Origin of the sequence: Rhodococcus sp. BP-160, from assembly GCF_019836205.1 — a bacterium.
Lineage (GTDB): Bacteria > Actinomycetota > Actinomycetes > Mycobacteriales > Mycobacteriaceae > Rhodococcoides.
In genome coordinates, this window is the sequence record NZ_JABUEK010000006.1 from 170,564 (window position 1) to 227,038 (window position 56,475).

57 protein-coding genes and 1 tRNA gene (2 of these 58 only partly in view) are annotated in these 56,475 nt (G+C 69.1%); 38 read left to right on the forward strand and 20 right to left on the reverse strand.

Going from position 1 to position 56,475, the window contains the following annotated elements; all coding sequences use genetic code 11:
• From HQ306_RS20625 to HQ306_RS20645, 5 genes are all read left to right on the forward strand, one after another.
• Positions 1–172, forward strand: the 3' portion of a protein-coding gene (locus tag HQ306_RS20625) for a catalase (RefSeq protein WP_222633315.1). Its footprint begins 1,352 nt before the window's first position; only the last 172 of its 1,524 coding nucleotides appear in the window; its start codon lies off the left edge, out of view; the stop codon is at positions 170–172.
• A gap of 140 nt (positions 173–312) precedes the next feature.
• Positions 313–978, forward strand: a complete 666-nt coding sequence (locus HQ306_RS20630) for an HAD family hydrolase (protein ID WP_222633316.1) — start codon at positions 313–315, stop codon at positions 976–978.
• Positions 975–2,783, forward strand: a complete 1,809-nt coding sequence (locus tag HQ306_RS20635) for a glycoside hydrolase family 15 protein (protein ID WP_222633317.1) — start codon at positions 975–977, stop codon at positions 2,781–2,783. The genes HQ306_RS20630 and HQ306_RS20635 overlap by 4 nt, the downstream gene beginning before the upstream one ends.
• Positions 2,784–2,789: 6 nt before the next feature.
• On the forward strand, positions 2,790–3,590 hold the full coding sequence (locus HQ306_RS20640) for an SDR family NAD(P)-dependent oxidoreductase (RefSeq protein WP_027506665.1): 801 nt from the start codon (positions 2,790–2,792) through the stop codon (positions 3,588–3,590).
• A 15-nt stretch (positions 3,591–3,605) separates the two neighbouring features.
• Positions 3,606–4,595, forward strand: a complete 990-nt coding sequence (locus HQ306_RS20645) for an LLM class F420-dependent oxidoreductase (RefSeq protein WP_027506666.1) — start codon at positions 3,606–3,608, stop codon at positions 4,593–4,595.
• A 12-nt stretch (positions 4,596–4,607) separates the two neighbouring features.
• Here the strand turns inward: HQ306_RS20645 and HQ306_RS20650 are convergent, their stop codons facing one another.
• The 5 genes from HQ306_RS20650 to HQ306_RS20670 form a co-directional block, all read right to left on the reverse strand.
• Positions 4,608–5,999, reverse strand: coding sequence for a nucleobase:cation symporter-2 family protein (locus HQ306_RS20650; protein WP_082544397.1), 1,392 nt, complete (start codon positions 5,997–5,999; stop codon positions 4,608–4,610).
• A 78-nt stretch (positions 6,000–6,077) separates the two neighbouring features.
• Entirely contained in the window at positions 6,078–6,356 is a 279-nt protein-coding gene (locus HQ306_RS20655; protein WP_222633318.1) for a hypothetical protein, read from the reverse strand.
• A 13-nt stretch (positions 6,357–6,369) separates the two neighbouring features.
• A complete protein-coding gene (locus HQ306_RS20660; RefSeq protein ID WP_222633319.1) occupies positions 6,370–7,932 on the reverse strand; it encodes a TPM domain-containing protein in 1,563 nt (520 codons plus the stop codon).
• 51 nt (positions 7,933–7,983) lie between these two features.
• Positions 7,984–10,251 carry an FGGY family carbohydrate kinase gene (locus HQ306_RS20665; protein ID WP_261770368.1) on the reverse strand — a complete coding sequence of 756 codons (2,268 nt, stop codon included), beginning with the start codon at positions 10,249–10,251 and terminating at the stop codon, positions 7,984–7,986.
• 2 nt (positions 10,252–10,253) lie between these two features.
• A complete protein-coding gene (locus HQ306_RS20670) occupies positions 10,254–11,336 on the reverse strand; it encodes a LacI family DNA-binding transcriptional regulator (protein WP_222633321.1) in 1,083 nt (360 codons plus the stop codon).
• A gap of 23 nt (positions 11,337–11,359) precedes the next feature.
• Between HQ306_RS20670 and HQ306_RS20675 the strand changes: the two genes are divergently transcribed.
• The gene (locus tag HQ306_RS20675; protein ID WP_222633322.1) at positions 11,360–12,577 is read left to right on the forward strand and encodes an HAD-IA family hydrolase; all 1,218 of its coding nucleotides are present in this window, start codon (positions 11,360–11,362) and stop codon (positions 12,575–12,577) included.
• Here HQ306_RS20675 and HQ306_RS20680 read toward each other — a convergent pair.
• Together HQ306_RS20680 and HQ306_RS20685 are read right to left on the reverse strand one after the other, a co-directional pair.
• The gene (locus HQ306_RS20680) at positions 12,566–13,576 is read right to left on the reverse strand and encodes a LacI family DNA-binding transcriptional regulator (RefSeq protein WP_027506670.1); all 1,011 of its coding nucleotides are present in this window, start codon (positions 13,574–13,576) and stop codon (positions 12,566–12,568) included. The two genes, HQ306_RS20675 and HQ306_RS20680, sit on opposite strands and share 12 nt — an antisense overlap.
• Before the next feature lie 40 nt (positions 13,577–13,616).
• A complete protein-coding gene (locus HQ306_RS20685; protein ID WP_027506671.1) occupies positions 13,617–14,357 on the reverse strand; it encodes an SDR family oxidoreductase in 741 nt (246 codons plus the stop codon).
• A gap of 369 nt (positions 14,358–14,726) precedes the next feature.
• Between HQ306_RS20685 and HQ306_RS20690 the strand changes: the two genes are divergently transcribed.
• The 6 genes from HQ306_RS20690 to HQ306_RS20715 all read left to right on the forward strand — a co-directional run bounded on the left by HQ306_RS20690 (position 14,727) and on the right by HQ306_RS20715 (position 20,384).
• A complete protein-coding gene (locus tag HQ306_RS20690; protein WP_222633323.1) occupies positions 14,727–15,485 on the forward strand; it encodes a nucleoside/nucleotide kinase family protein in 759 nt (252 codons plus the stop codon).
• The gene (locus HQ306_RS20695; protein ID WP_027506672.1) at positions 15,482–16,261 is read left to right on the forward strand and encodes an ATP-binding cassette domain-containing protein; all 780 of its coding nucleotides are present in this window, start codon (positions 15,482–15,484) and stop codon (positions 16,259–16,261) included. The genes HQ306_RS20690 and HQ306_RS20695 overlap by 4 nt, the downstream gene beginning before the upstream one ends.
• A complete protein-coding gene (locus HQ306_RS20700) occupies positions 16,258–17,355 on the forward strand; it encodes an ABC transporter permease (protein WP_222633324.1) in 1,098 nt (365 codons plus the stop codon). The genes HQ306_RS20695 and HQ306_RS20700 overlap by 4 nt, the downstream gene beginning before the upstream one ends.
• Before the next feature lie 72 nt (positions 17,356–17,427).
• Positions 17,428–18,396 carry an ABC transporter substrate-binding protein gene (locus tag HQ306_RS20705; protein ID WP_027506674.1) on the forward strand — a complete coding sequence of 323 codons (969 nt, stop codon included), beginning with the start codon at positions 17,428–17,430 and terminating at the stop codon, positions 18,394–18,396.
• A gap of 107 nt (positions 18,397–18,503) precedes the next feature.
• Positions 18,504–19,970: a mannitol dehydrogenase family protein gene (locus tag HQ306_RS20710; protein ID WP_222633325.1), complete on the forward strand. Its 1,467-nt coding sequence runs from the start codon at positions 18,504–18,506 to the stop codon at positions 19,968–19,970.
• 48 nt (positions 19,971–20,018) lie between these two features.
• Complete coding sequence (locus tag HQ306_RS20715; RefSeq protein WP_222633326.1) at positions 20,019–20,384, forward strand: DUF1330 domain-containing protein; 366 nt, start codon at positions 20,019–20,021, stop codon at positions 20,382–20,384.
• Between the two features lie 69 nt (positions 20,385–20,453).
• On the opposite strand, the gene HQ306_RS20720 is transcribed toward HQ306_RS20715, so the two are convergent.
• Both HQ306_RS20720 and HQ306_RS20725 read right to left on the reverse strand, forming a co-directional pair.
• Positions 20,454–20,527, reverse strand: a tRNA-Pro gene (locus HQ306_RS20720).
• Positions 20,528–20,563: 36 nt separating this feature from the next.
• Complete coding sequence (locus HQ306_RS20725) at positions 20,564–21,529, reverse strand: metallophosphoesterase (protein WP_051613580.1); 966 nt, start codon at positions 21,527–21,529, stop codon at positions 20,564–20,566.
• Between the two features lie 75 nt (positions 21,530–21,604).
• Here HQ306_RS20725 and HQ306_RS20730 point away from each other — a divergent pair, with 75 nt between their 5' ends.
• Complete coding sequence (locus HQ306_RS20730) at positions 21,605–22,078, forward strand: GatB/YqeY domain-containing protein (RefSeq protein WP_027506679.1); 474 nt, start codon at positions 21,605–21,607, stop codon at positions 22,076–22,078.
• 30 nt (positions 22,079–22,108) lie between these two features.
• On the opposite strand, the gene HQ306_RS20735 is transcribed toward HQ306_RS20730, so the two are convergent.
• Positions 22,109–24,478 (reverse strand): transglycosylase domain-containing protein, encoded by a 2,370-nt coding sequence (locus HQ306_RS20735; protein WP_308115528.1) that lies wholly within the window; start codon positions 24,476–24,478, stop codon positions 22,109–22,111.
• Between the two features lie 285 nt (positions 24,479–24,763).
• Here HQ306_RS20735 and HQ306_RS20740 point away from each other — a divergent pair, with 285 nt between their 5' ends.
• The 3 genes from HQ306_RS20740 (at position 24,764) to HQ306_RS20750 (ending at position 27,000) form a co-directional block, all read left to right on the forward strand.
• A complete protein-coding gene (locus HQ306_RS20740) occupies positions 24,764–25,087 on the forward strand; it encodes a WhiB family transcriptional regulator (RefSeq protein ID WP_027506681.1) in 324 nt (107 codons plus the stop codon).
• A 576-nt stretch (positions 25,088–25,663) separates the two neighbouring features.
• Positions 25,664–26,332 (forward strand): hypothetical protein, encoded by a 669-nt coding sequence (locus tag HQ306_RS20745; protein ID WP_056443346.1) that lies wholly within the window; start codon positions 25,664–25,666, stop codon positions 26,330–26,332.
• A gap of 8 nt (positions 26,333–26,340) precedes the next feature.
• Positions 26,341–27,000, forward strand: a complete 660-nt coding sequence (locus tag HQ306_RS20750) for a S1 family peptidase (RefSeq protein ID WP_222633328.1) — start codon at positions 26,341–26,343, stop codon at positions 26,998–27,000.
• A 10-nt stretch (positions 27,001–27,010) separates the two neighbouring features.
• On the opposite strand, the gene HQ306_RS20755 is transcribed toward HQ306_RS20750, so the two are convergent.
• A complete protein-coding gene (locus HQ306_RS20755) occupies positions 27,011–28,135 on the reverse strand; it encodes an ArsA family ATPase (RefSeq protein WP_027506684.1) in 1,125 nt (374 codons plus the stop codon).
• A complete protein-coding gene (locus HQ306_RS20760; RefSeq protein WP_307109624.1) occupies positions 28,132–29,178 on the reverse strand; it encodes an ArsA-related P-loop ATPase in 1,047 nt (348 codons plus the stop codon). Before HQ306_RS20760 ends, HQ306_RS20755 begins: the two co-directional genes overlap by 4 nt.
• A 41-nt stretch (positions 29,179–29,219) precedes the next feature.
• Between HQ306_RS20760 and HQ306_RS20765 the strand changes: the two genes are divergently transcribed.
• Both HQ306_RS20765 and HQ306_RS20770 read left to right on the forward strand, forming a co-directional pair.
• The gene (locus HQ306_RS20765; protein ID WP_197027831.1) at positions 29,220–29,384 is read left to right on the forward strand and encodes a hypothetical protein; all 165 of its coding nucleotides are present in this window, start codon (positions 29,220–29,222) and stop codon (positions 29,382–29,384) included.
• 1 nt (position 29,385) lies between these two features.
• The gene (locus HQ306_RS20770; RefSeq protein ID WP_027506685.1) at positions 29,386–29,847 is read left to right on the forward strand and encodes a RidA family protein; all 462 of its coding nucleotides are present in this window, start codon (positions 29,386–29,388) and stop codon (positions 29,845–29,847) included.
• A gap of 10 nt (positions 29,848–29,857) precedes the next feature.
• Here HQ306_RS20770 and HQ306_RS20775 read toward each other — a convergent pair whose 3' ends face one another.
• Positions 29,858–30,742 (reverse strand): Gfo/Idh/MocA family protein, encoded by an 885-nt coding sequence (locus tag HQ306_RS20775; RefSeq protein ID WP_222633329.1) that lies wholly within the window; start codon positions 30,740–30,742, stop codon positions 29,858–29,860.
• A gap of 62 nt (positions 30,743–30,804) precedes the next feature.
• On the opposite strand from HQ306_RS20775, the gene HQ306_RS20780 reads away from it, so the two are divergent.
• Complete coding sequence (locus HQ306_RS20780) at positions 30,805–31,605, forward strand: MBL fold metallo-hydrolase (protein WP_204869657.1); 801 nt, start codon at positions 30,805–30,807, stop codon at positions 31,603–31,605.
• On the opposite strand, the gene HQ306_RS20785 is transcribed toward HQ306_RS20780, so the two are convergent.
• Together HQ306_RS20785 and HQ306_RS20790 are read right to left on the reverse strand one after the other, a co-directional pair.
• Positions 31,602–32,276: a Crp/Fnr family transcriptional regulator gene (locus tag HQ306_RS20785; RefSeq protein ID WP_027506688.1), complete on the reverse strand. Its 675-nt coding sequence runs from the start codon at positions 32,274–32,276 to the stop codon at positions 31,602–31,604. The two genes, HQ306_RS20780 and HQ306_RS20785, sit on opposite strands and share 4 nt — an antisense overlap.
• Before the next feature lie 150 nt (positions 32,277–32,426).
• Positions 32,427–32,699, reverse strand: a complete 273-nt coding sequence (locus tag HQ306_RS20790; RefSeq protein ID WP_222633330.1) for a hypothetical protein — start codon at positions 32,697–32,699, stop codon at positions 32,427–32,429.
• Positions 32,700–32,883: 184 nt separating this feature from the next.
• Between HQ306_RS20790 and nth the strand changes: the two genes are divergently transcribed.
• The 6 genes from nth (at position 32,884) to HQ306_RS20820 (ending at position 38,532) form a co-directional block, all read left to right on the forward strand.
• The gene (nth, locus tag HQ306_RS20795; RefSeq protein WP_081821412.1) at positions 32,884–33,570 is read left to right on the forward strand and encodes an endonuclease III; all 687 of its coding nucleotides are present in this window, start codon (positions 32,884–32,886) and stop codon (positions 33,568–33,570) included.
• Complete coding sequence (locus HQ306_RS20800; protein WP_056443364.1) at positions 33,567–34,232, forward strand: TlpA disulfide reductase family protein; 666 nt, start codon at positions 33,567–33,569, stop codon at positions 34,230–34,232. Before nth ends, HQ306_RS20800 begins: the two co-directional genes overlap by 4 nt.
• Positions 34,229–34,924, forward strand: a complete 696-nt coding sequence (locus tag HQ306_RS20805) for a CoA pyrophosphatase (protein WP_222633331.1) — start codon at positions 34,229–34,231, stop codon at positions 34,922–34,924. Before HQ306_RS20800 ends, HQ306_RS20805 begins: the two co-directional genes overlap by 4 nt.
• Entirely contained in the window at positions 34,921–36,111 is a 1,191-nt protein-coding gene (locus HQ306_RS20810) for a MarP family serine protease (RefSeq protein ID WP_027506693.1), read from the forward strand. The genes HQ306_RS20805 and HQ306_RS20810 overlap by 4 nt, the downstream gene beginning before the upstream one ends.
• Before the next feature lie 245 nt (positions 36,112–36,356).
• A complete protein-coding gene (locus HQ306_RS22700; protein ID WP_222633332.1) occupies positions 36,357–37,490 on the forward strand; it encodes a GGDEF domain-containing protein in 1,134 nt (377 codons plus the stop codon).
• Between the two features lie 16 nt (positions 37,491–37,506).
• A complete protein-coding gene (locus HQ306_RS20820; protein WP_222633333.1) occupies positions 37,507–38,532 on the forward strand; it encodes an Rv1355c family protein in 1,026 nt (341 codons plus the stop codon).
• On the opposite strand, the gene HQ306_RS20825 is transcribed toward HQ306_RS20820, so the two are convergent.
• Together HQ306_RS20825 and HQ306_RS20830 are read right to left on the reverse strand one after the other, a co-directional pair.
• Positions 38,520–39,494, reverse strand: a complete 975-nt coding sequence (locus HQ306_RS20825; RefSeq protein ID WP_222633334.1) for an alpha/beta fold hydrolase — start codon at positions 39,492–39,494, stop codon at positions 38,520–38,522. The genes HQ306_RS20820 and HQ306_RS20825 overlap by 13 nt on opposite strands.
• A gap of 24 nt (positions 39,495–39,518) precedes the next feature.
• Positions 39,519–40,049, reverse strand: coding sequence for a phage holin family protein (locus HQ306_RS20830; RefSeq protein WP_222633335.1), 531 nt, complete (start codon positions 40,047–40,049; stop codon positions 39,519–39,521).
• A gap of 356 nt (positions 40,050–40,405) precedes the next feature.
• On the opposite strand from HQ306_RS20830, the gene HQ306_RS20835 reads away from it, so the two are divergent.
• A complete protein-coding gene (locus tag HQ306_RS20835) occupies positions 40,406–41,698 on the forward strand; it encodes an MFS transporter (RefSeq protein ID WP_222628740.1) in 1,293 nt (430 codons plus the stop codon).
• Between the two features lie 69 nt (positions 41,699–41,767).
• Here HQ306_RS20835 and acs read toward each other — a convergent pair whose 3' ends face one another.
• The gene (acs, locus tag HQ306_RS20840) at positions 41,768–43,735 is read right to left on the reverse strand and encodes an acetate--CoA ligase (protein ID WP_222633336.1); all 1,968 of its coding nucleotides are present in this window, start codon (positions 43,733–43,735) and stop codon (positions 41,768–41,770) included.
• Between the two features lie 429 nt (positions 43,736–44,164).
• On the opposite strand from acs, the gene HQ306_RS20845 reads away from it, so the two are divergent.
• The 5 genes from HQ306_RS20845 (at position 44,165) to HQ306_RS20865 (ending at position 50,191) form a co-directional block, all read left to right on the forward strand.
• Positions 44,165–45,781 (forward strand): ABC transporter substrate-binding protein, encoded by a 1,617-nt coding sequence (locus HQ306_RS20845; RefSeq protein ID WP_027506698.1) that lies wholly within the window; start codon positions 44,165–44,167, stop codon positions 45,779–45,781.
• 86 nt (positions 45,782–45,867) lie between these two features.
• Positions 45,868–46,791, forward strand: coding sequence for an ABC transporter permease (locus HQ306_RS20850; RefSeq protein ID WP_027506699.1), 924 nt, complete (start codon positions 45,868–45,870; stop codon positions 46,789–46,791).
• A gap of 5 nt (positions 46,792–46,796) precedes the next feature.
• On the forward strand, positions 46,797–47,723 hold the full coding sequence (locus HQ306_RS20855; protein ID WP_051613564.1) for an ABC transporter permease: 927 nt from the start codon (positions 46,797–46,799) through the stop codon (positions 47,721–47,723).
• Positions 47,724–47,728: 5 nt separating this feature from the next.
• A complete protein-coding gene (locus HQ306_RS20860; protein ID WP_261770335.1) occupies positions 47,729–49,417 on the forward strand; it encodes an ABC transporter ATP-binding protein in 1,689 nt (562 codons plus the stop codon).
• Positions 49,418–49,438: 21 nt separating this feature from the next.
• Positions 49,439–50,191, forward strand: a complete 753-nt coding sequence (locus tag HQ306_RS20865; protein ID WP_056443385.1) for a hypothetical protein — start codon at positions 49,439–49,441, stop codon at positions 50,189–50,191.
• 376 nt (positions 50,192–50,567) lie between these two features.
• Here the strand turns inward: HQ306_RS20865 and HQ306_RS20870 are convergent, their stop codons facing one another.
• Entirely contained in the window at positions 50,568–51,383 is an 816-nt protein-coding gene (locus HQ306_RS20870) for an HAD-IB family hydrolase (protein ID WP_222633337.1), read from the reverse strand.
• A 338-nt stretch (positions 51,384–51,721) separates the two neighbouring features.
• Here HQ306_RS20870 and ssd point away from each other — a divergent pair, with 338 nt between their 5' ends.
• Genes ssd through HQ306_RS20905 form a run of 7 tightly spaced genes read left to right on the forward strand, consistent with a single transcriptional unit; the run spans position 51,722 to position 56,233 of the window.
• On the forward strand, positions 51,722–52,780 hold the full coding sequence (ssd, locus tag HQ306_RS20875) for a septum site-determining protein Ssd (protein WP_222633338.1): 1,059 nt from the start codon (positions 51,722–51,724) through the stop codon (positions 52,778–52,780).
• Complete coding sequence (locus tag HQ306_RS20880) at positions 52,777–53,958, forward strand: TadA family conjugal transfer-associated ATPase (protein ID WP_222633339.1); 1,182 nt, start codon at positions 52,777–52,779, stop codon at positions 53,956–53,958. Before ssd ends, HQ306_RS20880 begins: the two co-directional genes overlap by 4 nt.
• Positions 53,958–54,731: a type II secretion system F family protein gene (locus HQ306_RS20885; RefSeq protein WP_261770361.1), complete on the forward strand. Its 774-nt coding sequence runs from the start codon at positions 53,958–53,960 to the stop codon at positions 54,729–54,731. Before HQ306_RS20880 ends, HQ306_RS20885 begins: the two co-directional genes overlap by 1 nt.
• Positions 54,728–55,297: a type II secretion system F family protein gene (locus HQ306_RS20890; RefSeq protein WP_027506706.1), complete on the forward strand. Its 570-nt coding sequence runs from the start codon at positions 54,728–54,730 to the stop codon at positions 55,295–55,297. The genes HQ306_RS20885 and HQ306_RS20890 overlap by 4 nt, the downstream gene beginning before the upstream one ends.
• A gap of 57 nt (positions 55,298–55,354) precedes the next feature.
• Entirely contained in the window at positions 55,355–55,555 is a 201-nt protein-coding gene (locus HQ306_RS20895) for a DUF4244 domain-containing protein (protein ID WP_222633341.1), read from the forward strand.
• Between the two features lie 35 nt (positions 55,556–55,590).
• Positions 55,591–55,896, forward strand: coding sequence for a TadE family type IV pilus minor pilin (locus HQ306_RS20900; RefSeq protein ID WP_285187117.1), 306 nt, complete (start codon positions 55,591–55,593; stop codon positions 55,894–55,896).
• Positions 55,889–56,233, forward strand: coding sequence for an Rv3654c family TadE-like protein (locus tag HQ306_RS20905; protein WP_222633342.1), 345 nt, complete (start codon positions 55,889–55,891; stop codon positions 56,231–56,233). Before HQ306_RS20900 ends, HQ306_RS20905 begins: the two co-directional genes overlap by 8 nt.
• Positions 56,234–56,384: 151 nt before the next feature.
• Here the strand turns inward: HQ306_RS20905 and HQ306_RS20910 are convergent, their stop codons facing one another.
• Positions 56,385–56,475, reverse strand: partial view of a DUF998 domain-containing protein gene (locus tag HQ306_RS20910; RefSeq protein ID WP_222633343.1) — the 3' portion only. Its footprint extends 521 nt past the window's final position; 91 of the gene's 612 nt are visible here — the last part of the coding sequence; its start codon lies off the right edge, out of view; its stop codon occupies positions 56,385–56,387.

Genomic DNA, 56,475 nt, shown 5'->3' on the forward strand with positions numbered 1-56,475 from the left:
CAACGGTGTCACCGAGCCTGTGCTGCAGCGGGTGTTCCAGTACTGGAGCAACGTCGACCCCGAAATCGGCAAGAAGGTCGAGGAGGGTGTGCGCTCCGGACAGGGCGAGACCGCCCCCACGACCGGCGCCGGCGCGGTGGACGACCCGGCCGACGAGGCCGCGAAGGTCTGATCCGCTCCGATTCTCGACGCCGCCCGTCGCACCCTCAGCGGGTGCGGCGGGCGGAGTCGTGTGTCCACCCGCACGGCCACCCGGTCGTGACGCTGCCCTCCCGCCGTTTGTCGTCCCCCACCCCCGGGTAGTCGAGGAGGGTGACTTCTCCCGCCGTTCTGTTCGACATCGACGGCACGCTCGTCGATTCGAACTACGCCCATGTCCACGCCTGGGCTCGTGCCTTCTCCGACGCCGGTATCGCTGTGGACTCGTGGCGGATTCACCGCTCGATCGGCATGGACGGCGCGAAGCTTCTCTCGTCGTTGGCAGGTGACGCACCCGAGGACGCGGCGGAACGCGCGAAGGAACTACACACGCAGTACTACGAGGAGATGTCCTCCCTGCTGTCGCCGCTCCCGGGAGCGCTCGATCTGCTCGGCGCGGTAGCGGACCGCGGGCTGCAGGTCGTACTCGCCACCTCGGCACCGGAGAACGAACTCGCGATCCTTCGCGGACTTCTCGGGGTCGAGGAGATCGTCTCGGAGTTGACGTCGTCGGGGGACGTCGAGACGGCGAAGCCGGAGCCGCGCATCGTCGACGTCGCGCTGGACCGTGCCGGCGTCGGTGCCGAGCGCGCCGTCTTCGTCGGGGATTCCGTGTGGGACGTGAAGGCATCCGTCACAGCGGGCGTCCCGTGTATCGGAGTGCGCAGTGGCGGCGTCTCGAGTGCCGAGTTGACCGAGGCCGGCGCCACCGCGGTGTACGACGATCCTGCAGACCTGTTGGCGCACATCGACAGTTCGATGATCGCGCGCCTCGAATGAGAGAGAACGGCTACGCACCGATCGAGAACTACGCGGCGATCGGCGACGGCCGCACCGTCGCGCTCATCGCGGACGACGGGCGCATCGACTGGTTCCCCGTTCCGAATCTCGACACCGCGCCGGTGTTCGCGGCACTGCTCGACGCCGAGTCCGGCGGCTACATCTCGATGCGCCCGGCGGAGGAGTTCACGACCACGCGTCGGTACGCCGACGGCACCAATGTCCTGGTCACGACGTTCACCACCGAGTCGGGCGTCGTGAACGTCACGGACTCGCTGAACACCGGTGTGGCAGGACGCCTTCCGTGGACCGAGCTCGCACGGCGCGTCGAGGGCGTCGAGGGCAGTGTCGACATGGAGTGGTCCGTCGCTCCGGGGACGTGTCTGGGAACGGCATCGCCGTGGTCGTACGAGACGGTGCACGGGACGGTGCTGCGCGTCGACGGTGTCACCCTGGGCGTGCGTACTCTGAACGCCGACGACATCGAGCTCGGATCCCGTTCCATCAGTGGTCGATTCACCACCGAGGTCGGTTCGCGCTCCCTCGTGGCCGTGGTCGGTACCGAGGTGGAACCGCTGTATCTCCCGGTGCCGGAGGACGTCGACTCGGGCATCGATCGCACGATCGCCAACTGGCAGATGTGGTCCGAGGAGTTCCGGTACGAGGGCCCCTGGCACGACGAGGTCCATCGCAGCGCCCTCGCACTGAAGCTGTTGCTGTACAGCCCGTCCGGTGCCATCGCGGCAGCGGCGACGACCTCGCTGCCGGAGCGGTGGGCCGGCGCGAAGAACTGGGACTACCGCTACGCGTGGGTGCGTGACACCGCGTACACGATCAAGGCGCTGATCCGCTTCGGCCTGCGCGAGGAGGTCCACGCCGCGGTGGCGTGGCTGCTGCGCATCATCCGCAGCAACGAGCAGATCACGCAGGTGTTCTACACCCTGAACGGCGAGATCCCGGGCGGCTCGACATATCCCGACGTGCCGGGGTGGCGCGGCGTCGGTCCGGTGATCAACGGTAACGAGGCGGCAACTCAGTTGCAGCAGGGGATCTTCGGTGACCTGTTCGACATCGTGTCCCTCTACGTCGACGCGGGCAACGTACTCGACGCGCCCACGGGCCGACTCCTCGCGGAGATCGCCGACACGACGTGTGACATCTGGCGCCGCAAGGACGCCGGGATGTGGGAGCTGCCCACGATCCGGCACTACACGTCCTCCAAGATGGGCTGCTGGCACGCGCTCGACCGTGCGGTGCACCTCTCCGAGCAGGGCATGATTCCCGGCATCGCGGACAGGTGGGTGACCGAGCGCGACCACATCGCTCAGTGGATCGACGACAACTGCTGGTCCGAGTCGCGCGGCGCCTACGTCTGGTACCCGGGCACGGATGAGCTCGACGCCTCCGTGTTGCTGCACGCGGGCAGTCGGTGCGTCGACGACGAGCGGATGTCGAGGACCGTAGACGCTCTGCGCGACGAACTCGGTTCCGGCGACCACCTCTACCGCTACTCCGGCATGCAGATGGTCGAGGGTACGTTCGTCGCCTGCTCGTTCTGGGTCGTCGGCGCCCTCGCCAAGCTCGGCCGCGACGACGAGGCCACCGCACTCATGGATCGACTGGTCACCAGCGGCAACGACGTCGGCCTCTTCGCCGAGATGATCGACCCCGACCGGTCGGCCGAGGACGAACCGTCGACCTTCCTGGGCAATTTCCCGCAAGGGCTCTCCCATCTCGCTCTCATCAACGCTGCGCTCACGCTCGCCAGCGGCCACGACCACACGACCTCCGACACAGGAAAGTAGGACCACATGGACCTCGGAATCACGGGCAGAACTGCTGTCGTCACCGGCGCGGACTCGGGAATCGGGTGGTGCACGGCGCAGATGCTGCTCGACGAGGGTGTCCGGGTCTTCGTCACGGACAAAGACCAGGACAAGCTGGCCGCCGGCGCTGCCGAGCTCACCGGACCGGAGGGTGCCGTCACGGCGTTCGCCGCGGACGTGACGAAGCCCGCCGACGTCGAGGCGATGCACGCGAAGGCGGTCGAGGCGCTCGGCACCGTGGACATCCTGGTGCAGAGCGCCGGCATCACCGGCGCACAGGGCATGTTCCACGAAATCGACGACGACGGGTGGTCGACGACGATCGAGGTCGATCTTCTCGGGCCGGTGCGCGTCGTGCGCGCCTTCCTTCCCGAACTCCGCGCGGGCGGATGGGGGCGCATCGTGTTGCTCGCGTCCGAGGACGCGGAGCAGCCCTACATCGACGAGCTGCCCTATTGCGCGGCCAAGGCCGGCATCCTCTCGCTGGTCAAGGGACTGTCGAAGACGTATGCGTCCGAGGGTGTCCTGGTGAACGCGGTGTCTCCGGCCTTCATCCACACCCCGATGACGGACGCGATGATGGACAAGCGAGCCGACGAGCGTGGCACCGACCGCGACGAGGCCATCGAGAGCTTCCTGAAGGAGGACCGGCCGTTCATGGAACTCGGCCGACGGGGTACCCCGGAGGAAGTGGCGTCGGTGATCACGTTCCTGTGCTCGGAGCGCGCCAGCTTCGTCAACGGCTCGAACTACCGCGTCGACTCCGGTTCCGTCGCGACCATCTAGAGAGGACCCACGCCCATGACACGTTTCGGCTACACCCTCATGACCGAGCAGAGCGGACCGAAGCAGCTCGTCGACTACGCCGTGAAGGCGGAGGACGTCGGGTTCGACTTCGAGGTGTCCAGCGATCACTACTCACCCTGGTTGTCGTCGCAGGGACACGCGTCCTACGCCTGGACGATGCTCGGCGCGGTGGCGCAGGCGACGTCCCGAGTCGGCCTCTACACGTACGTGACCTGCCCCATCATCAGGTACCACCCGGCGATCGTCGCGCAGAAGGCGGCAACGCTGCAGATCCTCGCCGACGGCCGTTTCACGCTGGGCCTGGGAAGCGGCGAGAACCTGAACGAGCACGTCGTCGGCGAGGGTTGGCCCTCGGTGGACAAGCGTCAGGACATGTTCGAGGAAGCGGTCAAGATCATCCGGCAACTTCAGTCGGGTGAACTGATCACGTGGCAGGGCGAGCACTACCGCGTCGACTCGGCGCGCCTGTGGGACACCCCCGAACACCCGCTCGAGATCGGCATCGCGGTCTCGGGGTCGAAGTCGATCGAACGCTTCGCGCCGCTCGGCGACCACATGATCTCGACGGAGCCGAAGTCCGAGCTGGTCGAGGGCTGGGACAAGGCCAGGCACATCGGCACGGGCCTGAACCGGGAGTCGAAGAAGATCGGCCAGATCCCCATCTGCTGGGGTCCGGACGAGAAGGCGGCCACCGAGCTCGCGCACGACCAGTTCCGCTGGTTCGCGGGCGGGTGGGCCGTGAACGCTGACCTGCCGACGACGGCCGGTTTCGCGGGTGCGACACAGTTCGTCCGGCCGGAGGACGTGGCCGGAACCATCCCCTGCGGACCGGATCTCGATGCGATCGTCGAGAAGGTGGCGCCCTACTGGGAGGCCGGTTTCACCGACATCGCACTCGTGCAGGTCGGTGACGAGACCCAGGAGCGCTTCCTTGCCGAGGCCGCCGGGCCACTGCTCGAGAAGCTCCGCGCAGCGTCCTCCTGACCGACGGATCGATCAGAGCGCCGGTCCACGCACAGCGTCGTGGGCCGGCGGATCCGTGTCGGTGGACAGCTTGTCGCGCAACGACTCCGAATTCAGCAGCATGTTCAGGACCACCGCGCACAGCGCACCCGCGCTGATGCCGGAGTGGAAGATGGTCTGGAACCAGTCGGGGAACCGGTCGTAGAGGTCCGGCGACACCGTGGGCAACAGTCCGACGCCCACCGCGACGGCGACCACCAGGATGTTCGTGTTGTTGAACGACACCTGCGCGAGCGTGCGGACGCCACTCGCGGCCACCATGCCGAACAGTGCGATGCCCGCGCCACCGAGCACGGGAAGCGGCACACCCTCCACCACGGCACCGAGTTTCGGCAGCAACCCCAGCAGGATGAGGATGCCGCCGGCGAACGTGGCCACATGGCGGGTCTTGACGCCCGTGATCGCCACCAGCCCCACGTTCTGCGCGAACGCCGTGTACGGGAACGTGTTGAAGATGCCACCGAGCATCGTCGACAGGCCGTCGGCGCGCAGACCGTCGGCCAGACGGCGAGGCGGAACCTTCTTGTCGACGATCTCGCCGACAGCGATGATGTCGCCCGTGGTCTCGGTCATGATGACCAGCGCGACGATGCACATGGTGATGATCGCGCTGACCTCGAACGTCGGGAATCCGAAGTGGAACGGCGTGGTCACGCCGACCCAGTCCTGTTCCCGCACACCACTGAAGTCGGTCATGCCCAGCGGGATCGCGATGACGGTGCCGGCGACGAGTCCGAGCAGGATGCTCAGTCGCTTGGCGGCCGGGGGAGCAAACCGTTCGATCAGCAGGATGATCAGCAACGTGAGTGCGCCCATCCCGATGTACTTCGGATCACCGAAGTCCTCGGATCCCGTTCCGCCGCCGAACCATCCGGCCGCCACCGGCATCAGCGACAGGCCGATGATCAGGATGACCGTGCCCGTGACCAGAGGCGGGAACAGGTGGAGCAGCTTCGCGAACACCGGCGCCAGCGCCATCATGAACACGCCGGACGCGATCACGGAACCGTAGATGGCGGTGACGCCGTACTGCGAGCCGATGGCGATCATCGGTGTCACCGCGGCGAAGGTGCAGCCCTGCATCAGCGGTAGTCGTACCCCGAAGCGCCAGAACCCGACCGCCTGGATCAGTGTCGCGATCCCGGCGACGAACAGGTCGGCCGTGATGAGGTACGGCAGGTCGCTCGACTGCAGTTCCCCCGCAGCGACCAGGGCGCTGCCGACGATGAGAGGGACGGCGACCGCGCCCGCGTACATCGCGAGCACGTGCTGCAAGCCGAGTGGAGCCAGCACCGACAGCGGGGGAATGTGGTCGACCGGATGCGTGCCCGCCCGACCGCGAGTGAACCTCGACAACGACACCATGGGACACAGTGTCGGCCCTGCCCGTGTCGTTCGTCGGTCTTCTCGGTTTCCGCGCCGTTACGGCGGCACTCCGTCGGCTCAGAGGGTGGTGGCGGCGAAGGACACGAAGACGACGAACAGTGCGGCGCCGCCCAGCGCGGCTCCGATCATCGCCTCGCGGCCGTTGGTGGCCGTGCCGTCCTCGTCCCGGCCGATACCGACCCATCCGCACACCACCGCGAGGATGCCGGTGGGCACCGCGAGGATGTCACCCACGAAGGGCACGAACGCGCAGACCAGCGCGACGATGCCCGCGACCAGCGCGCTGCTGCCCGCGCCGTTGCGATACGCGGGACGTGATGACGGAGTGTCGGTCACACCCGGAATGGTCTCAGGTGCTCCCCGCAGCGCCGCCACCGCCACCCGCGCCGGCCCCGGACACCGTGCCGGCGCTGCTGTTGGTCGAGGTGAACACCGAGGAGAAGACGACCCAGTTCAGCAGTGCAGGGTCCGAGGCGTGCAGTGATCCGGACGGTGAGGCGAAGGCACGCAGCGTCGTTCCGCCGTCCGCGTCCGTGGCCGCCTCGAGGCGCTTCGTGAACGTGGAGCCGAGCCCCAGCGCGACGATGTCGGGCAGTGCGTCGTCCAGATCGAGCGAGGAGTCGTCGTCCTTTCCCGACTGCTTCAACCCGTCACGGTAGGCCTCCCAGGGACGAGCGGCGTCGAGACCGGCAGCCGAGAATCGCGAGTAGGCGACCGTCATGACGAGGCCGGCGATCAGCAGGATCCCGCCGGGAATCGCGGCGACCAGCATGATCGGGGCCCCGGAAGCAGCGACCACGCCTGCGCCCACCATGACTGCACCGCCGAGAAGTGCCAGTCCGACCAGACCCCAGCGTGGTCCGGCCGTGCCGTGGCGCACCCACCCGTTCGCCTCGAGGTGCGCGTCGACGACGCCCTTCGTCGCGCCGTGACCCTGCGCGAGCTTCGTGAGCGCGGCGCTGTCCACCACGTCGCCCTCGGCCTTCTCGGACAGCATGGTCCAGACGGCGTCCTGCACGTCGCCGCGTACCTTGCCGCGGTCGAGCAGTCGGACTCGGAGCGTGTCCTTGCCACGTTTCTTCGACCCGGAACCCGGCTCGGACTCGAGAGCCACTGCGTCGGCCGCCGCGAGTGCCAGCAGCGTGGCCGGCACCGCACTCGCCTGCGCGCTCCGATGGACCAGAGCCGTGACGATCGCGGGATCGGTGGTGTGATCGGGTCGGTAGGTCGTCGGAGGCTGCGCCGACACCGTGGGCCGCGAACGGCGACGGTAGATCTGCGCCGCGCCCGCGGAGCCGACCAGCACGACGGCGAGACCGGTCCACGGGAGCCACGTCGACCCCGGCCCGGCGGCGAACTCGTCGAGCGCCGTCACCGGTGGCCCGACCAGGATGGAGGACTCGAGCCGGTCGATGCCGTTCGTCAGACTGCCCGCGACGTCACCGTCGCGCAGCGGCGGCACCAGGGCGTCCTCGATGATCGCTTCCTGCTCGTCGCGGGGAACGTTGCCGTCGTCGAAGGTGGAACCGAGGAAGATCCCGGCCCGAGCCTCGTCGTCGGTACCGGGCTCGCGGTTGATCAGGATGGCACCGGCGACGTCCTGATCGACGTCCGCCGTCGACACCCACGCCTGCTGGAGTGCCTCCACCTGATCGAGGGTGTCGTCCGAGTCGGCGTCCAGCTCGCGGACGTACGCGACGACGTCGGCCCCGGTCTCGGCGCGGAGCGCGTCGAGTCGCTGCTCCAGCGCCTCGACGTCGGCCGGACCCAGCGAGTCCCCGGTGCGGTCGTACACGCGTTGACCGACCGTGAGCCCGTCGAACTGTGTGTCACCGGAGCTGTCGGAGCAACCGGCGAGACCGAGCACTGCTGTCACCGCGATGAACGCGACCGCGAACCGGAACCGTGTCATGCCGTCATGATAGGCAGACTCGACGGTCCGGTATCGCGTGTCGCGTGTGGGTCAGCGGTTGTCGACGGCCTCGGCCAGCTCGCGCAGGCGCGGCAGCGCGCGGTCCGTCAGCAGCTGCTCACGGGTGTCGGCCGAGACGGCCATGCTGTCCTTCCAGAGGGAGCGACCCGCCATCGCGCCGCTGGCGCCGTTCGCCACGGCGGTGCGCACCTGCTCGATGAACGTCTCGTGATCCACACCGGCGGACAGGACGGCCCACGGCACGCCGTTCGCGGCGGCGGTCACGGCGGCACAGGCTTCGGCCGATCCGGGGTACTGCAGCTTGAGCACCTTGGCACCGCACTCGACGGAGATGCGGGCGGACTCGGCCACGAGGGACGGGAAGCGCTCCGCGTAGTCGACGGCCGATTCGCCCTCGAGCCGGTACGTGAGGATCTCGACGATCAGCAGCAGACCCTCGGCCGAGCACGCCTTCACCAGTTCGGCGATCTCCTGGCCGACCCGCGAGTCCGCCGTCTGACGGTCGGGGCGCATGTACCACAACATCTTCGCGACATCGCCGCCCAGATCGCGCACCACGCGCGGGGTGACGCCGTCGACGAAGCGGGTGAACTTCAGGCCGTCCACGGTCTCGAATCCCGAGGCGTCCATCCCGACCACGAGCGCGGTGTCCCGCGACAACGTGCCCTCGTCGACGACGCGGGGGAGCGCCACCTCCGGGTCGAGCAGGATGGCGGGAGCGTGGTTGCCGAGGTACTTCACGAGATCGTTCTTGGCATCGGCGAGTTGACCCTTCGAGATGGAGTCCGGACCGTCCGGGGCGTCGTTCATGACGGCCTTCATGCCGTTGCGCTGGTCGCCGGCCACGATCAGCATGTTGCCGTTCGCAGTGGAGATGGCGGCCATGCCGCGTCGTTCCAGTGTGGTGAGGTCGTTCATGTCGGAGCTCCTGTCGGTGGTGCGAGGTGGGGTTCGGTCGCTCGAGTCGAGCAGTCTGGAGGCGAACAGGGCTGCGCCGTAGGCGGTGTCCTGTGTTCGGCCGGAGGTGGTGATGTCGGGCAGGACGGCGGCGCGGGCGTCGCGGACGCAGGCCATGCTCGCCCAGCCACCGGTGAGGATGCTGCGCCGTGCGGGCGGGACCTCACGGTCGAGCGCGGCGACCAGCAGGGCCACCTCGTCGTTCCCGTGGAGCAGCACGGCGCGGAAGAGTTCGGCGGCGTCCACCCCGTCGGTCCGGATGGTCAGTGCGAGCACACCGTCGTCGTTGCGTGCACCGGAGACGGTGACACCACCCTCGGCGACGGATCCCGCGGACGGCAGTGCCTGCACGCGCTGGTCCAGCCCGTCCCGCCCGGCGCGATCGGTGATGTCGCACAACTGCAGTGCGCGGCGCATGAGCAGTCCCGACTTCACACCGGCCACCAGCACGTACTTGCCGGGCACGACGTGGCGGACCGAGTTGATCAGGTGCTCGGCCAGTCGCGCGCGACTGGCCGCGGACGGTGGCGTGTCCAGGACGCGCAACAACACCTCCGCGGTACCCATCGAGACGAGGTAGGTGTCGTCGGCGATGTCGCCGCCGGACACCGCGGACACGAGGTGGTCGTGGCCCGCGACCGTGAGGGCGGCCCCGCGTACGAGCTCGGGAAGCCATGGCGCCGAGGCGAATCCGAGTGCGGTGCCGGCAGCGACGAGCGGCGGGAGGAAGGTGTCGTCGACACCGAGGTGCGCCAGCATGTCCCGCCAGGGGGCGCCGGTGTCCTGGTCGAGCAGCCCCGTTCGCGACGCCAGCGAGTACTCGCTGACAGCCCGTCCGCCGAGAGCGGCGACGACGAACGCGGGCAGATCCAGCCATCGGAGTCCGGTGAGGTCCAGTCCGCCGGACTGCAGATGCAGGATCTTCGCGACCGAGACCTGCACCCCGAGAGGGATTCCCGTGGTCGCTGCGAACGCGGCCCGCAGCGGCTCGGGTAGGGCGGCGACCTGCTCCCCGCCGCGCGGGTCGAACCACGCGAACGACGGCGCCACGACCTCCAGCCCTGCGTCGACGAGGAAGCCCGTCTCGCCCATGCCCGAGACGGCGACGGCATCGAGCCGGGCGTTCGGATCACCGGTGACGTCCGGCAGTCGGCGCGCGACGATCTCCACCAGGTGACGCACGGTGTCGAGGAGATCGTCCGCCGCCATGTCGGTGGTACCGCCGGCCCCGTGCGTCCAGGGAGTGGCGAGTTGCTCGATCAGGACCTCGGAACCCGAGGAGTCGCTGACGAGGATCTTGATTCCGGTGCTGCCGAGGTCGAGACCGGCGACGAGGGACATGCTCACGGGCGGTACCGCTTTCCAGCGCTGGGGGACTGTCGATTCGGGGGAGCGAGATGCGAGCTGCGCTCGACGAGAGTCGTGTCGGCGAGGCCGGCCACGGCGTCGAGGGTGGGATCGTCGAAGCGCAGCAGCAGACGGTCGAACGCCGCGGCTCCGATCTCGTACGGGTTCTGGTCGATGCAGGTGACGGGCGGATCGACGGCGTCGGCGAGAGCGAAGCTGCCGAACGACACCATGGCCACGTCCGTGCGGTGGATCTCGTGCAGGACCGACACGACGGCACTGGCGTGGCGGGCGTTGGAGACGAACAGCGCCGTGGGGGGTTCGGGAAGGGCGAGCAGGTCGAGCACCACCGGGCGCACCGCGTCCGGTGACGGCGCCACTTCGGGAATGCCGTCGCCCGGGGCGCTGAGACCGTGCTCGGTGAGGACGTCGACGTACGCGTCGCGTCGACGTTGCGCCGTCTGCAGTCGCGCATCGTGACCGACGAGGGCGATCCGCCGGTGCCCCGCGTCGACCAGCACCCGGACGGCGCGTCGAGCCGCCGAGTAGTCGTCGACGGTGACGGAGTCGAAACCCGGGATCGAGCGGTCGACGGTCACCACCGGCAGGGTGTGGCGGCGCGGGGTGAGGAACGACGAGTGATCGCCGACGGGGGCGAGCACGATGCCGCGCACGTGTTGACCGGCGAGGCGGGTGAGTTGCGACAGTTCGCGCTCGGGATCGAACCCGGTGCTGCCGACCATGACTCCCATGCCGCGATCGAGCGCACGCTCCTCGATCGCGCGTACCAGGGAGGCGAAGAAGATGTCGTCGATGGAGTCGACCACGATGCCGATGGTGGTGCCGGATCCGGACTTCAGTGATCGTGCGGCGGAGTTGGGAACGTAGTTCAGTTCCGCCACCGCCGCTTCGACGCGCTCGCGCAGCTCGGGGAGCACCGTGTCGACACCGTTGACCACGCGCGAGACAGTCTTGAAGCTGACGCCTGCCAGTGCGGCGACGTCCTTGATGCTGGCGCGGTGGGTCACGGAGAACTCTCGATAGAGGGTGGGTGACGGTCCGGCATTGCTGCGAGACAACGTTGTCTTCTATGATCGTCATCGTGCACACCTCCTGTCAAGAGATCGCGTGGAACAGCGGCCCGCACGTGGTGATCGCCGGGGTCGCCGGCAGTGGCAAGTCGACCCTCGGAGCAGCGGTCGCCCGTGATCTCGCAGCGCCGTTGCTCGACCTCGACACCCTGACGGCGCCGCTGCTCGACGTGCTGAGTCCGCTGCTGGGCAGTGGACACTGGAACGACTCCGGCGACGCGGCGCCCCTGATCCGTGCCGGTCGATATGCCGTGATGCGTTCCGTCGCAGAAGAACTGACGTCGGTGGGCGTGCGGTCCGTGATGGTCGCGCCGTTCACCCGCGAACTGCAGGGTGGTGACGAGTGGGCGGCTCTTCTCGAGTCCGTGGCCCCTGCGCCGGTGGTCGTCGTCCATGTCGACGGCAGCGAGGCGTTGCTCGCCCGGCGCCGCGCGGACCGCGGTCTGGACCGGGATCGCCACCGCGCCGACACGCCGCACTCGAGCCCCACGGTCCCGCATCTGCGCGTCGACGCGTCTCTGACCACCGCGCAGCAACTGTTCCGTGTCCGCCGGGCGCAGGGACTGGTGTCCCCGCCCGCGGACCGGGGTGGTGTCGTCGGGCGGATGTTCGACGCGATGCTGTTCGACCTCGACGGCACTCTCGTCGACTCCACGGCGGCCGTCGCGCGGTGCTGGGCCGAGGTAGGCGGCGAGTACGGATTCGCGGTCGCGGACATCGCGCACGGAATGACGGCGGCGGAGTCGATGGCGCTGCTTCTCGGCGACGTGGAGGGGCCGGCAGCGGCGCTGCGGCTCGGTGATCTGGAGACCCGCGACGTGGCCGACGTGGTCCCCACTCCCGGTGCGCTGGAGTTGTTCTCGGCACTGCCCGCCTCGCGGGTGGCGATCGTGACGTCGGGTGCCCCCCCCGTGGCGCACGCCCGTCTCGCAGCGGCGGGTCTGGCCGCACCCACCGCGATGGTGACCTCTGCGGACGTGGCACACGGCAAGCCGGACCCGGAGCCCTATCTCCTCGCGGCGCGCACGCTCGGGATCGATCCGAGCCGCTGCCTGGTCGTCGAGGACGCGCCCGCCGGAGTGCGATCGGCACGGGCCGCGGGCTGCACGGTGATCGGTGTGGGAGGCACGCACGACCGAGCCGACCTGGACGCGGACCTGCAGGTCGACACCCTGGATCAGCTGACGGTCACCCTCGCCGAGGGAGGCGTCACCGTGTCACTGCGGTGACGCGGCGCCGTCGGGGAGCGTGCACGATTCCCTCTCGATCAGCTCGACTCCGAGCACGTTGCGGCGGCGGTAACGCCGGCGCGGGTTCTCGATGCGTCCGAGAATGCGATCGATCGCTTGGAGCCCGAGTTCGGCTGGGTTCTGGTCGATCACGGTGACGGGCGGGCACAGAGCGTCGGCCAGCGGGAAGTCGCCGAAGCCGACGTACGCGGGGCGCGTCGCTCCGCGCTTCTGCAGTTCGGGCACGCACGCCATCGCGGTGCGGGCGTTGGACAGGAACAGCGCCGTGGGCGGCGCGGAGGAGTCGAGCAGTGTGCGCATCGCCTCCCGTGCCTGATCGCGGCCGAGGACTCCGGTGACGACCAACGTGTCGTCGTACTCGATCCCGTTGCTCTCCAGCGCATCTCGATACCCGGAGAGGCGGTTGAACGCGGTGCTGATGGAGATGTCGTCGCCGACCAGAGCGATGCGCCGGTGGCCCCGATCGAGAAGATGGGTGGTGGCCGTCCAGGCACCGCCGTGATCGTCGTCGACGAACGTGTCGGCGGTGAGCCCGGAGGGCGCGCGGTCCACGAACACGGTGGGGGTGCGCTCGGCCCACCGCTTGAGATAGGCGTGGTCGGTACCGATGGGCGCGATCACCAGGCCGCTGAGTTGTCTGCGCAAGAGCGATTCCACCAGTGAGCTCTCGAGGGACGCGTCGTGACCGAGGCTGGTCATGATGACGGCCATGTCGTGCAGCCGGGCTCGGTTCTCCACCGCACGCGCGATCGACGCGAAGAAGGGATCGTCGATGTCCGGAACGGCGACCCCGATGGCACCGGTGTGGCCGGCGCGGAACGACGTCGCGATGGTGTTGGGAACGTAGTTCAACGATTCGAGCGCCGCGTTGACCCGAGCGCGAGTCTCGGGATCGACGTGCGGATCGTCGTTGTAGACACGGGACACCGTCTTCGCGCTGACGTTGGCCAGTGTCGCGACATCCTGCATCGTGGTCATCGGGCCACCTTCTTCGTACGTGCCGGGACAGTATGACGGGTCAGCGGCTGGTGTACCCGCCGTCGACCGGAAGAGACACCCCGGTGATCATCGAGGCGTCGTCGCTGAGCAGGAACGCGATGGGGGCCGCGATCTCGGCCTCGGTGGCCCACCGACCGAGCGGCATCTGCGACAGGAACGGGCCCTCGATCTCCGGGCGCCCCCAGTAGAAGGCGGACATCTCCGTCATGACGACGGTGGGATTGACGCTGTTGACCCGGATGCCGTGCTTCCCGAGTTCCAGTGCCGCGACGCGAGTGATGTTGTCCAGGGCCGCTTTCGAGGATCCGTACGAGATGTGTCCGGGGAGCGCTGCGAGCGATGCCTGGCTCGAGACGTTGACGATGGCCCCGGCTCCGGCGGCGATCATCGCGGGAGCCGCGTACTTGATGACGAGGAGGCTGCCGCGCGCGTTGATGGAGATGACCTTGTCGAAGATGTCGATGTCGGTGTCCTGGGGGGTGGCGATCTCGCCGCCGAAGCCGCCGCAGTTGACCACGCCGTAGAGCTCGAGGCCCGACAGGGCCTCACGGATGCTGTCCTCCGACGTGAGGTCGAACGGCAGCGGACGTGCGCCGGTCTCCTCCTGCAGAGCAGCGAGCGCGGCCTCGTTCCGTCCGGACGCGATGACGTCGGCGCCGTCGGCGACGAGGCGCCGCACTGTGGCGGCGCCGATACCGCCGCTGGCCCCGGTGACGAGGATCGTGCGGCCGCTGAACTTCGACGGGGAACTCTGCGACATGTCGGTTCTGCCTTCTGGGGAGTCGTGGGTGTGGCGGTGATGCGATGTCATCGATGTCATGACCTCCGTTGCGGTGGTCCATGACATCGATGACACGGACCGTACGTCACCGTGTGCAATTCTGCGCCCGATTGCCGAGAAACATCGCTGAACTGCGCTGATCCTTCTCTCGGGAGTGTTCTCCACGAATCGGGGAGGCTCGACCGATCGGTGCCCATGTCACCGGTGACATGAATTTTCGCGAAAAGCGTGACACGGCGAGTTGCGTGGGTCACACTGATCCGCATCGCGATGCGGCTCGGGCCGCACGACGACCCGCCCCCACGATGGTCGGGTCGATCGAGTTCCGCGATTCGACGAGGGACGGACATGTACGCAGCTTCGAACGACGCCGGCACGCCGGACGGCCGCGAGGACCGTCGGCGCTACGCGCCGGCCGATCTCACCGAGATGGTGAGCCACCTGGCGTCCGTGCTGCGCGACGGATCCGGCGGTCGCCGGCTGCTGGGTGTCACCGGTGCACCGGGCGCGGGCAAGTCGACCTTCTGCGCACTGCTTCAGGCGGAACTCGGTACCGACTCCACGCTGGTGGGGATGGACGCGTTCCACCTCGCCGACGAGGAGCTGATCCGGCTCGGGCGCCGTGGACGCAAGGGTGCGCCCGACACCTTCGACGTCGACGGATACGTCGCGCTCCTGCGCCGCCTGCGGAACCAGACGGCGGAGACGATCTACGCACCGCGGTTCGAGCGGTCGATCGAGGCCGCGATCGCCGGCGCCGTCCCCGTGCAGCGCGACACCGCGATGGTGATCACCGAGGGCAATTACCTCCTGCTCGACGACGGCGGGTGGGACGCGGTGCGCTCGGAGCTCGACGAGGTCTGGTACCTCGACGTTCCGACGACGGTGCGCGCGGAACGACTCGTGGCCCGACACCGACACCACGGCAAGTCGCGTGCGGACGCCGAGCAGTGGACCCGCGACGTCGACCTCCGCAACGCGGAGATCGTGGCCGCGGCGGCCCGCCGCGCCGACCTGATCATCGAGGTGCCGAACGACCCGCTTCTCGCACCCGCTCACGACACCGACTCATCACGCGACACCGACTCATCCGAGGAGCTCTCATGAGCAACCACCCCGACGGCGCCACGCCCGTCCTCGAGGCACGCGGGCTCTCCCGCAGCTTCGGGAACGTGCGCGCGCTCGACGACGCCGATTTCGACATCTACGCGGGCGAGGTGGTCGCACTCATCGGCGACAACGGCGCCGGCAAGTCGACGATGGTCAAGGCGCTGTCCGGCAGCCTGGCGCTGGACTCCGGCGAGATCCTCTACGACGGCGTGACCGTCGACCTGGACAACCCCACCGCAGCAGCAGATCTGGGCATCGAGACGGTGTTCCAGGACCTAGCGCTCGCTCCGCACCTCAACGCGGCCCAGAACATGTTCCTGGGGCGCGAGATTCCCGCGGCGGGCCTGCTGGGCAAGCTCGGCTTCCTGAACACGGCCGAGATGCGCACGCAGTCGCGTGCGGCGCTCGACGAACTGGGGGCCACCGTCCGCAGCCTCACCGATCCGGTCGGAGCCATGTCCGGTGGCCAGCAGCAGGCCATCGCCATCGCCCGCGCCGTGGCCTGGGCCAAGGGTGTGGTGTTCCTCGACGAACCCACCGCCGCACTCGGCGTGGTCCAGACCCGCAACGTGCTCGACACCATTCGTCGAGTGGCCGACAAGGGCGTCGCCGTGGTGTTCATCAGCCACTCGATGCCGCACGTCATGGAGGTCGCCGACCGCGTCCAGGTGCTGCGCCTGGGCAAGCGCGTCGCGACGCTCGATGCCAAGAACACGACCATGGAAGCACTCGTCGGCGCGATGACCGGCGCGACGGTGGGAGCCGCGAGATGAGCAATCAGACCTTGCCGAGATCAGCGGGATCCTCGGCCCCCGAACCGTCGTCGAACGGCAGCTCGTTCGATCTACGGAGCAGCCTCGCCGGCCTCGCCCGTGTCCAGGTGTTCCAGATCGTCATCGTGCTGCTGGCGATCAGCATCCTGTTCTCGATTCTCGCGCCGAACAGTTTCCCCGAGTGGGGCAACATCCGGCAGATCATCCAGAACGTCTCGATCCTCGCCGTCCTCGGCATCGGGATGACGTTCGTCATCGTCACCAGCGGTATCGATCTCTCCATCGGCTCTGTCCTCGTCTTCTCCGGCGTCGTCGCCGCGAAGGTGATGCGGGCCGTCGGCGGCGAGGGCTGGAGTGTGGCCGTCATCGGTATCCTCGTGGCCGTCGCCTGCGGGCTGGCGTGGGGGCTGCTCAACGGGTTCCTCATCGGTATCGCGAAGGTGCCTCCGTTGATCGCGACGCTGGGTACGCTCGGCGGCGCACTGGGTCTCGCCCAGGTCATCACCGGTGGTGTCGACATCCGCGACGTGCCGCCGGTGCTGGTCGACACGATCGGCTACGGCAACGTGCCCGCGACCACCATCCCGCTCATCTCCTTCATCGCCCTGGTGTTCGTCATCGTGTTCGGTATCGTGCTGCATCGCACAAGGTTCGGCCTGCACACCTTCGCTGTCGGGTCCAAGGAGCAGTCCGCCCGGCGCGTCGGCATCAAGGTCGACCTGCACCTGATCAAGGTGTACGCGCTGTCCGGCACGCTCGCCGGTCTCGCGGGCATCCTGTCGCTCTCGCAGTACGGCACCACGGCCATCGCCGGCCAGTCGCAGACCAACCTCAACGTCATCGCCGCGGTCGTCATCGGCGGCACCAGCCTCTTCGGCGGTGTGGGCACCATGTTCGGCACCGTCATCGGACTCTTCATTCCCGCTGTGCTCCAGAACGGCTTCGTCATCGTCGGTGTGCAGCCCTTCTGGCAGCAGGTCGCCGTCGGTGCCGTGCTCATCGCCGCCGTGTACTTCGATCAACGCCGCCGAGCCGCCGCCACCCGCGGGGCGTCGACGTCCTCACTGAAACGACTGTGGGCTCGAAACCCCTGACGTACCACCGTCGCTCGGCCTCATCGCACACTCCACTCACCACGCTCGGCCTACCGGAAAGATCACTCACCCATGCGTACATCCCGGACCGTCGCCGCCGCTGCGCTGGCAGCCGCGTCACTCTCCACCTTCGTGCTCGCCGGCTGTTCGTCCGACTCGGGCGGCGGTGAGAAGAAGCTCGCGTTCATCCAGGGCGTCAGCGGCGACGAGTTCTACATCAGCATGCAGTGCGGCATCCAGGACGCCGCTCAGGCCGCCGGTTACACGGTCGACGTCCAGGGTCCCGCCAAGTTCGACCCGACCCTGCAGAAGCCGATCGTCGATTCGGTCGTCGCCTCTCGTCCCGCCGCGATTCTCATCGCCCCCACCGACGTGTCCGCGATGCAGGCACCGCTCGACGCCGCCGCGCAGGCCGGAATCAAGGTCGTCCTCGTCGACACGACGCTCGAGGATCCGTCGAAGGCCGTGTCGGCCATCTCGTCGGACAACGAGGGCGGCGGCGCCGAGGCGTTCAACGCGATCGAGGGGTTGAACCCGAACGGCGGCAAGGTCATCGTCATCTCCACCGACCCCGGCGTCTCCACCACCGACGCCCGCGTCAAGGGATTCGAGGATGCGGCCGCGGGCAACTCGGCCTTCCAGTACCTCGGAGTGCAGTACAGCCACAACGATCCGGCCGAGGCCGCTCGTCTGATCTCCGCCGCCATCGCCAAGGACCCCGACATCGTCGGTGTCTTCGCCACCAACACCTTCGCCGCGGAGGGCACCGCGACCGGCGTCCGCCAGACCGGGAAGCAGGAGCAGGTCAAGATCGTCGGCTTCGACGCCGGCCCCGCCCAGGTGAAGCAGCTCCGCGAGGGAACGGTCCAGGCGCTCATCGCCCAGCAGCCGGCCACCATCGGCACCGACGGCGTCGAGCAGGCCGTCGCCTCGCTCGAGGACGAGCCCACCGAGAAGGACATCTCCACCGGATTCCACGTCATCACCGCGGACACGATCGACGGCGACGGCGCGCAGTACGTGTACAAGTCGGCCTGCTGACCGGCCGTCCCCAACTGCGGTGGCGCTCTTCTGTCTCACCGGCTCGATCCCGGTGAACGGGAGCGCCACCGCGTTCCACGTCGTACCACTCGAAAGGCACCGCTGCCGTGACCATCTCGATCCAGGACGCCCTCACCGCACCGCCTGCGGGTGTGACGGTTCCGCGTCATCGAGTGGACGGCTCGACCCTGGTGTGCGGCATCGTCCACATCGGTGTCGGCGCCTTCCATCGAGCGCACGAGGCGATGTACGTCGACCGGTTGCTCGCCGCGGGGCACCTCGGCTGGGCGATCTGCGGTGTCGGTGTCATGCCCGCCGACGCGGCGGCGCGTGACACCGCCGCTGCCCAGGACCAGCTCTTCACCCTCAGCACGGTGCATCCGGACGGCGCGGAGGACACCCGCATCGTGGGGTCCATCGCCCGCTACCTCTACGCGCCGGACGACCCGGATCTCGTCGTCGCGACGCTCGCGGCACCCACCACGCACATCGTCTCGCTCACCATCACCGAGTCGGGCTACGGCATCGACGACGCGACCGGTGCCTTCGATCCCCGGGACGACGCCACGCGCCACGACCTGATGTCTCTCGACGCGCCGGTCAGCGTCCTCGGGTTCCTCACGGTGGCACTCCGCCGTCGCCGCGACGAGGGCACCGCGCCGTTCACCGTCATGTCGTGCGACAACATCGTCGGAAACGGTGCCGTGGCCCGTGCCGCGCTGGTGTCGTTCGCCCGTCACCACGACGGCGCGCTCGCCGACTGGATCGACGACTCCGTCGCGTTCCCGAACTCCATGGTGGACCGGATCACCCCTGCGACGTCGCCGGCCGTGATCGACTCGGTGCGCCGCCGGACGGGCATCGACGACGCCTGGCCGGTGCGGTCCGAATCGTTCGCGCAGTGGGCTCTCGAGGACGACTTCTCCGACGGGCGGCCACCGTTCGAGGACGTGGGCGTCCAGGTGGTCACGGACGTCGTGCCGTTCGAGCGGATGAAGCTCCGACTCCTCAACGCCTCCCATCAGATGCTCGGGTACCTCGGTGTGCTGGCCGGGAAGACGTTCGTGCACGAGGTGATGGCCGACCCCGACCTCGGGGCCTTCGTGGCCTCGTACATGCGCCACGAGGCGGCGCCCACCGTGGGACTCGTTCCCGGCGTGGACCTCGACACGTACATCGACGATCTGCTCGCACGCTTCGGCAGCCCGGCCGTGCAGGACACGGTGGCGCGTCAGGTGGTCGACGCGACGTCGCGCATCCCGAAGTTCGTCCTGCCCGTCGTGCGGGACAGACTGCGCGACGACCGGTCGATCGATCACGCGGCACTGATGCTCGCGGCGTGGTGCGCATGCATCGAAGGGGGAGTGGCGTTGCCCGACCGGGCGGCGGATCAGCTCTGCGCACTGGCGCGGGCCGACCACGACAGCCCCGGTGCGTTCCTGGCCCAACTCGACGTCTTCGGGGACCTGACGACGAGCGTGCGACTGCGCGTGGCGTACCAGCGCGCGAAGCGTCGGCTGCAGGACGACGGCCCGATCGGGACGGTCCGGCTGCTCGTGGCATCACCGGTCTGACGCCGGGATTCGGCTGTTCCGACGGCGAGTGTCTCTCATACTGGAGACATGGCCATCGATCCTCGTGGAAGAGACCTGAAGCGTTTCCTGGAAGACGATCCCGGGGGACCGGTGGTGATGCTCGACCTCCTCCGCTTCGCGGAGGGTGGTCGGGACTCGTACGCGGACTACGCGCGTGAGCTCGACGAGACCTTCCTCCCCCGCCACGGGGGCGAGGTCCTGTTCGCGGGCGACGGCTCGACAACGCTCGTCGCGGAGACCGGACAGAGCTGGGACGCGGTGCTTCTCGTCCGCTATCCCTCGCGAACGGCATTCAGCGAGATGGTGGCCGATCCGGAGTATCAGAAGGTGACGGAGCTCCGCACGACTGCGCTGCAGGAAGCGGTTCTGCAGGCCACGGTCCCCTGGCCCTGACCCCGACATGACGGAAGGCCCTGTACCGGCATCCCGGTGCAGGGCCTTCCTTCGTGTCTCAACCACGAGTCGGGGTGGCGGGATTCGAACCCACGACCTCTTCGTCCCGAACGAAGCGCGCTACCAAGCTGCGCCACACCCCGTGGCCGTTCACTCCCCGTCAGGGCAGCTCTGCAACTCTATCGCACCATGGCTTCGGAACGCGAAACGCCCTGTTCGGGTGAGGTCCTGGGCGGACGCTTCGCCGGAACGAGGGTGATCAGGGTTGCCTCGGGACGGCAGCAGAAGCGGTACGGCGCATACGGCGACGTCCCGAGTCCGGCCGAGACGTGCAGTCGGGTGTGGGCACCCCAGCGCGAGGGTCCCTTGACGCGAGAGCGGTCGAGCTCGCAGTTGGTCACCAGTGCGCCGTAGAACGGGAGGCACAGTTGGCCGCCGTGGGTGTGTCCCGCGAGCACCAGGTCGTATCCGTCCGCCGCGAAGCGATCGAGCACGCGCGGTTCGGGAGAGTGGGTGATGCCGATGCTCACGTCGGCGATGGGGTTCGGCGCGCCGGCGATGGTGTCGTAGCGATCACGCTTCAGGTGCGGATCGTCCACCCCGGCCGTCGCGATCCGGACGCCGGACACCTCGAGCTCGCGGCGGACGTGGGTGACGTCCATCCACCCCCGCTCGGTGAAGGCCGCCCGCAGGTCCTGCCACGGCAGCGGGTTCCCGAACACCTTCTTGTGATTCTTCGAGAAGTACTTCAGGGGGTTCTTGGGCACGGGCGCGAAGTAGTCGTTCGAGCCGAACACGAACAGCCCTGGCCGACCGAGGAGCGACCCGAGCGACTGCACCACGGCCGGCACCGACCGCTGGTGGGACAGGTTGTCGCCGGTGTTCACGACGAGATCGGGTTCGAGCCGATCGAGCTCACGCACCCAGTTCTGCTTGAGTTTCTGGTCCGGCATCATGTGCAGGTCGCTGATGTGCAGGACACGCAGCGTCGACGACCCCGGGGCGAGCACCGGCATGGTGGTCTCCCGCAGCGCGAAGGCGTTCCGCTCGATGGCCGTGGCGTAGGTCAACCCCACCGCCGCCGATCCCGCGGCGAGAGCCGCGATCCCTCCGGGAGTGGCGAGAGAACGCGCGGCCGACTGCAGACTCGGGAACGAGTGCGCCGAGCGACGGGGGAACGCTGATGTACCGGACACCTCGTCGACAGTACCGTTTCCGACATGGCCGAGAACTGTGACATGGAAAAGCGCCTGCGGGCGGATCTGACGACATCGATGAAGGCGAAGGACAAGCTCCGGACGGCGACGCTGCGAATGCTGCTGTCGGCGGTACAGACCGAGAAGGTGTCGGGCAAGGAAGCACACGAGCTCACCGACGAGGACGTGCTGCGCGTGCTGGCCAAGGAATCGAAGAAGCGCGGCGAGTCCGCCGAGATCTACACCCAGAACGGGCGCGGTGAACTCGCCGCCACCGAGCGTGCCGAGGCGCAGATCATCGACGAGTACCTGCCGACGCCGCTGACCGACGCCGAACTGGCCGACGTCGCCGACACGGCCATCGCGCAGGTGGCCGAGGAACTCGGTGAGCGCCCGGCGATGCGACAGATGGGACAGGTCATGAAGGCCGCCACGGCGATCGCCGCCGGCAAGGCCGACGGCTCCCGCATCTCGGCCGCGGTCAAGGCTCGGCTGTAGGGCACTCGCCGCCGCACGGCACTGCCGCAGCTAGCGCGGCGGTGCCGTCAGCCCGGGGATCGCCGGCAGGGTGACCCCGGGCGGCAACGCCGGGAGCTGGATCCCCGGCGCGGGTGCCGCCGGTGCCGCCCGGACGGACCCGTCGCTGATGTAGATCGTGACCGTCGATCCCGGAATGGCGGAACCCGAGGGTGACGTGCTGACCACGGTGCCCCGACCCTCCGACGACGCGGTGGTCGCCACCTGCACGCGGAACCCTGCGGCCTGCAACTGCGAGGTCGCGGAGTTCTGCGTCAGGCCCGTGACGTCGGGAACCTGGCCGTTGGCCGATCCGCGCACGTACTTCTGGTCGACGGCCGGGAGTCCGACGTCGCCGAAGTTCGTGGCCACCGGATCCATCGCGTCGTACCAGGTCCGTGCAGGCTCGTTACCGCCGAACAGGTTGCCCGAACCACACGGGCGCAGCGGGAACGAGCAGATCTCGCTGGGAGTCGGGGAATCGCCGTAGGTGTAGGCGGCGGCCGCGTACCGGTTCGTGAATCCGAGGAATCCCGAGGACCGGTGCGATTCCGTGGTGCCGGTCTTGCCGGACATCGGCAGCGACCAGCCCACCGAGCTCGCGGCGGACGCCGACGTGCCGCCGGGCTGATCGTCCTTGCTCATCGCGTTGGCCAGTGTGTTCGCCAGTCCCGGCTCCACGACCTGCTCGCACGCCTGCTGCGTGACGGGGATCTGCTTGCCGCTGCGATCGAAGACGCTGTCGATCGGGTTGGGCGGGCACCACTTGCCGCCGGACGCGAGGGTCGCGGCCACGTTGGACAGTTCCAGCGGATTGACGTACGTCGGTCCGAGCGTGAAGGAGCCGAGGTTCGCCTCCTTCTGGTAGTCGGCGAGGCTCTGGTCGGTGCCCTGGCCGGCTGTGCCGGGCAGCGTGTACGAGCGCAGGCCCAGGCGGACGGCCATGTCGACCGTCGGGGTGACGCCGACCGACTCGATCAGCTTCACGAAGGCGGTGTTGGGGGACTGTGCCAGCGCGTCGGTCACCGAGAGCGACTGCGGGTAGTTGCCGGCGTTGGTCACGCAGTACGTCGAGGGAGGGCACCCGCGCGCACCGCCGTCGCCGAGTCCCTTGACCTCGACGCGGTTGGGCACCTGCAGGACCGCGGACGTGCCGAGGCCCTTCTCCATCGCGGCGGCGGTGGTGAAGATCTTGAAGATCGACCCGGCACCGCTGCCCACCAGGGAGTACGGCTGCGGCTGGACGGTCTCGTTGGCGTCGCCGTTCAGGCCGTAGCGCCGCGACGACCCCATCGCGAGGATGCGGTGCGAGTCCTGCCCCGGCGCGATGACGTTCATGACCGTCGCGACACCGTCGAGATCCGGGCTGCTGTTCCCGGACAGGGCGGCGCTCGTGGAGGACTGCACGGCCGGGTCGAGAGTGGTCTTGATCAGATAACCGCCCTTGTCCACCTGGTCCTTGCTGATGCCGGCATCGGCCAGGTACTGCAGCGCGTAGTCACAGAAGAAGCCACGATCACCGGCGGCGATGCAGCCGCGCGGCAACTGGTTGGGCTCCGGCAGCACGCCCAGCGGCTCGGCCTTGGCGGCCTCGATCTCCGCCGCGCGGTCCGGGATGTTCTGGATCATCGTGTCGAGAACGGTGTTCCGTCGCGCCATCACGCCGTCGTAGTTGGTGTACGGGTTGAGGGCGGAGCTGGACTGCACCATGCCCGCGAGCATCGCCGCCTGCGTCAGGCTCAGCTGGCTCGCGTCGATGCCGAAGTACGTCTGTGCCGCGTCCTGGATGCCGTAGGACGAGTTACCGAACGGCACCAGGTTGAGGTAGCGCGTGAGGATCTCGTCCTTGGTCAGCTGCTTGTCCAGCGTCAGCGCCATGCGGATCTCGCGGATCTTGCGCGCGGGAGTGGTCTCGATGGCGGCGCGGCGTTCGGCGTCCGTCTTGGCGACGACGAGCAGTTGGTAGTTCTTCACGTACTGCTGATCGAGGGTGGACGCGCCCTGCTCCACCTGTCCGCTGGTGGTGTTGGTCAGGAAGGCGCGCACCGTGCCCTGCCAGTCGACGCCCTCGTGCTCGGCGAACCGGCGGTCCTCGATGGAGACGATGGCGAGCTTCATCTCGTTGGAGATGCTGTCGCTCGGCACCTCGAAGCGTCGTTGCTCGTAGAGCCACGCGATGGGGTTGCCCGCGGAGTCCACCATCGTGGACACGGCGGGCACCGTTCCCTCGACGAGTTCCGCGGAGACGTTGTCCACGGTGTCGGCGGCGCGGTTGGACGCGAATCCGAACCCGCCGGCGAGCGGGAACATGACTCCGGCGAGCAGCGCGCCGGCCAGGGCGGAGCACCCGGCGAGTTTGGCGACAGTCTTGGCGATCGGCACGAACAACAGAGTACGTGGCTCCTCCGGGACACAGCCCGTACCGGACATGTGGACGGCTGACCTGCTCCGATGTGACCGATCACACGGGCGTACCAGAAAAGTGATCCCCCACCTTGCTTCCCGCGCGGCCTTTCCCCTACATTGATGGACAGGATGTGATTCAGATAACAATCACATCAGTTAGTGGGGTGCTCCTCAGTTCGCTGTGCAGCGTGAGCTGCGTCGGCGGGTGGGACGCCCGGAACGCCAGGGAAACGGTGTTCGCCGACGGTAAGGGGTCAACGAATGCACACAGGAACGCCGAATGCAGCGCTCGACATCGGGGAAGCCGAAGCGCGCATCGCATGGGTATCGCAGGCGCGATGCCGGGGAGTGGATCCCGATCAACTGTTCGTCCGCGGCGCCGCGCAGCGCAAGGCCGCAACGATCTGCCGTCACTGCCCCGTGCTCATGCAGTGCGGAGCGGACGCCCTCGACAACCGTGTCGAGTTCGGCGTCTGGGGCGGCATGACAGAGCGTCAGCGCCGGGCCCTGATCAAGCAGCACCCCGAGGTGGACTCCTGGGCCGAGTTCTTCGAGACCCAGCGTCACCACCAGTCGGCCGTCTGACCCACGCCGCCGCCGGGCGACCGGCCACGGTTCCTGTGATCTCCCACCGCGATGTCCGATTCGCGGTGGGAGATCTCTCGTCGCACCGCATGAACTCTTCGTGAACGCCCGACGACGCGTCGGGACCCGTCCGGGGCGCGGGGTGTCTGTCACGCCCGCCCGTGTCGATCGACCACACGCGACAGCGCGGACGAATCGGACCTCCATCGAGTCTGTGTGCGTCACAACGGAATCGGTCGTATCGGAAGAAGCGTGACGCACGGTCGCTCGGCTGCCGCGCCCGCGCGGGAAGGCTTTCCACGCTCTGACCTGCGCCGTCGCCGACGCGGACCGTGGGGGCGCCCGCTCGCCTGCCGCCGCGCCGGTCGTGCCCGGCACCGAATCGGACCCGGCGTTAGGTGCCCCGGCCGCGCCCGGTCCGTGTGTCGGCCCGTCCCTCGCGGTTCGCTTTTCGGTGTCTCGCACGTCGATTGACACCGTCTCACCGTGACCGTTGAATCCTGCTCGGCACTCGCCGCTTGACGGATCCGACGATCAGCGCGGATTCGCTCCCACTGCGAAAAGGACTCGACGGGCATGAAGATGAACAAGATCGCGGTTGTCGCCGCGATGACGATCGTGTCGCTGGGCACCGCCTCCGCGACCGCGTACGCCGATCCGGCACCCGCCGCTGCTCCCGAGGTGCACTGGAACGCCGTGGCCGCGGGCACCGGGCTGCTCGTGACCACCGACTCGGGAACCCTGAGCAACGAGAACAACCACCTGGTCATCCGCGACGACTCGGGTGTCGTCGTCGATTCGGTGCCGCTGGCTCTCGCCGTCGACGGTCTGGCGCATCCCGTGTCCGCTCAGGTCGAGGGCAACACCGCGACCCTCGCGGTCGACGCCGCTGCGCCCGCCGCGCCGGTCTACGACATTCCGGGCCTGAACCAGGTGGACCTGCCCGCCGCGGTCGCCGGCGTCAAGGACAACCTGTCGCTCACCGCCACGGTCGGTGGATTCCTCGGTGCCGCAACCGGTCTCGTCGGCGGCTGCCTCCTCGGTGCGGCCGCGGCCGGCGTCGTCTCCGCTCCCGTCGCGCTCCTCTTCGGTGCGGGCCCGATCGCCGGATGCATCGGTGGCGCCCTGCTGCTCGGCGCCGGTGGATCGCTCGCCGGTACCGCCATCGGTGGTCTCGGTTCCGCCGTGGCCAATGCGCAGCAGTTCGTCACGCTGCTCGAGGCGCCGCCCGCAGTGAAGAAGTAGTCACACCGATGCGAGTACTTCTGGTCGGTCTCGCCGTCCTCTGCTCGCTCGTTCTCGGCGGCGGGGCTCAGGCCTCCGCCGCCGAGCGCGTGGAGCTGGGCGGGGGTTCCGGGCTGGTCCTGACGCAGGACGGACGAGAGACACTGTGCAGTCTCACCGTGATCGGTGCGGACACCGCCGGGCGCACCATCGGGCTCACCGCAGGCCACTGCGGGCGGGTCGGCGACACCGTGGCGAGCGAGAGCGACTCCGCCGCAGGAGATGTGGGCTCCGTTGTCGCGGTTCTGCCCGCGTACGACACGGCGATCATCGAGTTCGACGCGGAGCGGGTGGCCCCGGTGGCCTCCGTCGGCAGCACCACCATCACGGCTGTCGGGGATCCCGCACGGCTGGCCGAGACCGTGTGCAAGCAGGGTCGTACGACCGGTGCGACGTGTGGAGTCTCCTACGGTGGCATCGCGAACTCCCAGCAGGTGTTCGCCCAGGTGTGCGTGAACGCCGGGGACTCCGGTGCGCCGGTGGTGCGGGGAACGTCCGTGGTCGGCATGGTGAACGCCTACCTCGTGGCACCCTGCATCGGCCCCGCCGTCGTCACCGACCTGGTGTCGATCCTGCGTGCGATCGACGAGAGCGGCGGCCCCGGCGCGGGCCTGCGGCTCACCGCCTGAGCGCAGAGGCTCAGGCGGTGCCGGTCAGCTGATCGGCGACGGCACGCAGTGCGTCGAGATCGGACACCTCGAACGGCAGCGAGGGCACCCCCACGACGGGAACACGGGGGTGAGCGGCGGTGAAACGACGCAGCAGTCCGATCTCGCGCTTCGCGGTGACGGCCCGATGCGCGTGCACGCGAAGCACTCCCGCGGCCAGAGCGGCATCGGGGGTGCCTTCGGCGTCCAACTGGTCGGCGGCCGTGACGGCGTGGTCGGACGGCAGCGAACTCAGCGTCGGGTGCGTGCGGTTGAGCACCAGTCCGGCCAACGGCATGCCGTCCTCGGACAGGCGGGTGACGAAGAAGGATGCCTCCCGCAGCGCGTCGGGCTCCGCGGCCGCGACGACGACGAAATGGGTTCCGTCCTGACGCAGCAGGTCGTACGTGTGGCGCGCACGTTCGCGGAAGCCACCGAACATCGAGTCCAGCGACTGCACGAAAGCGGAAGCGTCGGAAAGCATCTGGCTGCCGACGATGGACGAGACGCCGCGCATCGCGAGACCCACGGCGCCGGTGACCACTCGGCCCAGCCCGCGACCCGGGGCCATCAGCAGCTTGATCATGCGACCGTCGAGGAACGACCCCAGACGCTGTGGGGCGTCGAGGAAGTCCAGCGCGTTGCGCGACGGCGGCGTGTCCACGACCACGAGATCCCAGTCACCGCTGGCGGCGAGCTGCCCCAGCTTCTCCATCGCCATGTACTCCTGCGTCCCCGAGAAGGACGACGCCACAGTCTGATAGAAGGAATTGTTCAGGATCTGCCGGGCCTTCTCCGGCGTCGAGTGCTCCATCACCATCTCGTCGAACGTCCGACGCATGTTGAGCATCATCGCGTGCAGTTCGCCGGTGGCGCCGGGCCCGAGGGCGACCGGCTGCGGAGTGTTGTCCAGCTCGCCGACGCCGAGGGCCTGGGCCAGGCGCCGTGCGGGATCGATCGTCAGCACGACTACCCGGCGCCCGTTCTCGGCTGCCCGCAACGCCATCGACGCCGCGGTGGTGGTCTTGCCGACACCGCCGGAGCCGCAGCACACGACGATCCGCGACGACGGATCGGTCAGGATGGACCCGATGTCGAGAGTGGGAACGGTGCTCATCGCACTCCCTGTTCCGTGAGGTGGTGGGCGAGCTCGTACAGTCCGCCGAGGTCCATGCCGTCGGCCAGAGCCGGGAGCGTCAGGCGCGGCACCGCGAGGTCACCGAGACGCTGTTCGCTCTCGCGCTGGGCCGCGAGCCTCGACGCGTGCTCGATGGACTCGGTCAGCAGGCCGGCGAAGTCGTCCTCCGACAGCGTGATTCCGGCATCGGCGAGTTTCTTCTCGATCGCGGCGGCGTCGAGGTTCCCGGAGGCCGCCTCGGCGAGCGCCTCCGCCGGAAGGAACGACTCCTCGGTGCGGTTGACGACCACGGTGCCCAGTCGGAGATCGGCCGCTGCGAGTTCCGCAGCAGCATCGGCGGTCTCCTGCACCGGCAGCGCCTCGAGCAGCGTCACCAGGTGCACCAGTGTCTGCTCGGAGTGGAGCAGCTTCACCACACCCTCGCTCTGCGATCGCACCGGGCCGGTCTTGGCGAGGTCGCGCATCGCCGTCGTCACGTCCAGGAAGCTCCCGATCCGCCCCGTCGGCGGCGAGTCGACGACGATCTCGTCGTAGAGCAGCCGACCGTTCTTCTCGGTGCGGACCGCACGCTCCTTCACCTTGCCGGTGAGGAGTACGTCGCGCAGACCGGGGGCGATGGTGGTGGCGAACTCGATGGCTCCCACCCGCCGCATCGCCCGGCCGGCGAAGCCGAGGTTGTAGAACATGTCGAGGTACTCGAGGAACGCGGTCTCGATGTCGATGGCCAGCGCGTACACCTCACCACCGCCGTCGGCGGAGGCCACCTTGGTGTCCACCGGGCTCAGCGGGGGGACGTCGAAGAGCTGGGCGATGCCCTGGCGTCCCTCGACCTCGACCAGTAGAACCTTGCGCCCACCTGCGGCGAGGGCCAGGGCGAGCGCGGCGGCGACGGTGCTCTTGCCCGTCCCACCCTTGCCCGAGACGAAGTGCAGTCGAGCGCGGTCCGCTTCGGGCGGCCATCCTCGCTCCGCCTGAGGGGACGATCCGGTGGGGTGCGACGTCGCACCTGCTGTCTCCGACACGTCCTCGACCTTACTGACCCGGTGCGCTATAGGCTCCTGCCATGAGCGCATCGACGACGTGGGAATACTTCACCGCACCCCTGCTGATCCACAACACCAAGGCCATCCTCGACAACTTCGGTGCCGACGGCTGGGAGCTGGTCACGGTCATGCCCGGCCCCACCGGCGAGAACCTGGTCGCCTATTTCAAGCGCCCGAAGAGCTGACATGGGTGTGACGGAGAAGCTCGCCGAGCTCGGGCTGACCCTTCCGCCCGTCGTGCCGCCGGTCGCGTCCTACGTTCCCGCGGTGCGGTCGGGAGATCACGTCTTCACCTCGGGTCAGCTGCCCATGGTGGACGGCGCGCTGACCGCCACCGGCAAGGTCGGGGCCGAGGTGTCGGCCGAGGACGCGACCGCCGCCGCCCGCGTCTGTGCGTTGAACGCACTGGCCGCGATCGACGCGCTGGTCGGCATCGACTCCGTGGTCCGCATCGTCAAGGTCGTCGGATTCGTCGCGTCGGCACCGGGATTCACCGGTCAGCCCGGCGTGATCAACGGTGCGTCGAACCTGCTCGGGGAGCTGTTCGGCGACGCCGGCATCCACGCTCGGTCGGCTGTCGGAGTCGCCGAGCTGCCCCTGGGCGCAGCCGTCGAGGTGGAGATGATCGTCGAGGTCGCACCCGCCTGACGGGTGTGCGTCACCGACCGCTCGCCACGAGGGTCCGGCACTGCTCGATGACGCGCTGCAGAGCGAGTCCGCGATGTGCCGAGCACTCGTGGCGGGTGCCGGTCCGGACGGACTCCAGGAACTCGTCGAGCAGTACCGCGTAACACCGGTCGGGTGGCGTGGTGCGGTCCGACAACTCGACCAGGCCGCCCGGTCCGCTCGCGCCGACCCGCAGCACCGACGGGCGCACAGGCGTCCGCATGGACAGCGTCACCAGGCTCGTCCGGACTCCGGCGGTGCTCCCGTGCTGCAGAGCCAGCGACCACGTGTCGGACGCGTTGTCACGCCTCGCCCACGCCACGGACTCGACCGGTCCGAGCACCTCCATCGCGAGATCGAGAACGTGCGGGCCGACGTCCATGAGGGCGCCGCCCTCCTGCCGCCACGTCGAGCCGGCGTACTCGCCGCCGAGCAGGGCGCCGGACAGCCAGGTCGCCGTCACGGTCGCGACCTCCGTGTCGCGCACGGTGTCGAGGAATGCTCGGGTCTCGGGTGCGAAGCGACGCGTCAGCGTGACCATCGACGAGACCCCGGCCTCGTCGATCGCGGCCACGAGAGTGGCCGCATCCGCCGCAGAACCGGCGATCGGCTTGTCCAACAACACATGTCGACCCGCGGCAGCCGCCCGACGGGCGAGATCGAACTGCACCTCGGGGGGTACCGCGAACGCGACGGCGTCGACGGAGTCGATCAGTGCATCGACGTCGTCGACGTACGGCACCTCGGGAGCCGTCTGTGCCGCGGCGTCGGGACGGCGGGCCCAGATGCCGGCGAACTCGATGTCGGGATGCGCGGTGAGTGCGGGTGCCGCGGCCTGACGAGCCCAGGGTCCGGCACCGATCAGACCGATTCTCATGGTGCGAGCCTAGGTTCTGTCCCGGTCGGCACCGAACCTCCGTCGGCTGGCACAGTGGTCGCATGGCGGAGAAGGATCCCACGGCATCGGAGAAGCACCCCGCGTACGGACGGCTGCGGCGCGTGACGTCGACCGCGTCCGTCCTCCTGGCCGAGAACCCCGGGAAGATGACGCTGGACGGCACGAACACGTGGATTCTGCGAGCCCCGGGGCACGAGCAGTGCATCGTGGTCGATCCGGGCCCGCGCTCCCGGTCGCACGTCGACCGCATCGCGGCGCAGGGACGCGTGGCGCTGATCCTGATCACCCACCGCCATCACGATCACACCGGCGGTATCGCCCGGCTGCACCGGCTCACGTCCGCGCCGGTGCGCGCGGTCACCTCCACGTACCTCCGAGGTGACGCCGCGCCGCTGGTGGACGGCGAGGTGATCGCGGCCGCCGGGGTGGAACTCACCGTCGCGGCGACACCGGGCCACACCGCCGATTCCGTCAGCCTGGTCCTCGACGACGCGGTGCTGACCGGGGACACCATCCTCGGTGCCGGATCGACCGTCCTGGACGGGAAGGACGGGGATCTCGGTGACTACCTGGCCTCACTCGACCGACTGGAACAACTCGGTGAGGGACGCGTCGCGCTGCCCGGCCACGGACCGGACCAGCCCGACACCGCGGTGCTCGCGCGCGCCTACCGGGCCCATCGCGAACAGAGACTCGACCAGGTGCGGGCAGCGCTCGACGTCCTCGGACCCGACGCCACCCCTCTGAAGGTGGTGCGTCACGTCTACGCGGACGTCGACAAGAAGCTGTGGCCCGCGGCGCGGATGTCGGTCAAGGCCCAGCTGACGTATCTGCGCGGTTAGCGTGCGCGCCGGGCGAGTCGCTCGGAGTCGGAGATGAGCACGCTCTTGCCCTCGAGGCGGAGCCAGCCGCGGTGCGCGAAGTCGGCGAGCGCCTTGTTCACGGTCTCGCGAGAGGCGCCGACGAGCTGAGCGATCTCCTCCTGCGTGAGGTCGTGGACGACGCGCAGCGAGCCGGCCTCCTGGGTGCCGAAACGCTGTGCGAGCTGCAGCAGTGCCTTGGCGACGCGGCCGGGAACATCGGTGAAGATGAGGTCGGCCAGGCTGTTGTTGGTACGACGCAACCGGCGGGCGAGCACCCGGAGCAGCTGCTCGGCGATCTCGGGGCGCTGATCGATCCAGGCCTTCAGGGCGTCGCGATCCATGCTCACCGCGCGCACCTCGGTGACCGTGGTGGCGGTGGAGGTGCGGGGGCCGGGATCGAAGATCGAGAGCTCACCGAACATGTCGGACGGACCCATGATGGTCAGGAGGTTCTCGCGACCGTCGGGGGAGCGGCGGCCGAGCTTCACCTTGCCGCTGACGATGATGTACAGCCGATCGCCGGGCTCACCCTCGTTGAAGACCACGTGGCCACGCGGGAAATCGACCGGTTGCAGCTGCTTGGTCAGCGCCGACACCGCAGACGGCTCGACCCCCTGGAAGATGCCGGCTCGTGCCAGTACCTCGTCCACGTGTACTCCCTTGCCCTGAAAGATCGGCAGATCTACGAATGTGTCGTCTTCATGTGTCCGGTCGGAGTCTACGTCGCCGGGCGGCCACAGGAGTGATCACAGCCACCCTCGACGCGTCGGCGTCGGACCGGGGGCCGTGTCGGCGGGTGCTCAGCTGGCGCGGCGTGCCCCGTCGTCGAGAAGAGCGACGTCCTCCTCCATGACGTCGCCACCGCGGCGACGTCGGGTGCGGAACCGTGCGAGGGCGTTCGGGAAGCCTTCCGCGGCCAGGGTGGCGACCTCGGCGGAACTGGCGGCGTCCAGGAATTCCTGAACCTCCTGCTCGCGGACTCCTGCGCGGTTCAGCCGCGCCTCGAAGCGCTCCATGGCGAGGGCGAACAGCATCAGCAAGACCGGGAACAGAACCACAGCGAGTGCTTGCATACCGAGGAGTAAACACTGTCGACGTCTCGAAAAGAACACGGCGGGGTCACCGGTGCGGACACGACCGGAGCGTGCTGTCGGGGGCGTTACGTAGAGTCGTGGCGTGCAGAAATCAGCCGCCGGTCCCTCTCACGTGGGCAAACGAGACGAGTCCGCCCTCGCGCTCACGCGCCGGGCACGCCGGATGAATCGCGACCTCGGCGTGGTCTTTCCGCACGTCTACTGCGAGTTGGACTTCACCACCCCGCTCGAGCTCGCGGTGGCCACCATCCTCTCCGCGCAGTGCACCGACAAGAGGGTCAACGAGACCACGCCGGCACTCTTCGCAAAGTACCGGTCGGCGCGCGACTACGCGGAGGCCGACCGGACGGAGCTCGAGGAGTACATCCGGTCCACCGGCTTCTACCGCAACAAGGCCAACTCCCTCATCGGGCTGGGCCGCGAGCTCCTCGAGCGGTACGACGGTGAAGTTCCCGCCTCGCTGAAGGAGCTGGTGACGCTGCCCGGTATCGGGCGCAAGACGGCCAACGTGGTCCTCGGCAATGCGTTCGACATTCCCGGCATCACCGTCGACACCCACTTCGGCCGACTCGTCCGCCGCTGGGCCTGGACCGAGGAGGAGGATCCGGTCAAGGTCGAGCACGCCATCGGTGCGCTGATCCCGCGCAAGGAGTGGACGATCCTGTCCCACCGCGTGATCTTCCACGGCCGCCGCGTGTGCCATTCGCGGACGCCGGCGTGCGGTGTCTGCCTGCTGGCGAAGGACTGCCCGTCGTACGGGCTGGGGCCGACCGACCCCGTCAAGGCCGCGGCATTGGTGAAGGGGCCGGAGACGGACCACATCCTCGCCCTGGCCGGCATCGAGACGTGAGCAGGTCGTCCGCGGCGAGGTGGAGCCTGGCCGCGCTCGTGGTGGTCGTCGCCCTCATCGTCGCCATCTGGCCGCGCGGGGACGATCCGACGGGACCGGCGAGCTTCGCCGACTACCGCGACACTTTCGGCGCGGCGCCCACCGACGACGCGACGGACACGGAGCTGGCCCCCTTGCGCACCGAGGCCGCGCTCGCCGCGTGCCCCGTGCCGGCGGCCGGCGCCCCGGCGCCCGCCGGCCCACTGGCGGGTCTGCGCACCACCTGCCTGGCCGACGGAGCGCCGGTCGATCTCGGTGCGGCCGTCGCCGGCACACCGACTCTGCTCAACCTGTGGGCCTACTGGTGCGGCCCGTGCGCGGAGGAACTGCCGTATCTGCAGCAGTACGCCGAGCGTGCGGGCGGTGCCGTTACCGTGGTGACGGTGCACGAGGATCCCCGCCAGGGCAACGCCCTGACCCGACTGGCCGACTACGGCGTCCGACTACCCGGCGTGCAGGATCCGTCCGCTGCCGTCGCCGCTGCCGTCGGAGCTCCGGCCGTGTTGCCCGTCAGCGTGCTGCTCGCCGCCGACGGATCCGTCGCCGCGGTTCTCCCGCAGCCGTTCCGCTCCGTCGACGAGATCGCGGACGCCGTGCGCACCCACCTCGGAGTCTCGGCGTGACGGATCACGCGGGCACGCCGCCGTGGCTGTCCCGTCTGGCCGCCGTGCACACCGTGCGCGACGACGCGAGCAACCCGGTGATCGCCCGCCACGCACCGGACGGGGCGACGGGCAGACCGGCCGCGGTGCTGGTGCTCTTCGGCGGGCGGCCCGACGCGGCGGAGTTGCCCACCGACGCCACGGTGCTCCTGACCCAACGCGCGTCCTCGCTGCGGCAACATCGCGGTCAGGTCGCCTTTCCCGGCGGCGCAGCCGATCCCGGCGACGACGGACCCGTCGGCACCGCTCTGCGGGAGGCGCAGGAGGAGACCGGGGTGGACCCGGACGGCGTGGAGCCGCTCACGGTGCTCGACTCCATCTTCGTGCCCCCGTCGGGCTTCGAGGTGACACCGGTGATCGCGTACTGGCGCGTCCCGAGCGAGGTGTCCGTCGTGGACACCGCCGAGACGGAGCGTGTCGTCGCCGTGCCGCTCACCGATCTTCTCGATCCGGTCAACAGATTCGTGGTGCGCCACCCCCTCGGTTATCGGGGCCCGGCGTTCGCAGTGGGAGGAATGCTCGTGTGGGGTTTCACGGCCGGGGTGCTGTCCGGCGTCCTCGAGTCGGCGGGCTGGGGTGCCCCCTGGGACACCGAGGACGTCCGGGACCTCGAGACGTCGCTCGCCGCCGTCGGTGAGGAGTTGCACCCGTGACGGGATCGACCTGGCTCGACATCGGTGTGGCACTGGTGGCGTTGCTCGCCGCGTCGTCGGGGTGGCGGCAGGGCGCGGTCGCGTCCGCCTTCGCCTTCTTCGGTGTCGTCCTCGGTGCCGTCGCCGGCATCCTGCTCGCACCGCGCGTCCTCGACCACGTCGAGGAGGGGCGGATGCGCGTGCTCGTCGGCGTCGCCCTCATCGTCGTCATGGTGATCGTCGGCGAGATCGCGGGCATGGTGTTGGGACGAGCGTTGCGCAGCGGGATCCACAGCCCGGCGGCGCGCTCGGTGGACAGCGTCATCGGTGCCGGTCTGCAGGCGGTGGCCGTGCTCGTCGCGGCCTGGTTGCTGGCCGTCCCGCTCACCGCGGCGTCGCAACCGCAGATCGCCGCGGCCGTGCGCGGATCGTCGATCCTCGGCGCCGTGGACGACGTGGCGCCCGAGTGGGTCCGCGAGATCCCCAACGAGTTCTCGGCTCTGCTCGACACGTCGGGTCTCCCCGACGTCATCGGCCCCTTCGGCCGCACTCCCGTGGCCGAGGTCGGTCCGCCGGATCCCAGCGTGCTGGCGTCGCCGATCGCGGCGGACCTCCAGGACAGCGTGCTGCGGATCCGCGGTATCGCCGAGAGCTGCCAGAAGGCGCTCGAGGGCTCCGGTTTCGTCATCGGGCCGGGCCGTGTCATCACCAACGCGCACGTCGTCGCCGGCACCTCGTCGGTGGCCGTCGACACCGTGGACGGCCCGCTCGACGCGGAGGTCGTCCTGTTCGATCCCGCCGTCGACATCGCGGTGCTGAACGTGCCGGATCTGACCGCCGACGTCCTGCCCTTCGCGACGGGGCGCGCGGAATCGGGAACCGACGCGGTGGTGCTCGGGTATCCCGGCGGTGGCCCGTACACGGCATCGTCCGCGCGGGTGCGCGAGACACTGAACCTCACCGGGCCGAACATCTACCGCACCGGGACGGTGGACCGGGAGGTCTACACCGTGCGCGGATCGATCCGTCAGGGCAATTCCGGCGGACCGCTAGTGGCCACCGACGGCACGGTTCTCGGCGTCGTCTTCGGCGCCGCCGTCGACAACTCCGATACCGGATTCGTGTTGACCGCAGCAGAAGTCGCCGACGAGGTGGCAACGGGGCTGCAGAACGGGCAACCTGCCGGTACGGGATCCTGCGTCGGGTGAGGATGCATCGGCTGTCACGCCGAGGAGCGCCCGCACCGCGTACCGTGATCACGAAGGTGGCGAGGAGACGACGTACTCCGCGTCCCCGGCTCGACGGGGGGAGCATCGATGGGGGTACGTCGACGCCGTGACGTGGTGATCACGACACGGGTTGTTCGAGGGGCGCGCGACGTGTGTCCGATTGGTCCGACGGTTCCCGGGGAATCATCCGACGGTCTGCGGCGCGCGGACACGGGATGTGCCGGGTGACGGTGACGACGGGAGACGAGGCGAGGATGGGCCGCCGCGGCGGTCGGCAGCTGACGGCGGCCGGCAACTACTTCGACACGCGGTCGAAGGCGGTCATGGCAAGTGCCTCGGGGGCGCTGCCCCTGCTCGTCATCGCGATTCTCCAGCCCACGTTCCTGCGGCCGGGCACGCTGCCGCTCCTGGCCGTCATCGTCGCGTTCACCGTGGTCACCGTGGGCATCACCCTGCGTGCCGGTCGTCTGTCCGACCGGCAGTTCACGGTGCTGGGGTCGGGTGGCATGGTCGGCGTCGCCATCTCCGCCTATCTGATCGCCGATCCGTCGGGGTCGCGCGCGGTCACGGCGATGCTGGCCGTCGTGCCCGCCATCGCGGCGTCCGGATCGCCGCCCAAGGTCACGATCTCGCTCACCGGCGCCGCGGTGATCATGGCGACGGCACTGAGCATCAACGGCTCCGAGGGCGCGGTGCGATTCGTCGCGGCCGGCGCCGCGGTCACCACCGTGGTGGTGCCGGCGGTGTTGATCGCCACCATGCGCAGCTCGCTCGAATCGGTGACAGCCCGCCTCGAGACCCTGGCGAACACCGATCCGCTCACCGGCCTGCTCAACCGCCGCGGCATGTTGCCGCGGGTGAGCGCCATGCTCGCGGAGGCATCGGAGAAGTCCGACGCCATCGTCGTCTCGCTCGTCGACGTCGATCACTTCAAGTCCGTCAACGACACTCGCGGTCACGCGGCCGGTGACGTCGTGCTCACCACGGTCGCCGAGGCGATCGCCGCCTACGTTCCCGAGGACGCGGTGGTCGCCCGGCTGGGCGGGGAGGAGTTCCTGGTGCTCGGCCTCAGCAAGTCCGTCGCGGGGCTCGAGGAGAAGGTGCTCGAGAGCGTCCGCTCCGCGTGCGACGTCACCGTCAGCATCGGAGTGGCGCAGGCGAACGTGGTGTTCGACGAGAGGGGCGGCAACGACGTCGAGGCCACCCTCGACCGACTGACCTACGCGGCCGACCGCGCGCTGTACGCGGCGAAGACGGCGGGCCGCGATCGAGTGGCATTCGCGATGGAGGACGTCGTCCGGTGGTCACCGACCCTGACGCCGGTGCAGCGCCGCGACAAGACGGAACCCCTCCCGTGACGGCAGAGGAGTGAGCATGAGCGAGCACCGCGTCCTGGATCCGACCGACCTCGGCGATCACGAGGTTCTCGATCGACTGATGTCCGAGATCGGGGACGACGCGATCCTGGACACCACCGCCGAGCAGCTCCAGTCGCTCGACGCACTGCTGCCCACTCCGTCGTCCGAGCTGCTGGACGAGCCGACCCGGTGGGTGCACTACCCCTGGCGTCGCTCGCTCGTGCGGGTGCTCGGTCCGCGCGGGTTCCGGTTGCTGCGCCTGGACCGGAACCGCAACAAGATCACCGTGGACGAGCAGGATGCTGCGCGGCGCCTGCGCGTCGGCGTCGTGGGTCTGAGCGTCGGCCACGCGGTGGCGCACACCCTCGCTCTCGAAGGGCTGTGCGGCGAGCTCCGGTTGGCCGACTTCGACGATCTGGACCTGTCGAACCTCAACCGTGTGCCCGCGTCGGTGTTCGACCTCGGCGTCAACAAGGCGGTGCTGGCGGCTCGCCGCATCGCCGAACTGGATCCGTACCTCGAGGTGACGACGTTCCCGACCGGGATCGACGAGGCGACCACGGACGCCTTCCTCGCCGACCTCGACATCGTCGTCGAGGAGTGCGACTCGATCGACGCGAAGGTGTTGGTGCGGCAGGAGTGCCGTCGCCGCGGGATTCCCGTGATCATGGAAACCAGCGACGGGGGCGTGCTCGACATCGAGCGCTACGACCTCGAACCCGACCGACCGTACTTCCACGGGTTGCTCGGCGACGTCGACGCCGCGGCGGTCGCGGGGATGACGCCGCGGGAGAAGGCGCCACTGGCGGGGCGCATCCTCGAGATGGAGCGCATCACGCCGCGCATGGCGGCATCGTTGCCGGACATCGGTACGACGTTGTCGACGTGGCCGCAGTTGGGGAGTGACGTGGCTCTGGGCGGCGCGTCGGTGGCCGCTGTGGTGCGGTTGTTCGGGCGCGGGACACCGCCTCCGTCGGGACGCGTCCGTGTCGGTCTCGAGGCGATCATCGAGAGCACCCTCGTCGACCCCTACAGGGGCTGACCGCTCGCTCGAAGATGGCGCAGGAGATAGTCGGTGACCTCGTCCGGGCGTTCCTGGTGCACGTAGTGCCCCGATCCCGTCACGCGATGCTCCACGAGCTGCGGTGCCCAGTGGGAGTCGCGGCGCGCCGTTGTCGGCAGGACGTACGGGTCGGCAGATCCCAGGATCTGCAGCGCCGGTAGATCGACGGTCCGGTCGATCGCGGCGCGGAAGCGGCGACCGTCGGAACGGAACTGGCTGCGGAACGCCCAGCGCTGATACTCCAACGTGCTGTGTGCGACACCGGGGATGCGGACGGCCGACCGCATCCTCGACACGACGTCGCCGAACTCCGTGGACGACTGCCACTGCGCGGACGACCGGGCACGGAGGAGTCGCTCCACCTCGGCACCGTCGTCGGCGACGAGCGTCTTTTCGGGTGCGAGCGGAACCTGGTAGCGCAGGAACGACGGCAGCAGCGCCGCGCGTTGCGCCGAGTCCCGGATCGCGGCCCGTCGCAACGAGATCGGATGCGGTGAGGCGAGCAGCGAGATCGAGCGAACAGCGCGAGGGTGCAGCGCTGCGGTCGCCCAGCACACGAGTCCGCCGTCGGCGTGCCCGACGAGATCCGCCTCGGAGTGTCCGAGCGCGCGAACGAGGCCGGAGATGTCACCGGCGAGGGTCCAGCCGTCGTAGCCGCGAGGCGGCTTGTCGCTGTCGCCGTAGCCCCGCAGATCCACTGCCACGGCGTGATAGCCGGCGGCGCCGAGAGCGGTCAGCTGGTGGCGCCACGACCACCAGAGGTCGGCGAAGCCGTGGACGAGGACGACCAGCGGCGCCGGCCGACTCGGATCAGGGCGTCCGGGGTCGGCGGACGCCGAGGTGTCCGCCTCGGCGATGTGGAACCGGATGCCGTTGGCGCGGATGTCGCGGTGCTGCCACGGGCCGGGATATCGGACGGTCGACGGGTCGGGTGCGGCCACTGTCGTCGGTACGCGGGCGCGGTGTCAGCGCGAGAGCGGGGCGCGCACGTCGAGCGCGTCCAACGGCTTCTTCGGCGATGCGCCGTCGCCCTGGCCCGGCAGCACCGAGGAGGCCGCCTTCAGCGAGTCGATGGTCTTCTCGGGCTTGCGAAGCTTCTTCACCCGGAGGTAGCCGAGGAACGCGAGCAGCGCCGTGATGACCACCATGATCAGGAAGACGATGAGGAACGCGAGCCACCGCGTGACCCACACGTTGAGCAGCTCGGCGAGGAAGAAGAAGAAGAAGAACGAGCTGAAGATCAGGACCGCGAGCGCGAGGATGAAGAGGACGCTGCCCTGCAGGCCCTTCTTGATCTCGCCGGTCACCTCGGCCTTGGCCAGTTCGACCTCGGCGCGGACCAACGTGGAGACCTGTGTCGTCGCGTCCTTGACCAGGGTGCCGATGCTGGCCGTGGCGGGGTTGCTGCGACTGTCGACGTCCGTCAGCGGGATCGAGGAGATACTGGCCGGAGCGGTCGTCCGACCGCTCGTGTCGGTGCCTCGGCTGCTGCTCACGTGCAAGTCCCTTCGAAGATGTTCGTCGCGCTCGACAGTGATCGTCCGGCGATACCGGCCAACCCTATGTCCTTACCCGTTCGGGGCTCACACTATCGCCGCCGGACGGGGCCGGTCCCGCCGGACGTCGGTCCCCGCGTGGTGAGCACTCACGAACCGAGTGGCCGGTATCGGCCCTCACGTCACGATGCGTCGGGTAACTTCCTGCTGACGAACCCGCCTCCCAACAGGAGAAACCCGTGACAAGCACTTCCGCGGACCGCGTTCCGAACCCCGACGGTTCGAACATCGCCGGTCCGGACTTCGATCTCGATGCAGTGGACGGCGTACCTCGCAGTCGCATCGTGATCGCCTCGATGGTCGGAACCTCCATCGAGTTCTTCGACTTCTACATCTATGCCACCGCCGCCGTCCTCGTCTTCCCCCGGCTGTTCTTCCCCGCGGGCAACGACACGACGGCCCTACTCGCGTCGTTCGCGACGTTCGGCCTCGCCTTCGTCGCGCGGCCCATCGGTTCGGTGCTGTTCGGACACTTCGGTGACCGCATCGGCCGGAAGGCGACCCTGGTCGGGTCCCTGCTCACCATGGGCGTCGCGACCTTCCTCATCGGACTGCTGCCGACGTACGACAGCGTGGGCATCATCGCCCCGATGTTGTTGGCGCTCATGCGTTTCACGCAGGGTGTCGGCCTGGGCGGCGAGTGGTCGGGCGCTGCACTGCTCGCCACCGAGACCGCCAAGGAGGGCAAGCGGGCCTGGGCCGCGATGTGGCCGCAGCTCGGTGCCCCCATCGGCTTCCTGATGGCCAACGGGATCTTCCTCATCCTGACGTTGTCGATGGACTACGACTCCAAGACGTCCGGATCGGACCACGCCTTCCTCACGTGGGGATGGCGTGTGCCCTTCCTGCTGAGCGCGATCATGGTGATCATCGGCCTCTACGTGCGACTCAAGCTCGAGGAGACACCGGTGTTCAAGCGCGCCGTGGCCAACGGCCAGCGCGTCAAGACGCCGGTGGCGGAGGTCTTCAAGACCAGTTGGCGTCCGCTGATCCTCGGCACGTTCGTCATGCTCGCGACGTACACGCTGTTCTACGTCATGACGACGTGGGTGGTCAGCTACGGCACCGGCAAGGTGGTCGATCACAGCGGTGTCGCCGTGACCATCGCCTACACGGACTTCCTGGGCCTGCAGCTCATCTCGGTGTTGTTCTTCGCCGCGTTCGTCCCGGTCTCCGGCTGGCTCGCGGACCGGTTCGGCCGCCGCATCACACTGATCGTCATCACGACCGCGATCATCCTGTTCGGCCTGTCGTTCAAGTGGTTCGCTGCTCCCGAGTCCGCCACCGAGAGCCGCATGCTGCTGTTCATGTGCGTCGGCCTGGCGCTGATGGGTCTGACCTTCGGACCGATGAGTGCTGTTCTGCCGGAGCTGTTCCCGACCAATGTGCGCTACACCGGATCGGGCATCTCCTACAACACGGCCAGCATCCTGGGAGCGGCCGTGGCGCCGTTCATCGCGACCTGGCTGGTGAACTCCTACGGAGTCGCGTGGGTGGGCGTGTACCTGGCCGTCGCCGCGGCACTGACGTTGTTCGCACTCGTCGTCATGAAGGAGACGCGCGGACGCGATCTCGACACCGTGTCCTGACGGACTGCCGACAGCAGAGAGGGGCTCGTGCACTCGGTGCACGAGCCCCTCTCTCTGCGTGACGCGTGGTTACTTCTGGCCGGCCTTGGCGATCGCGTCGAAGACGGCGGGATCGACAAGGGTCGAGGTGTCGCCCAGATCCCGGCCCTCGGCGACGTCGCGGAGCAGGCGGCGCATGATCTTTCCGCTGCGCGTCTTGGGGAGCTCCGGGACCACCGTGATCTGTCGCGGCTTGGCGATCGGCGAGATCTCCTTCGACACCTGAGCCTTCAGCTCGGTGATCAGCGCGTCGCCGGTGTTCTCGATGCCCTCGCGCAGGATGACGAAGGCGACGATGCCCTGGCCGGTGGTCTCGTCCGCCGCGCCCACGACGGCTGCCTCGGCGACACCGGGGTGGGTCACCAGAGCCGACTCCACCTCGGAGGTGGAGATGCGGTGACCGGAGACGTTCATGACGTCGTCGACGCGTCCGAGGACCCAGAGGTCGCCGTCGTCGTCGAAGCGCGCACCGTCACCGGCGAAGTACCAACCCTCGGTGGCGTAGCGGGACCAGTAGGTGTCCTTGTAGCGCTCCATGTCGCCCCAGATGCCACGCAGCATCGACGGCCACGGCTCGTCGAGTACGAGGTACCCGTTGCCGCCGGGCCCGAGCATCTTCGCGTCGTCGTCCACGATGGCGGCCGAGATGCCGGGGAGCGGTGTCTGGGCCGATCCTGGCTTGGTGGCGGTGACGCCGGGCAGTGGCGAGACCATGATCGCGCCGGTCTCGGTCTGCCACCAGGTGTCGACGATCGGGGCGCTGCCGGCGCCGATGACGTCGCGGAACCAGCGCCACGCCTCGGGGTTGATGGGTTCGCCGACGCTGCCGAGCAGGCGGATCGAGGAGAGGTCGTGTGCGTCGGGGATCTGTCGTCCCCACTTCATGAACGTGCGCACGAGCGTGGGCGCCGTGTAGTAGATGGTGACGCCGTACTTCTCGACGATGTTCCAGTGCCGGTGCTCGTCGGGAGAGTTGGGCGTGCCCTCGTAGACCACCTGCGTGGCGCCGTTGGCCAGCGGGCCGTAGACGATGTAGCTGTGCCCGGTGACCCAGCCGATGTCGGCCGTGCACCAGTAGACGTCCTTGCCCTGCTTGTGGTCGAAGACGTAGTGGTGCGTGTAGGCGGTCTGCGTCAGGTAGCCGCCGGAGGTGTGGATGATGCCCTTCGGCTTACCCGTGGTTCCCGAGGTGTAGAGGATGAAGAGTGGGTGCTCGGAGTCGAACGCCTGCGCCTCGTGCTCGGGGGAGGCGGACCCGACGGTGTCGTGCCACCAGAGGTCGCGGCCCTCGGTCCACTGCACGTCGATGTCGGTGCGCTTGACCACCAGGACGTGCTCGATCGACGCGGCGCCGTCCACGGCCTCGTCGACCGAGTCCTTGAGCGGCGCGGCCTTGCCGCGGCGCCACTGGCCGTCGGTGGTGACGACGAGCTTGGCCTCGGCGTCGTCGATGCGCGAGCGCAGTGCGGAGGACGAGAAGCCTGCGAAGACGACGCTGTGGGTCAGTCCGAGGCGGGCGCACGCGAGCATCGAGACGATGGCCTCGGGGACCATGGGCATGTAGATGGCGACGCGGTCACCCGAGACGAGCCCGAGATCGGTGAAGGCGTTCGCGGCGCGGCTGACCTCGGCGAGGAGGTCGGAGTAGGTGATCTCGCGGCTGTCCCCGGGCTCGCCCTCCCAGTGGATCGCCACCTGGTCGCCGCGGCCCTCGACCACGTGCCGGTCGACGCAGTTGTAGGCGACGTTCAGTTCACCGCCGACGAACCACTTCGCGACGGGGGCGTCCGACCAGTCGAGCACCTGCTCGAACGGCGTGTGCCAGTGCAACCGGTTCGCCTGCTCGGCCCAGAACGCGAGGCGATCGTCCTTCGCCGCCTGGTAGAGCTCGGATCCGGCGTTGGCCTGCGCGACGAAGTCGTCACTCGGGGGATAGGACACCGGGTGCTCCGATTCCGTGTCCCTGGTCGCGCCGTCGTCGGTCACGGTCTCGGTCATCGTGGTACCTGGCCCCTCTCGGAAGAACTGGTGTCTCGGTTCGGTGTGTCGCGACTGTGAGGGTAGTCACGTGTGACCGGCGCCGCACCGTTGCAGAGGGCTGCGACCCGGGACGTGCGGCGAGAGGTGCGTTCTGCGCGACGGGCGGTGTGCAGCAGCGATGGATGGTGATGAGACACGAAAATCGTCTCTCATCAGGCTGTCTGACCGGTGAGGTCCAGTCCTGTCAGGTTACGTCCGTATTTCGGGGCGGACCCGGGTCGTTCCGATTTCGGGGGAGTGCACGACAGACCTTTGTGAGTGTGTCTAAAGTCAAGCAAATATCCGGGTCACGCCGGTCATCGCCCGTGGCCCACCCGACACCCGCGGACCACCCGCGGACGGTGCGTGCAGTCGACCCTGTTCGTGCCGGATTCGATGGAGGACATGTTGAGAGTCAAGAAGACGATCGCGGTGGTCTCGGTGGCCATCGCCGCCGTGGGCATGCTCGCGGCGTGTGGTGGCGGGGGTGGGTCCTCGAGCGCCGAGGGCACCTACAGCCTGTACATCGGCCAGCCCGAGAACCCGCTCGTTCCCGGTAACACCACCGAGAGTGAGGGCAACCAGGTCCTCAAGGCCCTGTTCACGCCGTTGGTGAACTACAACGACGAGAGCAGCGAGGTCGAGTACACCGGCGTCGCCGAGTCGGTCGAGTCCGACGACCAGCAGAACTGGACGATCAAGCTCAAGCCGGACTGGACGTTCCACGACGGCACGCCCGTCGACGCGAAGTCCTACGTCGATGCGTGGAACTACACCGCGCTGAGCACCAACGCCTTCGGTGCCTCGTACTTCTTCGAGAACGTCCAGGGCTACGACGATCTGCAGGCCGCCGAGGGCGCTGAGCCCACCGCGACCACGATGACCGGCCTCGAGGCCGTGGACGACACCACGATTCGCGTGGCTCTGAAGGAGCCCTTCGCGATCTACCCGGTGACCCTGGGCTACAGCGCGTTCTCGCCGCTGCCCGAGGCGTTCTTCACCGATCCCGACGCCTTCGGACGTCGCCCGATCGGTAACGGCCCGTTCAAGGCCGACGAGGACTTCGTCGAGGGCCAGGGCATCACCCTGACCAAGTACGACGACTACAAGGGTGAGAACCCGGCACAGTCGCAGGGCGTGCAGTTCAAGGTCTACACGGAGCTGAGCACCGGCTACACCGACGTTCAGGCCGGCGGCCTCGACGTCATGCTGGATCTGCCGCCGGACGCCTGGGCGACCGCACGTGACCAGTTCGGTGACCGGTACGGCGAGCGCGCTCGCCCCGACATCACCTCGCTCGCGTTCCCGACCTACGACCCGCGTTTCTCGGATCCCCGTGTGCGTGAGGCGTTCTCGATGGCGATCGACCGTCAGGCCATCACCGAGGCCATCTTCACCAACACCCGCACGCCGGCCACCTCCTTCGGTTCGCCCGTCGTCGACGGCTACCGGGACGATGCCTGCGGCACCAAGTGCGAGCTGAACGCCGCTCAGGCCAACACGCTGCTCGACCAGGCCGGCTTCGACCGGTCGCAGCCGGTGGAGCTGTGGTTCAACGCCGGTGCGGCACACGACACCTGGATGACCGCCGTGGGCAACCAGCTGCGCACCAACCTCGGAGTCGACTACGTGCTCCGCGGCGATCTGCAGTTCGCGCAGTACCTCCCGCTGCAGGACGCGCAGGGCATGACCGGTCCGTTCCGTTCGGGCTGGATCATGGACTACCCGTCGCTGTACAACTTCCTGTCGCCGGTCTACAGCTCGGCAGCACTGCCGCCGGCGGGCTCGAATGTCAGCTTCTACTCCAACCCGGAGTTCGACGCCGCCCTCTCGCAGGGCAACAACGCGGAGTCGATCGACGCCGCGACGACCGAGTACCAGCGGGCCGAGGACATCCTGTTCCGCGACCTGCCGGCCACTCCGCTCTTCTACGGTCTGAACCAGGCCGTGTGGAGCGAGCGGGTCGACAACGTCAAGATCGACCTGTTCGGTGACATCGAGGTCGCGGACGTCACGGTCAGCTGACCTCTCTCTCGACTCGGTGGGGCGCCGTGCAGACGCAGGGCGCCCCACCGACGCGTGAACCGTGAGACCCCGAAGAGGAGAACCCAGTGGGTCGCTTCATCACGCGCCGATTGCTGTTGACCATCCCGGTCCTGATCGGCGCCTCGTTCCTGATCTTCGCGATGGTGTACGCCCTTCCCGGTGATCCCATCCGCGCGCTCGCGGGCGATCGCCCGCTCGCCCCGGCCGTCGTCGCGCAGTTGCGTGCGCAGTACAACCTCGACGACCCGTTCCTGGTGCAGTACGTCAAGTACGTCGGCGGGCTCCTGCAGGGTGACTTCGGTACCGACTTCGCCGGGCGCCCGGTGCTCGACACCATCTCCCAGCGTCTTCCGGTGACGGTGCGGCTGACCATCGTGGCCATCGTCTTCGAGGCCGTCATCGGCATCGCGGCCGGTGTGCTCTCCGGTCTGCGCCGCAACTCCTTCTTCGACAACCTCGTGCTGGTGTCGACGACGCTGCTGGTGTCGGTTCCCGTGTTCGTCTTCGGCTTCGTCGCCCAGTACCTCTTCGGCTACAAGTTCGACCTGTTCCCCATCGCGGGTATCAACGACGGGTGGTACAGCTACCTGCTGCCCGGCCTGGTCCTGGCGTCGCTGTCCATGGCGTACGTCGCGCGTCTCACGCGGTCCGCGGTGTCGGAGGCCATGGCGGCGGACTACATCCGCACCGCCCGCGCCAAGGGCGTGGGGTACCGGCGCATCGTCCTGCGTCACGCACTGCGCAACAGCATGATTCCCGTCGTGACGTTCATCGGCGCGGACATCGGTGCGTTGCTGGGCGGCGCCATCGTCACCGAGTCGGTGTTCAACCTGCCGGGCCTCGGACGCGCGATCTTCGACGCCGTGCAGCGTCAGGAAGGCGCGGTGGTCGTCGGCATCGTCACGCTGATGGTCTTCTTCTACATCTTCTTCAACCTCGTCGTGGACGTGCTCTACGCGCTCCTCGATCCCCGAATTCGATACGAGTAGGCGCTATGACCAACGATGCACAGCATGTCGCCGCCGAGGGCGAGCCGGGCAACGTCGTGACCGGTGAGGCACAGGAGCTGGTCGGCCAGGCGAGCCTGTGGGGTAACGCGTGGAAGAAGCTGCGGCGCAGCGTTTTCTTCTGGTTCGGTGCCGTCATCACCGCGGTGCTAGTCCTGATGGCCGTGGTGCCCCAGCTGTTCGCTCGCGGGATCGATCCGCGCGCCTGCGACCTGTCGGACACCCGGCTCTCGCCGAGCTCCGAGCACTGGTTCGGAACGGACCTGCAGGGATGTGACTACTACGCCAACGTCATCTACGGCGCCCGCATCTCGCTGACCATCGGACTGCTCGCCGTCATCGGCGTGCTGATCATCGGCGTCCTGATCGGCGCGCTCGCCGGGTACTTCGGTGGCGTGCTCGACAGCCTGCTCGCCCGCTTCACCGACATCTTCTTCGGCATCCCGCTCCTGCTCGGCGCGCTGGTCCTGCTCACCGTCACCAGTGAGCGGACCGTCACCACGGTGGCGCTGGCCCTCATCGCCTTCGGGTGGATGACGGCCATGCGACTGGTCCGCTCGTCGGTCATCTCGATCAAGCAGAGCGAGTACGTGCAGGCCGCACAGGCACTGGGCGCGAGTACGTTCCGCATCCTGGTCCGCCACATCCTGCCCAACGCCCTCGCACCCGTGCTCGTGTACGCGACCATCGCCGTCGGCACGTTCATCGCGGCCGAGGCCACGCTGTCCTACCTGGGTATCGGGCTGCAGTTGCCGGCGATCTCGTGGGGCCTGCAGATCAACCTCGGCCAGAACTACATCTCCACCTCGCCGCACCTGGTGCTCTTCCCCGCCGGGTTCCTGTCGGTGACCGTGCTGGCCTTCATCCTCATGGGCGATGCGCTGCGAGATGCGCTCGACCCGAAACGGAGCTGACGGACATGAGTGACGACAAGACCGGCCCGATTCTCGGAGTCTCGGATCTGACGATCGACTTCGAAGTCGACAAGACTTGGCGCACCGCCGTGCGCGACGTCTCGTTCGACCTCGCTCGCGGCGAGATCCTCGCCATCGTCGGCGAATCGGGCTCGGGTAAGTCCACCACCGCCATGGCGGTGCCCGGCCTGCTGGCCGACAACGCCCGCGTGAGCGGCAGCATCACGCTCAACGGTCGCGAACTGATCGGCCTGAAGGAACGTGAGCTGAACTCGGTGCGCGGCAAGGACATCGCCGTGATCTTCCAGGAGCCGATGACGGCTCTGAACCCCGTCTACACCATCGGGTGGCAGATCACCGAGGCCATCCGCGCGCACAGCGAGCTCAGCAAGGCGCAGGCCAAGGACCGTGTCATCGAGCTGCTGCGGCTCGTCGAGATGCCGGAGCCGGAGAAGCGCGTCAAGTACTACCCCCACCAGTTGTCCGGTGGCCAGCGCCAGCGCGCGATGATCGCCCAGGCGTTGGCATCCGAGCCGTCCGTGCTCATCGCGGACGAGCCGACCACGGCACTCGACGTGACCGTGCAGGCCGAGATCCTGCAGCTCATGCGCGACCTCCGCGGTCGGGTCGACGCGGCGATCCTGCTCATCACCCACGACATGGGCGTGGTCGCCGACATGGCCGACCGCATCCTCGTCATGCGCGGTGGCGACATCGTCGAGCAGGGCACCTCCGGCGACATCTTCCATCGTCCCGATCACGCCTACACCCGCGAACTCCTGGCCTCCGTGCCCCACCTCGGTTCCCGGACCGGGCAGGCGGGCACCGACGACACCCCCGACGTGCGGTACGCGCTCGAACTCGTCGACGCCGTCATCGAGTACCCGGGTTCGCGTCGCTCCGGTGGCTTCCGCGCGGTCGACGGTGTCAGCCTCACCATCGAGCCGGGCGAGGTGGTCGGTCTGGTCGGTGAGTCCGGATCGGGCAAGTCGACCATCGGCAAGGCAGCCGTCGGCCTGCTCAAGCTGCATTCGGGGTCGTTGTCCATCGCCGGAACGGACATCACGTCGATGTCGACCCGCGACCTGCGTCCGGTGCGCAGCAAGGTCGGCATCGTGTTCCAGGATCCGGGTTCGTCGCTGAACCCGCGGTGGCCCATCGGCCAGTCGATCGGCGAGCCGATGTTGCTGCACACCGAGATGGACCGTGGTCAGCGCAACACCAAGATCGAGGAGTTGCTCGATCAGGTGCACCTGTCGCGGGACATGCGCAACCGCTACCCGCATCAGCTGTCGGGTGGTCAGCGCCAGCGTGTCGGCATCGCCCGCGCCCTGGCTCTCGAACCCACCCTCCTCGTCGCCGACGAGCCGACGTCCGCGCTCGACGTGTCCGTACAGGCCAAGGTGCTCGAGCTCTTCCAGGAGCTGCAGCGGGAGTACGGCTTCGCATGCCTGTTCATCAGCCACGACCTCGCCGTGGTCGAGGTGCTGGCTCGCCGCATCGCCGTCATGAGTGCGGGCAAGCTGGTGGAGTTCGATCGGACCGACACCATCCTGCGCTCGCCGGCCGACCCGTACACGAAGCGGCTGCTCGCCGCGGTGCCCGTTCCCGACCCGGAGCAGCAGGCCGTCCGGCGCCGCGAGCGTGCCGAGTTGATGGCTGCCGAGCGGAACGCCGGATCCACCGCGACGTAGGACCACCGATAGCCTGACCGGATGACCAGCTCAGCCACAGATCCCCTCGGCCCGATCCTGGAGCTCGAGGGGGTGCGCGACGCCGCCGAGCGGGCGCGGAACGCGCTGGGCGAGGTGCACCGGCACAAGGCCAACCGGCGCGGATGGAAGGCGACGGCAGCCGAGGCGGCGGTCCGGGCCGCGCGGGCCTCCGCCGCGATGGAGGGGTCCTCCACGGCGATGCCCGAGGACGGTGAGGCCGCCCCGCCCCTGCTCGCCGGCGCGCTCCGGGTGGCCCAGGCTCTCGACGGCGACTCCCTGCCGATCATGGTGGGCGTCTGGCAACGGGCGCCGCTGCAGGCGCTGGCGAGGCTGCACCTCCTGGCCGCCGCGGACCTGGCGACGACACAGGACGATCTCGGACGACCCCGTGCGGACGCAGCCGACCGCCTCGCGTTCCTGGCGGATCTCGTGACCGGCGCCACGAAGGCGCCCGCCCCGGTGCTGGCCGCCGTGGTGCACGGAGAACTGTTGGCGCTGAAGCCGTTCGGCACGGCCGACGGCATCGTGGCCCGGGCGGCCTCGCGGCTGGTGGCCGTGTCCACGGGCTTCGACCCCCACAATCTCGGTGTCCCGGAGATCAGTTGGGCGAAGCGGCTCGCCGCGTACCGCACCGGCGCCGACGGTTTCGCCCGCGGCACCGAGCAGGGCGTGGGGAGCTGGGTGCTGTTGTGCTGCGGCACCTTCGAGGCCGGAGCAGCCGAGGCGACCACCATCGCGGACAACTCCGTCTGACGCATGAAACGGGCGACGTTGCCGAGTTCTCACCTCGACGACGTCGCCCGTCAGCACGAACGTCGGTTACCAGGCGTGCAGAGTGGGTTGCGGCGGAGCGGACTCCGCGAGGCCTCGGCGGGAAATCGTGCGCCCGGGACTCGTGTCCGCAACCAGTGCGAAGTTCTCATCCCTGATGCGCGACTTTCGCAGGCCCACAACGCTTGTGCCATCATAGCGGCGCGCTACGCGTGGGTACTGATCGGTCGTGCTGGGGAAAGCCCGGCTGGGAGAGCGATCCTTCTCTTCCGGCCCGCTCTTGGCCTTCCGTCTTCCCGTAAGACCATTTGTACTCTGTGACTCGCGCCACAGCAAGGGTTTCGCGAACCCGATCGATTCAGCGTCGCCGACGCAGCAGCGTGTACGTCGCGGCGCCCGCGGCCAGGGCGCCGAACGAGACGGCGGCCATGCCGGCCACCGTGCCCGACGACGGGGCCTGGAACCGGGCGCGCAGCGAGACCGGGTCGGAGAACGTGAGGATCGGCCATCCCCTGGCCGACGCCTCGCGGCGCAGGCCTCGATCCGGGTTCACCGCGGTGGGATGTCCGACCGCGTCGAGCATCGGCAGATCGGTGATCGAGTCCGAGTAGGCGTAGGACCGAGACAGGTCGTATCCCTCGCGCTCGGCCAACTCCTCCATGGCGGTGACCTTGCCGGGCCCGTAGCAGTAGAACGAGAGCTCGCCCGTGTACTTGCCGTCCTCGACGGCCATCCGGGTACCCATGTCGTGGTCCACGCCCAGAGCGTCCGCGATGGGCGCCACGACCTCCTCGCCGGAGGCCGAGACGATGACGACGTCGTGGCCGCGCAGCTTGTGGTCGGCGATGAGGTCGGCAGCCTCGGCGAAGACCAGCGGATCGACGATGTCGTGCAACGTCTCGGCGACGATGGCTCGGACCTGCTCGACGTCCCAGCCGGTACACATGTTGGCGATGTGGATGCGCATCCGTTCCATCTGGTCGTGATCCGCGCCCGACACCAGGAACAGGAACTGCGCGTAGCTGCTCTTGAGCACGCTCCGGCGGTTGATGAGACCCCCGTCGAAGAAGGGCTTGCTGAAGGCCAGCGTCGAGGACTTGGCGATGATCGTCTTGTCCAGATCGAAGAACGCGGCGACGCGGCCGGGGGCGTCCGGGCGGAGGGGTGTGCTCACCCCGTCAGCCTAAGGGTGCCCGGAGGTGGATCGCGGGTCACGGTGTCTCCACCTGCTTCGACGGCGCGACGGACCGACGGTCGTCCGTGTCGGTGCGGGTGGTCGGCGGTGTAAGATTTCGACTACCCGGTCTCGAACCGGGCGTGTTCAGCCCGACCCCCCGGGGCTGAACTCCGACGACCCCCGCCTCCTCCCCCCCTGGCGGGGGTCGTCCCCTACTTCCGGTGCGCTAGCACCTTCTCCGCGCTGGCGCAGGCGCCGTCCCCGGGTACCGAGTTGTCCACAGGTTCGGCTCGTCGCCCTGGCGGACCGACCGCGGACGCCGCACGATCGACGGCGTGACCGACCTCGATTCAGCACTCCTGGTGATCGTGCCCGACGCCGCACTCTCCGATCGCGTCCGGCGTATCGCCGCCGCCGCGGGTCGGGAGTCGTCGCACCTCGGCGCGCTGCCGGACCGCGCGCTGTGGCAGTCCTCGGACATCGTCGTGCTGGGAACGGCAGCTGCCGAACGAGCAGTGCGGGAACACCTTCCGAGGCATCCCGGTGTCGTCGTGGTGACCGACGGACCGGCGGACGTCGAGGCCTGGCAGAGCGCGTCGCGGCTCGGCACCTCCCGTGTGCTCGCGCTGCCGGCGCAGGAGGCCGATCTCATGGGGGTGCTGTCCGCGGCCGCACGCGTCCCCGTCGGTGGCGGTGTGGTCGTGACGGTGGTGGGCGGTTGCGGCGGCGCCGGTGCGTCCGTGTTCGCCGCGGCATCGGCCGTCGTCGCGTCCCGGTCCGGGCGCACCGTGTTGATGGACGGAGACGCGGCGGGCGGCGGGATGGACCTCGTCACGGGACTCGACGGCACACCGGGCCTGCGCTGGCCGGAACTGGTGATCGACGGCGGAACCGTCACGGCCGACGCACTGCATCACGCGCTGCCCGGGCGCGGCGATCTGGCGGTGCTCTCGACCCGGCGCGAGCAGACGAACACCATCACGGCAGCGGCCTGGCGCGCCGTCGTCGACGCCGGAGTCACGGCGGGCGAGGTCGTCGTGTGCGACGTACCGCGCGCAGGCCCCATTCACGAGATGTCCGTGCAGGCGGCAGATCTGGTGGTCGTGCTGGTCCCGGCGACGGTGCGGTCGGCCGCGGCGGCGCAGTGTCTCGCCCGGTCGATCACCTCGACATCGGCCAACGTGGGAGTGGTGGTCCGCGGTCCCGCGCCGTCCGGACTGACGGCCGCGGAGGTGGCCGACGTGGTGGGTCTTCCCCTGCTCGCCTCCGTGCGCCCCGAGCGTCGACTCGCCGCGATGCTCGACGGGCGTGGACTGGTCCTCGGCCGCCGATCTCCCCTGGCGCGAGCTGCCGGCGACGTCCTGGCACTGCTCACCTCGGCGCCCACGACATGACGGGATGGGTGTCGACGGATCTGCTCGATCGCGTCCGGGTGCGCCTCGTCGACGCCGACCGGGATCCGACGCCCGCCCTCATCGCGGAGGCGCTCCGGGCCGAGGCGGGCGGCGTGCTCGGTGACGCGGATCTGCTGCGCGCACTGCATCTCCTGGACACCGAGTTCCGCGGTGCCGGCGTGCTCGACGCCGTCCTGCGCGAGCCCGGCGTGACCGACGTGTTGGTCACCGGACCCGACGACGTGTGGGTGGACCGGGGCCAGGGTCTGCGGCGAGCCGGCGTCGGGTTCGGGGACGAGGCCGCCGTGCGCCGCCTCGCCCAGCGGCTGGCGCTGTCGGCCGGGCGGCGGCTCGACGATGCGCAGCCGTGGGTGGACGGTCGTCTGCCCGGAATCGATCCCGGGTCGTTCGGAGTGCGACTGCACGCCGTTCTCGCGCCGGTGGCGCAGGGCGGGACGTGCCTGTCGCTCCGCGTCCTGCGCCCCGCGACACAGGGGCTTTCGGCCCTCGCCGCGACCGGCGCGTTCGCCGAGGGCGCCGAAGATCTGTTGCGCCGCATCGTGTCCAGACGCCTGGCCTTCCTCGTGGTCGGTGGCACCGGGACGGGGAAGACCACCCTGCTGGCGGCACTGCTCGGTGAGGTGGACGCGGCCGAGCGCATCATCTGTGTCGAGGACGCCGCCGAACTGGCGCCCTCGCACCCCCACGTGGTGCGGCTCGTCGCCCGGCCCGCGAACGTGGAGGGAGTGGGCCAGGTGGGGGTGCGCGATCTGGTGCGTCAGGCCCTGCGCATGCGTCCCGATCGCATCGTGGTGGGCGAGGTCCGCGGTGCCGAGGTCGTGGACCTGCTCACCGCGCTCAACACCGGACACGACGGCGGTGCGGGCACCGTGCACGCCAACTCGCCCGACGAGGTACCCGCACGACTCGAAGCGCTGGCGGCCCTCGGTGGCATGGACCGGGCGGCGTTGCACAGCCAGTTCGCCGCCGCGGTGCAGGTGGTGCTGCACACCGCCCGCACGCCGAGCGGGCAGCGTGTGCTGTCGTCCATCGGCGTGCTCGAACGGGACGACCGCGGGCTGTGCACCGTGGTCGACGCCTGGTCGCGAACGCGGGCACGAGGTCCAGGACTCGACGCTCTCACCGCGATCCTGCGCCGACGGGAGGGGTCCGCGTGATGCTCGCGGCGGTCTGTCTCGCGGCGGCTCTGCTGGTGCTGCCCTGCACGGACGCGCGCCGGCGCCTCGGACCGGTGCGCCGACGCTCGCTCGTGTCCGTGCGAGTGCCGGCGCGTGCCTGGATACCCGTGGCGGCAGGTGCGGCAGCGCTGGGCCTCGGTGCCGCGGCGGGCGCTGCGGTGGCCGTCGTGCTGGGAACCGTCGCCCTGCGGCGCGGCCGAGGCGCCGTGCGGGCGGACCGGCGGCGCGCGGGGGACACCCTGGCGGCAGCGCTCGAGACGATGGTGGCCGAACTCCGCGTGGGAGCCCACCCGGCCACGGCCTGCCGCACCGCTGCACGCGAGCACCCCGGGCCGGTCGGCACCGTCTTCGCCGCGGCCGCGGCTCGTGCGGAACTGGGCGGCACGATGTCGGATGCCGTGCGTGTCGGCGGACACGGGCCGGCGTGGGACCGGGTGGGTGCCGTGTGGCGCGTGGCCGAGGTGCACGGGCTGGGTCTCGCGGCACTGCTCGACGCGGTGCGCTCCGATCTGCGCGATCGCGGACGCTCGGCCCGGCGCATCGAGGCGTCCATGGCCGGCCCGCGCGCCACGGCGATGGTCCTCGCCGCGCTGCCCGCCGTCGGCGTCCTGCTCGGCCAGGCCATGGGCGCAGCGCCCCTCGCGGTTCTCACCGGAGGCGGCGCCGGCGGCATCATGCTGGTCGTCGGAGTGGCCCTCGCCTGCGCCGGGCTGCTCTGGACCGACGCCATCGTCGCGAAGGTGGCACCGTGACGATCACTCTCGTGCTCCTCGCCGCCGCGGTGCTCGCGCTCCCGCCCGCCGTCGGTGTGCGCGCCCGGCTCCGGGTGCCGGGCGCGAACGGTTCCGCATCGGTGGGGGTGGCGCCGACGGACCACCACGCCACCGCGGGCGCGTTGGACCTGCTGTCCGCCTGTCTCCGTGGGGGACTCGACATCGGCAGCGCATCCTCGGCGGTGTCCTCCGTCGCGCCCGAACCCATGGCGTCGGCACTGCGCCGCGCCGCCCAGTTGCTCACTCTCGGAGCGGATCCCGATGCGGCCTGGTCGGCGCTGGCGGCGCATCCCGACACCGAGTCGGTGGCACGCGTCATCCTCCGCTCGGCGCGGTCGGGAACCTCGATGGCCGACGCGACCGCCGAGGCGGCAGCCGATCTGCGCGTGCGGGCCGACGATGCTGCCGCTGCCGCGGGCGAACGCGCCGGAGTGATGGTGAGCGGACCGCTGGGGCTGTGCTTCCTGCCCGCGTTCGTCTGCCTCGGCATCGTGCCCGTGGTGATCGGGCTTGCCGGGTCCGTCCTGAACGGCGGGGTGATGTGACCCCCGCCCGAGAACGCCGAGGGGGAACGTCCTCCTCGGAACACGAAGGGGGAGAACATGAGCAAGTTCCTGACCGAGGTGGGCGCGCGCATCCTGACGGTGGCGCGGGAGGACGACGGGATGTCGACGGCCGAGTACGCCATCGGCACCATCGCGGCGGCGGCGTTCGGTGCCGTGCTCTACACGGTGGTGACGGGCGACAGCATCGTGACCGCGTTGACGTCCATCATCGACAAGGCTCTGCAGACGCAGGTCTGACGGGGGACTCGGGTCTCACGGGCGACAGCGGGGCGGTGACGGTCGAGGCGGCGCTGGCGATCTCGTCGATCGTTGCCGTCCTGGTGTTGTGCCTCGGTGCGCTGGTCACCGTCACCGAGCACATCCGGTGCATCGACGCGGCGCGGGAGGGTGCCCGGCTCTCGGCGCTCGGAGACGAGAGCGCGGTGACGTCGGCGACGGCGGTGGCCCCGCCCGGTGCGCGGGTGACGGTGTCGCGCGTCGGCGATCTGGTGACGGTGCGGGTGGAGGCGTCGTCGCCGCTGCCCGGGTTGACGGTGTCGGCGAGTGCGGTGGCGACGGCGGAGCCGACGGGTGGATGACCGCGGTTCAGCGACTGTGCTGGGAGCGTTCGTCACGGCGGCGCTGGTGGTGGTGACCGCGGCGGTGGTCTCGGTGGGTGCCGCCGTCTCGGCCCGTCATCAGGCGCAGTCGGCGGCGGACCTCGCTGCGCTGGCGGGTGCCGCCGCACTGACGTCGGGGTCCGAGGCGGGGTGCGCGGCGGCGACGGCGTCGGCTGCCCGGATGGATGCGGTGCTGGACGGATGCGCGGTGGAGGAGTGGGACGTGCAGGTCCGGGTGCGGGTGCGGATCGCGCTGCTGCGCTTCGGGGAGAGGGATGCGGTGGCCTCTGCGCGGGCGGGGCCGGTGAAGGAGTGAACCAGCACCTCGGTATGTCGGTCAGCGCGACTCGGCGAGCCTGCGTACTTCCGGTGCGACGGGGCGGCCGGTCTTCGCGCTGGCGGCCACGGCGGCTCGTGCAGCAGCCCGCCTCACAGAGACACGCAACTGGTGCATCGGTGATCGTGGACTATCGACCCCGGATTCCGGGGCCTGGATTCCACGATCGCGCCAGCAGGAGCACGCCCATGCCGATGGTCCACACGTTCAGGGTGTCGAGG

What these genes read in the sequence shown, in the direction of transcription:
- HQ306_RS20635 (WP_222633317.1), top strand. Translation starts at nt 975, where the DNA reads ATGAGAGAGAACGGCTACGCACCGATCGAGAACTACGCGGCGATCGGC.
- HQ306_RS20640 (WP_027506665.1), top strand. Translation starts at nt 2,790, where the DNA reads ATGGACCTCGGAATCACGGGCAGAACTGCTGTCGTCACCGGCGCGGAC.
- HQ306_RS20645 (WP_027506666.1), top strand. Translation starts at nt 3,606, where the DNA reads ATGACACGTTTCGGCTACACCCTCATGACCGAGCAGAGCGGACCGAAG.
- HQ306_RS20650 (WP_082544397.1), bottom strand. Translation starts at nt 5,999, where the DNA reads ATGGTGTCGTTGTCGAGGTTCACTCGCGGTCGGGCGGGCACGCATCCG.
- HQ306_RS20660 (WP_222633319.1), bottom strand. Translation starts at nt 7,932, where the DNA reads ATGACACGGTTCCGGTTCGCGGTCGCGTTCATCGCGGTGACAGCAGTG.
- HQ306_RS20665 (WP_261770368.1), bottom strand. Translation starts at nt 10,251, where the DNA reads ATGTCCCTCGTCGCCGGTCTCGACCTCGGCAGCACCGGAATCAAGATC.
- HQ306_RS20680 (WP_027506670.1), bottom strand. Translation starts at nt 13,576, where the DNA reads ATGACCACGATGCAGGATGTCGCGACACTGGCCAACGTCAGCGCGAAG.
- HQ306_RS20685 (WP_027506671.1), bottom strand. Translation starts at nt 14,357, where the DNA reads ATGTCGCAGAGTTCCCCGTCGAAGTTCAGCGGCCGCACGATCCTCGTC.
- HQ306_RS20690 (WP_222633323.1), top strand. Translation starts at nt 14,727, where the DNA reads ATGTACGCAGCTTCGAACGACGCCGGCACGCCGGACGGCCGCGAGGAC.
- HQ306_RS20695 (WP_027506672.1), top strand. Translation starts at nt 15,482, where the DNA reads ATGAGCAACCACCCCGACGGCGCCACGCCCGTCCTCGAGGCACGCGGG.
- HQ306_RS20700 (WP_222633324.1), top strand. Translation starts at nt 16,258, where the DNA reads ATGAGCAATCAGACCTTGCCGAGATCAGCGGGATCCTCGGCCCCCGAA.
- HQ306_RS20705 (WP_027506674.1), top strand. Translation starts at nt 17,428, where the DNA reads ATGCGTACATCCCGGACCGTCGCCGCCGCTGCGCTGGCAGCCGCGTCA.
- HQ306_RS20715 (WP_222633326.1), top strand. Translation starts at nt 20,019, where the DNA reads ATGGCCATCGATCCTCGTGGAAGAGACCTGAAGCGTTTCCTGGAAGAC.
- HQ306_RS20730 (WP_027506679.1), top strand. Translation starts at nt 21,605, where the DNA reads ATGGCCGAGAACTGTGACATGGAAAAGCGCCTGCGGGCGGATCTGACG.
- HQ306_RS20740 (WP_027506681.1), top strand. Translation starts at nt 24,764, where the DNA reads ATGCACACAGGAACGCCGAATGCAGCGCTCGACATCGGGGAAGCCGAA.
- HQ306_RS20745 (WP_056443346.1), top strand. Translation starts at nt 25,664, where the DNA reads ATGAAGATGAACAAGATCGCGGTTGTCGCCGCGATGACGATCGTGTCG.
- HQ306_RS20750 (WP_222633328.1), top strand. Translation starts at nt 26,341, where the DNA reads ATGCGAGTACTTCTGGTCGGTCTCGCCGTCCTCTGCTCGCTCGTTCTC.
- HQ306_RS20755 (WP_027506684.1), bottom strand. Translation starts at nt 28,135, where the DNA reads ATGAGCACCGTTCCCACTCTCGACATCGGGTCCATCCTGACCGATCCG.
- HQ306_RS20765 (WP_197027831.1), top strand. Translation starts at nt 29,220, where the DNA reads ATGAGCGCATCGACGACGTGGGAATACTTCACCGCACCCCTGCTGATC.
- HQ306_RS20770 (WP_027506685.1), top strand. Translation starts at nt 29,386, where the DNA reads ATGGGTGTGACGGAGAAGCTCGCCGAGCTCGGGCTGACCCTTCCGCCC.
- HQ306_RS20775 (WP_222633329.1), bottom strand. Translation starts at nt 30,742, where the DNA reads ATGAGAATCGGTCTGATCGGTGCCGGACCCTGGGCTCGTCAGGCCGCG.
- HQ306_RS20780 (WP_204869657.1), top strand. Translation starts at nt 30,805, where the DNA reads ATGGCGGAGAAGGATCCCACGGCATCGGAGAAGCACCCCGCGTACGGA.
- HQ306_RS20790 (WP_222633330.1), bottom strand. Translation starts at nt 32,699, where the DNA reads ATGCAAGCACTCGCTGTGGTTCTGTTCCCGGTCTTGCTGATGCTGTTC.
- nth (WP_081821412.1), top strand. Translation starts at nt 32,884, where the DNA reads ATGAATCGCGACCTCGGCGTGGTCTTTCCGCACGTCTACTGCGAGTTG.
- HQ306_RS20820 (WP_222633333.1), top strand. Translation starts at nt 37,507, where the DNA reads ATGAGCGAGCACCGCGTCCTGGATCCGACCGACCTCGGCGATCACGAG.
- HQ306_RS20835 (WP_222628740.1), top strand. Translation starts at nt 40,406, where the DNA reads ATGGTCGGAACCTCCATCGAGTTCTTCGACTTCTACATCTATGCCACC.
- acs (WP_222633336.1), bottom strand. Translation starts at nt 43,735, where the DNA reads ATGACCGAGACCGTGACCGACGACGGCGCGACCAGGGACACGGAATCG.
- HQ306_RS20855 (WP_051613564.1), top strand. Translation starts at nt 46,797, where the DNA reads ATGACCAACGATGCACAGCATGTCGCCGCCGAGGGCGAGCCGGGCAAC.
- HQ306_RS20860 (WP_261770335.1), top strand. Translation starts at nt 47,729, where the DNA reads ATGAGTGACGACAAGACCGGCCCGATTCTCGGAGTCTCGGATCTGACG.
- HQ306_RS20865 (WP_056443385.1), top strand. Translation starts at nt 49,439, where the DNA reads ATGACCAGCTCAGCCACAGATCCCCTCGGCCCGATCCTGGAGCTCGAG.
- HQ306_RS20880 (WP_222633339.1), top strand. Translation starts at nt 52,777, where the DNA reads ATGACGGGATGGGTGTCGACGGATCTGCTCGATCGCGTCCGGGTGCGC.
- HQ306_RS20885 (WP_261770361.1), top strand. Translation starts at nt 53,958, where the DNA reads ATGCTCGCGGCGGTCTGTCTCGCGGCGGCTCTGCTGGTGCTGCCCTGC.
- HQ306_RS20895 (WP_222633341.1), top strand. Translation starts at nt 55,355, where the DNA reads ATGAGCAAGTTCCTGACCGAGGTGGGCGCGCGCATCCTGACGGTGGCG.